This is a genomic window from Vibrio sp. YQ_11 (assembly GCF_043103065.1).
Lineage (GTDB): Bacteria > Pseudomonadota > Gammaproteobacteria > Enterobacterales > Vibrionaceae > Vibrio > Vibrio parahaemolyticus.
Genome location: NZ_JBICJM010000010.1, coordinates 173,015 through 230,523, shown reverse-complemented (window position 1 = coordinate 230,523; position 57,509 = coordinate 173,015). Strand labels below are relative to the sequence as shown.

At 45.4% G+C, this 57,509-nt stretch carries 53 protein-coding genes and 1 tRNA gene (1 of these 54 cut by a window edge); 31 read left to right on the top strand and 23 right to left on the bottom strand.

Annotated features, from left to right (window positions below):
• The first annotated feature begins 238 nt into the window (after positions 1–238).
• The 3 genes from ACF8EG_RS08210 (at position 239) to ACF8EG_RS08200 (ending at position 1,861) form a co-directional block, all read left to right on the top strand.
• Positions 239–769: an elongation factor P hydroxylase gene (locus ACF8EG_RS08210; RefSeq protein WP_021449889.1), complete on the top strand. Its 531-nt coding sequence runs from the start codon at positions 239–241 to the stop codon at positions 767–769.
• Positions 770–793: 24 nt separating this feature from the next.
• Positions 794–1,057 carry a YfcL family protein gene (locus ACF8EG_RS08205; RefSeq protein WP_005479532.1) on the top strand — a complete coding sequence of 88 codons (264 nt, stop codon included), beginning with the start codon at positions 794–796 and terminating at the stop codon, positions 1,055–1,057.
• A 279-nt stretch (positions 1,058–1,336) separates the two neighbouring features.
• Positions 1,337–1,861, top strand: coding sequence for an NADPH-dependent FMN reductase (locus ACF8EG_RS08200; RefSeq protein WP_021486928.1), 525 nt, complete (start codon positions 1,337–1,339; stop codon positions 1,859–1,861).
• Positions 1,862–1,964: 103 nt separating this feature from the next.
• Here ACF8EG_RS08200 and mnmC read toward each other — a convergent pair whose 3' ends face one another.
• Complete coding sequence (mnmC, locus tag ACF8EG_RS08195; protein WP_069504735.1) at positions 1,965–3,983, bottom strand: bifunctional tRNA (5-methylaminomethyl-2-thiouridine)(34)-methyltransferase MnmD/FAD-dependent 5-carboxymethylaminomethyl-2-thiouridine(34) oxidoreductase MnmC; 2,019 nt, start codon at positions 3,981–3,983, stop codon at positions 1,965–1,967.
• A 128-nt stretch (positions 3,984–4,111) separates the two neighbouring features.
• Between mnmC and fabB the strand changes: the two genes are divergently transcribed.
• The 10 genes from fabB to purF all read left to right on the top strand — a co-directional run bounded on the left by fabB (position 4,112) and on the right by purF (position 17,987).
• Positions 4,112–5,323 (top strand): beta-ketoacyl-ACP synthase I, encoded by a 1,212-nt coding sequence (gene fabB, locus ACF8EG_RS08190; RefSeq protein WP_005460738.1) that lies wholly within the window; start codon positions 4,112–4,114, stop codon positions 5,321–5,323.
• A gap of 398 nt (positions 5,324–5,721) precedes the next feature.
• Positions 5,722–6,855: a 4-phosphoerythronate dehydrogenase gene (locus ACF8EG_RS08185; protein ID WP_053815744.1), complete on the top strand. Its 1,134-nt coding sequence runs from the start codon at positions 5,722–5,724 to the stop codon at positions 6,853–6,855.
• Positions 6,852–7,865 (top strand): aspartate-semialdehyde dehydrogenase, encoded by a 1,014-nt coding sequence (locus tag ACF8EG_RS08180; RefSeq protein ID WP_005460137.1) that lies wholly within the window; start codon positions 6,852–6,854, stop codon positions 7,863–7,865. Before ACF8EG_RS08185 ends, ACF8EG_RS08180 begins: the two co-directional genes overlap by 4 nt.
• 198 nt (positions 7,866–8,063) lie before the next feature.
• Positions 8,064–11,957, top strand: coding sequence for a FimV/HubP family polar landmark protein (locus tag ACF8EG_RS08175; protein ID WP_069504733.1), 3,894 nt, complete (start codon positions 8,064–8,066; stop codon positions 11,955–11,957).
• Positions 11,958–12,046: 89 nt separating this feature from the next.
• The gene (gene truA / locus ACF8EG_RS08170) at positions 12,047–12,841 is read left to right on the top strand and encodes a tRNA pseudouridine(38-40) synthase TruA (RefSeq protein WP_005479529.1); all 795 of its coding nucleotides are present in this window, start codon (positions 12,047–12,049) and stop codon (positions 12,839–12,841) included.
• 184 nt (positions 12,842–13,025) lie between these two features.
• On the top strand, positions 13,026–13,952 hold the full coding sequence (accD, locus tag ACF8EG_RS08165; RefSeq protein WP_005460141.1) for an acetyl-CoA carboxylase, carboxyltransferase subunit beta: 927 nt from the start codon (positions 13,026–13,028) through the stop codon (positions 13,950–13,952).
• A 45-nt stretch (positions 13,953–13,997) separates the two neighbouring features.
• Positions 13,998–15,260 (top strand): bifunctional tetrahydrofolate synthase/dihydrofolate synthase, encoded by a 1,263-nt coding sequence (folC, locus tag ACF8EG_RS08160; RefSeq protein ID WP_069504732.1) that lies wholly within the window; start codon positions 13,998–14,000, stop codon positions 15,258–15,260.
• Between the two features lie 14 nt (positions 15,261–15,274).
• Complete coding sequence (locus ACF8EG_RS08155) at positions 15,275–15,883, top strand: SPOR domain-containing protein (RefSeq protein WP_015297091.1); 609 nt, start codon at positions 15,275–15,277, stop codon at positions 15,881–15,883.
• A gap of 61 nt (positions 15,884–15,944) precedes the next feature.
• Positions 15,945–16,436, top strand: coding sequence for a CvpA family protein (locus tag ACF8EG_RS08150; protein ID WP_005484550.1), 492 nt, complete (start codon positions 15,945–15,947; stop codon positions 16,434–16,436).
• Positions 16,437–16,472: 36 nt separating this feature from the next.
• On the top strand, positions 16,473–17,987 hold the full coding sequence (purF, locus tag ACF8EG_RS08145; RefSeq protein ID WP_005484378.1) for an amidophosphoribosyltransferase: 1,515 nt from the start codon (positions 16,473–16,475) through the stop codon (positions 17,985–17,987).
• Between the two features lie 59 nt (positions 17,988–18,046).
• On the opposite strand, the gene ACF8EG_RS08140 is transcribed toward purF, so the two are convergent.
• Complete coding sequence (locus ACF8EG_RS08140; protein WP_005460107.1) at positions 18,047–18,922, bottom strand: LysR family transcriptional regulator; 876 nt, start codon at positions 18,920–18,922, stop codon at positions 18,047–18,049.
• A 274-nt stretch (positions 18,923–19,196) separates the two neighbouring features.
• Here ACF8EG_RS08140 and ACF8EG_RS08135 point away from each other — a divergent pair, with 274 nt between their 5' ends.
• From ACF8EG_RS08135 to recR, 7 genes are all read left to right on the top strand, one after another.
• On the top strand, positions 19,197–20,303 hold the full coding sequence (locus ACF8EG_RS08135; RefSeq protein WP_069504730.1) for a response regulator: 1,107 nt from the start codon (positions 19,197–19,199) through the stop codon (positions 20,301–20,303).
• A gap of 242 nt (positions 20,304–20,545) precedes the next feature.
• Positions 20,546–20,677 (top strand): hypothetical protein, encoded by a 132-nt coding sequence (locus ACF8EG_RS08130; protein ID WP_025499569.1) that lies wholly within the window; start codon positions 20,546–20,548, stop codon positions 20,675–20,677.
• A 15-nt stretch (positions 20,678–20,692) separates the two neighbouring features.
• Positions 20,693–21,097, top strand: coding sequence for a YbaN family protein (locus tag ACF8EG_RS08125; protein ID WP_005494429.1), 405 nt, complete (start codon positions 20,693–20,695; stop codon positions 21,095–21,097).
• A 165-nt stretch (positions 21,098–21,262) separates the two neighbouring features.
• Complete coding sequence (apt, locus tag ACF8EG_RS08120; RefSeq protein ID WP_005460112.1) at positions 21,263–21,808, top strand: adenine phosphoribosyltransferase; 546 nt, start codon at positions 21,263–21,265, stop codon at positions 21,806–21,808.
• Between the two features lie 8 nt (positions 21,809–21,816).
• Positions 21,817–23,952 (top strand): DNA polymerase III subunit gamma/tau, encoded by a 2,136-nt coding sequence (dnaX, locus tag ACF8EG_RS08115; RefSeq protein ID WP_005460096.1) that lies wholly within the window; start codon positions 21,817–21,819, stop codon positions 23,950–23,952.
• A gap of 82 nt (positions 23,953–24,034) precedes the next feature.
• Positions 24,035–24,364, top strand: coding sequence for a YbaB/EbfC family nucleoid-associated protein (locus ACF8EG_RS08110; protein ID WP_005460082.1), 330 nt, complete (start codon positions 24,035–24,037; stop codon positions 24,362–24,364).
• Positions 24,365–24,394: 30 nt separating this feature from the next.
• Positions 24,395–24,994 carry a recombination mediator RecR gene (gene recR / locus ACF8EG_RS08105; RefSeq protein ID WP_005460088.1) on the top strand — a complete coding sequence of 200 codons (600 nt, stop codon included), beginning with the start codon at positions 24,395–24,397 and terminating at the stop codon, positions 24,992–24,994.
• 51 nt (positions 24,995–25,045) lie between these two features.
• On the opposite strand, the gene aqpZ is transcribed toward recR, so the two are convergent.
• Both aqpZ and ACF8EG_RS08095 read right to left on the bottom strand, forming a co-directional pair.
• Positions 25,046–25,744, bottom strand: a complete 699-nt coding sequence (gene aqpZ / locus ACF8EG_RS08100; RefSeq protein WP_005460095.1) for an aquaporin Z — start codon at positions 25,742–25,744, stop codon at positions 25,046–25,048.
• A 206-nt stretch (positions 25,745–25,950) separates the two neighbouring features.
• Positions 25,951–27,210 carry an amino acid permease gene (locus ACF8EG_RS08095; protein ID WP_005494432.1) on the bottom strand — a complete coding sequence of 420 codons (1,260 nt, stop codon included), beginning with the start codon at positions 27,208–27,210 and terminating at the stop codon, positions 25,951–25,953.
• A 317-nt stretch (positions 27,211–27,527) separates the two neighbouring features.
• On the opposite strand from ACF8EG_RS08095, the gene ACF8EG_RS08090 reads away from it, so the two are divergent.
• From ACF8EG_RS08090 to ACF8EG_RS08080, 3 genes are read left to right on the top strand one after another with little or no spacing between them, the layout of a single operon-like run.
• On the top strand, positions 27,528–27,908 hold the full coding sequence (locus tag ACF8EG_RS08090) for a RidA family protein (RefSeq protein ID WP_005479566.1): 381 nt from the start codon (positions 27,528–27,530) through the stop codon (positions 27,906–27,908).
• 15 nt (positions 27,909–27,923) lie between these two features.
• Entirely contained in the window at positions 27,924–29,201 is a 1,278-nt protein-coding gene (locus tag ACF8EG_RS08085; RefSeq protein ID WP_005479508.1) for a serine dehydratase subunit alpha family protein, read from the top strand.
• Between the two features lie 28 nt (positions 29,202–29,229).
• Positions 29,230–29,889 carry a transcriptional regulator gene (locus ACF8EG_RS08080; RefSeq protein ID WP_005397228.1) on the top strand — a complete coding sequence of 220 codons (660 nt, stop codon included), beginning with the start codon at positions 29,230–29,232 and terminating at the stop codon, positions 29,887–29,889.
• 18 nt (positions 29,890–29,907) lie between these two features.
• Here ACF8EG_RS08080 and ACF8EG_RS08075 read toward each other — a convergent pair whose 3' ends face one another.
• Positions 29,908–30,156 (bottom strand): YkgJ family cysteine cluster protein, encoded by a 249-nt coding sequence (locus ACF8EG_RS08075; protein WP_005460076.1) that lies wholly within the window; start codon positions 30,154–30,156, stop codon positions 29,908–29,910.
• Positions 30,157–30,283: 127 nt separating this feature from the next.
• The gene (locus tag ACF8EG_RS08070; RefSeq protein ID WP_005397239.1) at positions 30,284–30,532 is read right to left on the bottom strand and encodes a GlsB/YeaQ/YmgE family stress response membrane protein; all 249 of its coding nucleotides are present in this window, start codon (positions 30,530–30,532) and stop codon (positions 30,284–30,286) included.
• Between the two features lie 187 nt (positions 30,533–30,719).
• Between ACF8EG_RS08070 and ACF8EG_RS08065 the strand changes: the two genes are divergently transcribed.
• Both ACF8EG_RS08065 and ACF8EG_RS08060 read left to right on the top strand, forming a co-directional pair.
• Positions 30,720–31,160, top strand: coding sequence for a YcgN family cysteine cluster protein (locus ACF8EG_RS08065; RefSeq protein ID WP_005460092.1), 441 nt, complete (start codon positions 30,720–30,722; stop codon positions 31,158–31,160).
• A gap of 238 nt (positions 31,161–31,398) precedes the next feature.
• A complete protein-coding gene (locus tag ACF8EG_RS08060; RefSeq protein WP_021453584.1) occupies positions 31,399–33,078 on the top strand; it encodes a mechanosensitive ion channel family protein in 1,680 nt (559 codons plus the stop codon).
• Positions 33,079–33,148: 70 nt separating this feature from the next.
• Here ACF8EG_RS08060 and ACF8EG_RS08055 read toward each other — a convergent pair whose 3' ends face one another.
• The 10 genes from ACF8EG_RS08055 to gap form a co-directional block, all read right to left on the bottom strand.
• Complete coding sequence (locus ACF8EG_RS08055; RefSeq protein WP_025546303.1) at positions 33,149–33,433, bottom strand: putative quinol monooxygenase; 285 nt, start codon at positions 33,431–33,433, stop codon at positions 33,149–33,151.
• Between the two features lie 31 nt (positions 33,434–33,464).
• The gene (locus tag ACF8EG_RS08050) at positions 33,465–33,860 is read right to left on the bottom strand and encodes a VOC family protein (RefSeq protein WP_005460098.1); all 396 of its coding nucleotides are present in this window, start codon (positions 33,858–33,860) and stop codon (positions 33,465–33,467) included.
• Positions 33,861–34,012: 152 nt separating this feature from the next.
• Entirely contained in the window at positions 34,013–34,312 is a 300-nt protein-coding gene (locus tag ACF8EG_RS08045; protein ID WP_005460130.1) for a ribbon-helix-helix domain-containing protein, read from the bottom strand.
• A 137-nt stretch (positions 34,313–34,449) separates the two neighbouring features.
• Complete coding sequence (locus tag ACF8EG_RS08040; RefSeq protein WP_005460094.1) at positions 34,450–36,027, bottom strand: alkaline phosphatase; 1,578 nt, start codon at positions 36,025–36,027, stop codon at positions 34,450–34,452.
• A 386-nt stretch (positions 36,028–36,413) separates the two neighbouring features.
• Positions 36,414–36,773 (bottom strand): hypothetical protein, encoded by a 360-nt coding sequence (locus ACF8EG_RS08035; protein ID WP_069504728.1) that lies wholly within the window; start codon positions 36,771–36,773, stop codon positions 36,414–36,416.
• Between the two features lie 241 nt (positions 36,774–37,014).
• Entirely contained in the window at positions 37,015–37,962 is a 948-nt protein-coding gene (locus ACF8EG_RS08030) for a ChaN family lipoprotein (protein ID WP_068864001.1), read from the bottom strand.
• 87 nt (positions 37,963–38,049) lie between these two features.
• On the bottom strand, positions 38,050–38,886 hold the full coding sequence (gene rlmA, locus ACF8EG_RS08025; protein WP_069504726.1) for a 23S rRNA (guanine(745)-N(1))-methyltransferase: 837 nt from the start codon (positions 38,884–38,886) through the stop codon (positions 38,050–38,052).
• Between the two features lie 147 nt (positions 38,887–39,033).
• Positions 39,034–41,070 carry a methyl-accepting chemotaxis protein gene (locus ACF8EG_RS08020; protein WP_069504724.1) on the bottom strand — a complete coding sequence of 679 codons (2,037 nt, stop codon included), beginning with the start codon at positions 41,068–41,070 and terminating at the stop codon, positions 39,034–39,036.
• Positions 41,071–41,261: 191 nt separating this feature from the next.
• Positions 41,262–42,146 (bottom strand): D-hexose-6-phosphate mutarotase, encoded by an 885-nt coding sequence (locus tag ACF8EG_RS08015; protein ID WP_053319189.1) that lies wholly within the window; start codon positions 42,144–42,146, stop codon positions 41,262–41,264.
• Positions 42,147–42,303: 157 nt separating this feature from the next.
• Complete coding sequence (gene gap, locus ACF8EG_RS08010; RefSeq protein WP_005479552.1) at positions 42,304–43,299, bottom strand: type I glyceraldehyde-3-phosphate dehydrogenase; 996 nt, start codon at positions 43,297–43,299, stop codon at positions 42,304–42,306.
• A gap of 303 nt (positions 43,300–43,602) precedes the next feature.
• On the opposite strand from gap, the gene msrB reads away from it, so the two are divergent.
• The gene (gene msrB, locus ACF8EG_RS08005) at positions 43,603–44,046 is read left to right on the top strand and encodes a peptide-methionine (R)-S-oxide reductase MsrB (protein WP_079858808.1); all 444 of its coding nucleotides are present in this window, start codon (positions 43,603–43,605) and stop codon (positions 44,044–44,046) included.
• A 106-nt stretch (positions 44,047–44,152) separates the two neighbouring features.
• On the opposite strand, the gene ACF8EG_RS08000 is transcribed toward msrB, so the two are convergent.
• Positions 44,153–44,974: a DUF2989 domain-containing protein gene (locus ACF8EG_RS08000; RefSeq protein WP_069504722.1), complete on the bottom strand. Its 822-nt coding sequence runs from the start codon at positions 44,972–44,974 to the stop codon at positions 44,153–44,155.
• A gap of 101 nt (positions 44,975–45,075) precedes the next feature.
• On the opposite strand from ACF8EG_RS08000, the gene ACF8EG_RS07995 reads away from it, so the two are divergent.
• The gene (locus ACF8EG_RS07995) at positions 45,076–45,360 is read left to right on the top strand and encodes a YeaC family protein (RefSeq protein ID WP_005461780.1); all 285 of its coding nucleotides are present in this window, start codon (positions 45,076–45,078) and stop codon (positions 45,358–45,360) included.
• Positions 45,361–45,446: 86 nt separating this feature from the next.
• Here ACF8EG_RS07995 and ansA read toward each other — a convergent pair whose 3' ends face one another.
• The gene (ansA, locus tag ACF8EG_RS07990) at positions 45,447–46,460 is read right to left on the bottom strand and encodes an asparaginase (protein ID WP_005479567.1); all 1,014 of its coding nucleotides are present in this window, start codon (positions 46,458–46,460) and stop codon (positions 45,447–45,449) included.
• Positions 46,461–46,624: 164 nt separating this feature from the next.
• Positions 46,625–48,475 carry a signal peptide peptidase SppA gene (sppA, locus tag ACF8EG_RS07985; protein WP_069504720.1) on the bottom strand — a complete coding sequence of 617 codons (1,851 nt, stop codon included), beginning with the start codon at positions 48,473–48,475 and terminating at the stop codon, positions 46,625–46,627.
• Between the two features lie 225 nt (positions 48,476–48,700).
• Here sppA and ACF8EG_RS07980 point away from each other — a divergent pair, with 225 nt between their 5' ends.
• The 3 genes from ACF8EG_RS07980 to ACF8EG_RS07970 all read left to right on the top strand — a co-directional run bounded on the left by ACF8EG_RS07980 (position 48,701) and on the right by ACF8EG_RS07970 (position 53,511).
• Positions 48,701–50,713, top strand: a complete 2,013-nt coding sequence (locus ACF8EG_RS07980) for an NADPH-dependent 2,4-dienoyl-CoA reductase (RefSeq protein WP_031849985.1) — start codon at positions 48,701–48,703, stop codon at positions 50,711–50,713.
• 179 nt (positions 50,714–50,892) lie between these two features.
• The gene (locus ACF8EG_RS07975; RefSeq protein WP_005461733.1) at positions 50,893–51,441 is read left to right on the top strand and encodes an NAD(P)H nitroreductase; all 549 of its coding nucleotides are present in this window, start codon (positions 50,893–50,895) and stop codon (positions 51,439–51,441) included.
• Positions 51,442–51,546: 105 nt separating this feature from the next.
• Positions 51,547–53,511 carry a DNA topoisomerase III gene (locus ACF8EG_RS07970; RefSeq protein WP_069504718.1) on the top strand — a complete coding sequence of 655 codons (1,965 nt, stop codon included), beginning with the start codon at positions 51,547–51,549 and terminating at the stop codon, positions 53,509–53,511.
• Positions 53,512–53,561: 50 nt separating this feature from the next.
• Here the strand turns inward: ACF8EG_RS07970 and ACF8EG_RS07965 are convergent, their stop codons facing one another.
• Together ACF8EG_RS07965 and ACF8EG_RS07960 are read right to left on the bottom strand one after the other, a co-directional pair.
• The gene (locus ACF8EG_RS07965) at positions 53,562–53,768 is read right to left on the bottom strand and encodes a hypothetical protein (RefSeq protein ID WP_005461782.1); all 207 of its coding nucleotides are present in this window, start codon (positions 53,766–53,768) and stop codon (positions 53,562–53,564) included.
• A 121-nt stretch (positions 53,769–53,889) separates the two neighbouring features.
• Positions 53,890–54,579 (bottom strand): SDR family oxidoreductase, encoded by a 690-nt coding sequence (locus ACF8EG_RS07960; protein ID WP_029830203.1) that lies wholly within the window; start codon positions 54,577–54,579, stop codon positions 53,890–53,892.
• A 269-nt stretch (positions 54,580–54,848) separates the two neighbouring features.
• On the opposite strand from ACF8EG_RS07960, the gene ACF8EG_RS07955 reads away from it, so the two are divergent.
• Complete coding sequence (locus ACF8EG_RS07955; protein WP_069504716.1) at positions 54,849–55,757, top strand: histone deacetylase; 909 nt, start codon at positions 54,849–54,851, stop codon at positions 55,755–55,757.
• A 168-nt stretch (positions 55,758–55,925) separates the two neighbouring features.
• Here the strand turns inward: ACF8EG_RS07955 and ACF8EG_RS07950 are convergent.
• A tRNA-Ser gene (locus tag ACF8EG_RS07950) sits at positions 55,926–56,016 on the bottom strand.
• A 153-nt stretch (positions 56,017–56,169) separates the two neighbouring features.
• Positions 56,170–57,509, bottom strand: partial view of a DUF3413 domain-containing protein gene (locus tag ACF8EG_RS07945; RefSeq protein ID WP_020841078.1) — the 3' portion only. It continues 469 nt past the right edge of the window; the window shows 1,340 of its 1,809 coding nt (coding positions 470–1,809); the start codon falls outside the window, past its right edge — the gene reads right to left on this strand; its stop codon occupies positions 56,170–56,172.

The following is a 57,509-nucleotide window of genomic DNA, read 5'->3' as shown; positions in this document are numbered from 1 at the left end:
GTGATTAAAACCAGCAACATGCTCATAATCAAACTGCTTGAAAAACAGCAATTTGAGTGGCACCAAAATAAGGCGAGAGTGTATTAGTAAATGAGTACGCTGACGAATGAGAAATTGTATTGAGAAAGGTCGGTTCAGATAAATTCAACTAATAACCAAAACTGTGGGATGCCTTTACCTTATTTGCAAAAACAGCGACAATGCGCAGCGCATGTCAATTTGAAGTACAGACTCGACGATGACCCACGAATACCAAGATCTAATCACCATTTTCAATGACACTTTTCTTGAGCAATTCAACACCACGCTAGAGCTTGGTGGTGATGAGCCTATTTATCTGCCAGCTGATGATGAGCATCCTCACCATCGTATTATTTTTGCTCGAGGTTTTTACGCTTCTGCTCTGCACGAAATCGCGCACTGGTGTGTCGCTGGTCCTGAACGTCGTCTAATGGAAGATTTTGGCTACTGGTATGAGCCGGATGGACGCACTGAAGCCGTACAAGCTGAGTTCGAAAAAGTAGAAATTCGCCCTCAAGCTTACGAATGGATTCTTGCCACGAGTGCTGGCTTCCCTTTTACGGTCAGTTGTGACAATCTACACGGCGATTTTGAACCAGATAGGCTTGGCTTTATGCAAAAAGTGCATAAAGAAGTATTAGGTATTTTGGAAGCAGGTTTGCCACCGCGAGTGAAAATGCTTTCGGACGCCTTACGTGCGTTTTACCAAACTAAGCAGCTGGAAGCGTCTGATTTTAGCGTTAAGTAACCCAAATAACCTCAGAGAAACTCCATGATTATTGAATTTGAAGAAAAACTACTAGAACTGATTGATGCTCGTATTGAAAACGCATCTGATGATGAACTGTTTGCTGGTGGTTATCTACGTGGTCACATCTCTCTGTCTGCCGCATCTTGTGAAGAAGACGGCATCAACGATGTTGAAGAGCTAAAATCTCGTATCGCGAACAGCCTAGAAGAAGCACGTGCAGAACTGACGCCTGCGGATCGCGTGATTGTTAGTGATCTATGGCAAGAACTGCAATCACAAGCATAATATCTACGAATTGCAGTAAATGAGTGCTCAGTGTAGCTGAATGAAAGCCTGTTAACCTTGTTGTGACTATTTTTTTCAACGGGTTATATCAAACGTCACCTTATTCTAGGCGTGCTTCTTGGCTATTTCTGAGCATATCTTTTCTATCGTTATCCCGCCTTTTAGTTGAAATCAACTCCTTCGAAATATTCGAATCTCTCCATAAGATTTTTGTGGTTGTTGCCAGCCTGTTTAACTTTTACTCTGCAAAGCATAAAACGTGAACAAAGGAATATAACCATGAAAATTGTCGCATTCGGTGCTTCTACTAGCTCAACCTCAATCAACAAAACGCTTGCTACTTACGCAGCTCAACAAGTAGAAGGCGCACAAGTGAGCGTGTTGGATTTAAACAACTACAACGTTCCAATGTTTAGTGAAGACAAAGAGAAAGAAATCGGCCAAGCGGAAGGCGCAATCGCTTTTTTACGCGAGCTAGAGCAAGCTGATGCCATCGTTGTATCATTTGCAGAGCACAACGGTTCTTACGCTGCGGCTTACAAAAACTTGTTTGATTGGGCAACGCGTATCGAGCGCAATGTGTTCCAAAATAAACCGGTAGTTTACCTTGCGACGTCACCGGGCCCTGGTGGCGCGCAAAGCGTGCTAGCGGCGGCAACGGGTTCAGCGCCATTTTTTGGAGCGGACGTTAAAGCGTCGGTTTCGGTACCAAGTTTTTACGAGAACTTTGACTTGGAGTCGGGTGAGATTGTAAATCAAGAAATTGCAGAGCAAGTGAAACAAGCCGTCGCATTGCTCAAGTAATACGTCATTAAAAAAGAGATTCCCGACGCGTGATTTCGCGGGCTTGGGAATCTCTTATTCGTTATCTACTTAATATCTATGTAGTTGTCTGCTTGGTGCCAATTTAAAGCTCGGTAATCGCTTTGCCTTTGCGTAATTTGCGTACCCACATACGGCTTGGGTGAAGTTCTGCCAGCACATCGACAGGGAGTGGCAGCGGGTCCCCACAGATTTGCGAGGCCAACACTTCTGCCAACAGAGGGGCAGAGCTTAGACCTCGAGAGCCTAAACCTAAGAAGCAGAAAAGGTTAGGGAACTGGTGAATCGCTTCAACCTCTTCTTCTGGTTGATTTTGCAAATCTGCATATTGCGTTTTGATTGTGTCGAAATCACCCACGTTCCCAACAAATGGCAGATGGTCTCGACTCACGCAACGAATACCTTGGCGTGATAAATTGCCCGATGTATCCACTTCTTTGGTCCATTCCTGATTTGGAATGCATTTGACCAACTTTTCTACGTTATCTCGTTGTGCGTTTTCATCAAACTCATAGTCTAAATGACTGCGATCGTAACTGGCACCAATGCAAAGGTGTTGGTTATTTGGGTTAACAGGCGTCATGTAACCGTCGTAACACAGTACAGTTTTGAGTTTAGATAGGGTTTTCGTTGCTGGCGCGTGACTCACTTGTCCTTTTACTTGCCCCATCGGCAAGGCTTCAGTTTGGCTTAGTGTTTGGAACTCGTTGCCGTTAGCAACTACAACGGTTGAATGTTCAAAGTTCTGGCCGTTCGCCTTTAATGTCCAAAGCTGACGCGCTTCGTCCCAAGTTAGTGACTCGACTTGATGCTCGAACTTCGCTTCAAAAAGTTCGGTTTTTTCTAGTTGAGTAATCAGCCCGCGAGTTAATTCCGCAGGGCACAACCAACCACCCATTGGGTAATGAACCGATGCCATATCGATGGGTAAGCCGATTGTTTCCGCCGTTTCTTCCGCAGACAATTTACGAATGAGCTCTGGAGTGAAGTTTCCCTCCAGCATTTTCTCTAGTTTGTCTGTGGATTTGTCATCCCACATCAATTGAGTTACACCACACCAATCATGGTCAAAATCGATTTCTTGCGCGGCTTGCTCGACAAATTGACGTGCGAACAAAAATGCTGGCGCAAACACACGAGATACACCTGTATGCGGGCCATTAAGCAGAGGATAAACGGCACCTTGACGGTTGCCAGAAGCCCCTTCGGCTGGTTGAGTGTCTTTGCAGTAAAGCGTGACGTTTTGGCCACGACGAACCAACGTTTTCGCTAACGCCGCGCTGGCAATACCGCCTCCGATTATGGCAATCGAATCAAGATTGCTGGAGGCCGTGCGATTGAACCACGCAAGATGGTTCGATTGCTTTTCGCGTTGTTCCATCGAACCTGCGATCATTTCACGCTTGGTGCCAAAGCCTTTGACTTTTTTCATTGCAAAGCCAGCTTCGTTCAATCCTCGACGCACAAAGCCCGCCGCGGTAAAAGTGGCAACTGTACAGTCTTGCTTGGCTAACTTAGCCATGTTGTTGAACAGATTTTGGTTCCACATTTCTGGGTTTTTACTTGGCGCGAATCCATCTAAAAACCAAGCGTCAATCAAACCTTGTTCGTTGTATGGGACTTGCGGCATGCAGTCTTTGATGTCGCCAAACCAAAGGTCGAGTGTAATTGCGCCATCTTCAAGCACAATGCGGTGACACTCAGGTACGGCAGCAGGGTAGTGCTTTTGCAGCTTTTCTGCATACTCAGCCAACTCCGGCCACGCTTCATGTGCTTTTTTTAAATCCGCTAGGCTTAGCGGGTATTTTTCAAAACTAATGAAGTGTAGCTCTTTTAGCGCTGCATCTGGGTGGTTGCGACGAAATTCATTAAACCATTGCCATACAGCAAGAAAGTTCAGTCCCGTGCCAAATCCGGTTTCACCAATAACAAAGCGTCTTTGGTCAAATTCCTGCCATCTTTCTGGGAGATGATTTTGTTTGAGGAAAACGTAGCGTGTCTCTTCAAGACCGTTTACGTTAGAAAAGTAAACATCATCAAATTGGTCAGAAACCGGCGTGCCAGCTTCGTTCCAACCAAGTTCAGCATTTTTAATTGAAGTCATAATGGTGCAAATTTGTGATTTGGCGCGGTAAGAATGGGGCGATTGTACGAATTTATGGGAAAGCTGACCACTTTTGTTGACTATCTTAGTTATCATCTAGCGGATTTTTGAATTATAGGAATGTCATAATGAAACGAGTCGTAATCACCGGTATGGGTATTGTTTCAAGTATCGGTAACAACGTCGAAGAAGTTCTAGCGTCTCTTAAAGCGGGCAAATCTGGCATCACTGCGTCTGAGCAGTTCAAAGAACACGGTCTTCGTTCGCAAGTTTGGGGTGATCTAAAAATCAACCCTGCGGAGCATATTGACCGTAAACAGATGCGCTTTATGGGTGATGCGGCTGCTTATGCATACCTATCAATGCAGCAGGCGATTGAAGACGCTGGTCTAACTGAAGAACAAGTTTCAAACGATCGTACAGGTATCGTTGCTGGTTCTGGTGGTGCTTCTGCATTAAACCAAACGGTAGCAACCGATATTATGCGCGAGAAAGGCGTAAAACGCGTAGGCCCTTACATGGTTCCTCGTACTATGTCTTCTACCGTATCAGCATGTCTTGCGACACCATTTAAAATTCGTGGTGTGAACTACTCAATGAGTTCAGCTTGTGCGACATCTGCACACTGTATCGGCCACGCAATGGAGCTTATCCAACTTGGCAAACAAGACATCGTGTTTGCAGGTGGTGGTGAAGAGCTAGATTGGTCTCAAACGATGATGTTTGATGCGATGGGCGCACTATCAACTAAATACAACGATACGCCAGAAAAAGCGTCTCGTACTTACGATGCAGACCGTGACGGTTTTGTTATCTCTGGCGGCGGCGGCATGCTGGTTATCGAAGAACTTGAGCACGCTCTAGCACGTGGCGCGAAAATCTACGGCGAAATCGTAGGCTACGGTGCGACTTCTGATGGCTACGACATGGTAGCACCTTCAGGTGAAGGCGCTGTGCGTTGTATGAAGATGGCAATGCAAGACGTTGACAGCATTGATTACGTTAACACTCACGGTACGTCTACTCCAGTTGGCGACGTAAAAGAGCTAGGCGCAATCCAAGAGCTATTTGGCGACAACAGCCCAGCAATCTCTGCAACAAAAGCGATGACAGGTCACGCTCTAGGTGCGGCTGGTGTTCACGAAGCGATTTACTCGACTCTAATGCTAGACAACAACTTCATCGCGCCAAGCATCAATATTGAAAACTTGGATGAAGCGGCAAAAGGTCTGGATATCGTGACAGAAGCTCGCGACGCAGAGCTAACGACAGTCATGTCAAACAGCTTTGGCTTCGGTGGTACCAACGCAACATTGGTTATCAAAAAATACCAAGCGTAATCAACACCAAAGCTAACTGAATTTGTTGGTGTTGTTCATTGTGATTTGAATGCCCACAAACCAGTTTCCAGAGCTTGATCAGTCAAACTGATCGAACAGACGCAGACTCTATCCCAAGGAGAGCGGGATAGGATCCTTTTGTTCTGGAACTTTGCCCGGCTAGTTTAGCCGGGCTTTTTCTTTTTTCATCATTCCATTTTTTCGTGTTACTCATGTACTTTCCCTGTTGGGAAGTCCGTGATGCCGATTGTTGCTACCTCGACAAACCAAGCGATTCTCCACCTTGAGGTTTATTGGGTTTATATCTTGAGATTTTTCCCGAAAAGGGCACAATCGCCATAGCTTCGCTTTTTGCGAATAAACAAACTCATAAAATGGATCTTAAAAACGCTGGCGCTATGAAAATTATTGTTGATGAAAACATGCCGTACGCTGAAGAGCTATTCAGCCAACTTGGTGAAGTGATTCTAAAACCGGGTCGTACCCTGACTGCTGATGACCTTATTGATATCGATGCTCTGATGATTCGATCGGTAACCAAAGTAAACGCTGAACTGATCAGCAAAGCGAACAAGCTTAAGTTTGTTGGTACGGCGACAGCGGGTATGGATCACGTTGACCAAGCTCTTTTGAAAGAAAAGGGTATTTTCTTTACTGCAGCACCGGGTTGTAACAAAGTTGGCGTTGCAGAGTACGCATTTAGCGTCATGATGGTACTCGCGCAGCAACAAGGTTTTTCGGTCTTTGATAAAACCGTAGGTATTATTGGTGCGGGCCAAGTGGGTAGCTATCTAGAGAAGTGCTTGAAAGGCATGGGCATCAACGTCCTTATCAACGACCCATTCAAGCAAGAGGCGGGTGATCCTCGCAGCTTTACTCCGTTAGCTGAGCTTATCGAACAATCAGACATCATCACACTACACACGCCAATCACTAAAGACGGCCTGCACCCAACGCATCATTTGATTGACGAGAAAGTACTGAACGGTCTTCGTGGTGATCAAATTCTTATCAATGCGGCGCGTGGCCCTGTGGTTGATAACCAAGCATTGAAGCAACGTTTAATGAAACAAGATGGTTTCACTGCAGCATTGGATGTCTTCGAATTTGAACCAGAGGTTGATATGGAGCTTCTGCCTCTGCTAGCATTCGCAACCCCTCACGTTGCAGGCTATGGTCTGGAAGGGAAAGCTCGCGGTACGACAATGATTTTCAATAGCTACTGCGAGTTCTTAAATAACGAATTACGTGCGCATGCCAGCGATTTACTGCCAACTGCGCCTGTTCCAACGATGATGTTGGACAGAGCATGGGATGAAGCAACACTGCATAACATCACACAGGTAATCTATGATGTGCGTAAAGATGACGCTCTTTTCCGACGTGAAATCAGTAAGCCAGGTGCGTTTGACCTGATGCGTAAAAACTACTGGGATCGCCGCGAATACAGCGCTGTCACGCTAGTGGGAAATGAAACATGCAACCTTGCACCACTAGCAGAACTAGGTTTTCAGATTGAGGTAAGTCAATGAGCCAGCAATACAATGTTGCCATTTTGGGTGCGACCGGTGCGGTCGGTGAAACAATTTTAGAAGTGCTTCAAGAGCGCAAGTTCCCAGTCGGTGAACTGTTCCTATTGGCAAGTGAGCGTAGCGAAGGCAAGACTTACCGTTTCAATGGTAAAACCGTACGCGTACAAAACGTAGAAGAGTTTGATTGGTCTCAAGCGCACATCGCTCTGTTCTCGGCTGGTGGCGATCTATCTGCAAAATGGGCGCCAATCGCAGCTGATGAAGGTGTGATTGTTATCGACAACACGTCACACTTCCGTTACGAGTACGACATTCCTCTTGTTGTGCCTGAAGTAAACCCTGAAGCGATTGCTGAGTTCCGTAACCGTAACATCATCGCCAACCCAAACTGTTCGACTATCCAAATGTTAGTCGCACTTAAACCAATCCACGATGCTGTCGGTATTGAGCGTATCAACGTTTCAACTTATCAATCGGTATCAGGTGCGGGTAAAGCGGGCATTGATGAGTTGGCTGGTCAAACCGCTAAGTTGCTAAATGGTCTGCCAGCTGACAAGAAGCAGTTCTCACAACAGATCGCGTTTAACTGTATTCCACAAATCGATCAGATGATGGAAAACGGCTACACCAAAGAAGAAATGAAAATGGTGTGGGAAACTCAGAAAATCTTTAACGATCCTTCAATCACCGTAAACCCAACGTGTGTTCGTGTGCCGGTGTTCTACGGCCACGCAGAAGCGGTTCACGTTGAAACTCGTTCACCAATCGACGCGCAAGAAGTAATTAACCTTCTTGAGCAAACCGAAGGTGTAGAAGTATTCCACGGTGACGATTTCCCTACACAAGTTCGTGATGCGGGCGGTAAAGATCACGTAATGGTTGGCCGCATTCGCAACGATATTAGCCACCACAGCGGCGTAAACCTATGGGTTGTGGCTGACAACGTGCGCAAAGGTGCAGCAACGAACGCTGTACAAATCGCCGAAGTACTGATCCGCGATTACTACTAAGTTAGTGGTATAAGAACCGTAAAGCCTCGCATTAAGCGAGGCTTTTTTGTTCGAACGATGTAAATTTGTGTGAGATTAGTACGAATATGGCGAGAGCCACACATTTTTTACCCCCAAAGCTATAGTTTTGCGTGGTATATCCGATATATTTAACCGATCACCATTTCAAATTGTTTCTAGCACAAAACTGAGCCTTCTATGCGTCAAAATTATAAGCGTTTGTTAGCAGCCCTTGTGTTGATGAGCGCGACTCAGACATCGTCAGTGGTTCAAGCCGAAGGGATTCGTCTCGTTGGGCCGTCTGGTGAAGTGCAATCATCTCCGAGCTATGCTGAAGAGATCGAACGAGCATTACCTACTCCACCTGAGAATACTCAGCCTTCGCGCTTTTTCGGCCCGACAGGTGAAAACCAAACTCTGTGGTCGATTGCTTCTGAGCTAAGACCGTCACGTAATGTCTCGGTACAACAAACGCTTCTCGCCATTTATCGAATCAACCCTCAAGCGTTTGACAATCAAAACATCCACGAGCTGATCCCAGGCAGCCGTCTTCGTGTTCCCTCATTAGAGCAAGTTCGCAGTGCGACGACTGAGCAAGCTGTTGCCATTATGAAGGCGCATGAGTTACGACTAAAACAACCCAAGCCAGAAAAGCCAGCTCCAGTTAAACAGATAGAGGTTAAACCTAAACCTGTTGCAGAGCCTACCGCGCCAAAACCGCCAGTTGTTACTCCACCAAAACCTGAACCAGTTAAACCTGTTGAAACGACAGCAAACGTGCCACCAGTTTCGACGTCACCGCAAGGTGAAAAGCAGGTTAGTGAGCTAAAAGACAAGCTGCAGGGCTCGCAAAGTGAGCTTGAATCACTAGAAGAGAAAAACCATCGTCTGCGCCTCATGCTGTCTCAAGTTCAGAGCGAAGTTGAAACACTCAAAAGCGAGCTTAACGACGAAGAGCGCATTCGTTCGGAAGTGGAAAAGCTGTTGGCAGAAGAGCGCCAACGTGTTGCTGAGCAGCAACGCATGCAGCCAAGTACGATGGATAAGATTCTATCCAATGGTTGGCTAGTCGGACTCGCTGCCTTGATTCCAGGTGCTCTGCTTGCATTGTTGGTTGTCATGCTACTTGGTCGTCGTTCGAAAGCGAAAGAAGAGGAAGCCGCGCAGCAGCAGACACAAGATATCGACCCGCTTGCGGCACCAATAGGTTTAGCTGCCGCTGACCAACTTGATGATGAGCTCAGCCTAGATGATGACTTGTTTGGTGATGATGACTCTGAACCGCTATTAGAGCAGGATGAGAAAGCTGAGCTTGAAGAAGATGTCTTCGCAAACCTAGATGACGAAGAACTAGACTTCAACTTAGAAGGCGATGACGGCGAAGATCCATTTGCCGGTATCGGCGATGATGGTGATTTAGACGTTGGATTTGACGAGTTTGATTCTTCAACGAGCGGCATTCAAGTCAATGGCGACGAGAAAGCGCTGGGCCTTGAAGAGATGGAACGTGCGCTTGATGAAGTGACGCCAGAACTTGAAGTGCTCGACGAAGACGAAACAGGCTTCGACTTGTCCGACGACGATAACGCTATTTCTGATGATGAATTTGCCAAACTTCTTGCTGATGATGAACCATCGGAAGACCTTTCAAGTGGCAGCGTTGATCAAGCGATGCTGGACGATTTATTCGCAGAACTTAGCGACGATGATTTAGATCTTGACGTTGAAGATACCAAGCCAGAGCCGCAAGTCTCAGACGAGGATTTCTCGGCAGGAGAGGCGTCGGATGACGATATTGATAAGCTATTAGCTCAATACGATCAACCAGCAGAAGAAACATCAACTGAGCTTGACCCACTTGATGAACTCGAAAGTCTGGCGGGTTTGACTGATGACACCGATATCGATGAAAACAGCACTGAGCTACTCGACGAATTGATCGATTTCGATGAAGACGAAACCGAGGAAGAGTTCGATCCGCTCAACGAATTGGAAGCGCTATCTGATTTTGAGGCTGAAGAAGTAATTGAGGAACTCGACGAAAACAGCGTTGATTTACTCGATGAGTTACTGCAAGACGACGATGATGAGCCCGTTTTAGAAGACGAGACCACGAGCGAGCTTGACCCATTCGATGATTTGATTCGTGAGGATGAGGTAGTCACTGCTGATGAGAGTCAGTTAGACGATGACTTGGTGGCTGATTTTGGTTTTGAAGAGATTGAGCCTCAAACGGAACAAAATAAAGCGCTTGAGCCAGAAGAAGAAAAGCCGCTAACCGTGCAGGTTGAAGAAGACGCCTCAGAGTTAGAACTTGAATCTGGCTTAGATATCGACGCTCTACTGAGCGAGGCGCAGCCACAACCACCGGCTGCATCAGAACCAGAACTAACGAAATCATTCCAAGAAGAAAGCGTCCCGTTTAATAGCAATGACTTCTTAGGTGATCTTGAGGAAATGTCACCAGAGCATGATCCTCTGATGACTGAGCTGGATGAACTGTTTGAATCTGACAACACCGTTCTTGAAGAAACTGAGCAAGAAAGTGCAGATTTTGCCGCCGAGCTAGACGCACTTCTGGAAGGCAAAGAAGGTTTTGCTGAAGAGTTAGAAAACTCATCTGTCAAAGAAAATTTGATGCCATCGGCTGAAGAGCTGTCCTCTGAAAATGGTGAGTATCAACTTCGCGACGAACAGACTGAACCAGAAATTACCAGTAAAGAGGAAGAACCTGCATTCACGCCAACGCCGAATACCGTTGAGAATGAATTTGGCGTTCCTCAAGAAGAAGACTGGTTGCTAGACGACGTTGAGCCTGAAGCTGAAAACAAACTTGAACAAGAACCTGTCGCGGCAACGTCCACTGACGTTGATGAGGACGAGTTCAACTTTGATGAATTGGAACTGCCAGAGTTCGACGAAGAAGATGCGTTAGCTTCAATGGCCGATGAGCCTGAGCTACCAGAAGCTGAAGTTCAAGCCGCAGCGCCAACCGTTGACGCGGAAGAAGATTTCAACTTCGACGAACTGGAACTGCCAGAGTTCGACGAAGAAGATGCGTTAGCATCTATGGCCGATGAGCCGAAGTTGCCAGAATCTGAACGTGAAGCGGCAGCACCAATGGCCGAAGCGGAAGAAGAATTCAACTTCGACGAACTGGAATTACCAGAGTTCGACGAAGAAGATGCATTAGCATCTATGGCTGATGAACCTGAGCTACCAGAATCTGAACGTCAAGCGGCAGCACCAGCAGCCGAAGCGGAAGAAGAGTTCAACTTCGATGATACTGAACTGCCAGAGTTCAGTGAAGAAGATGCTATAGCGGCTATGGCTGAAGCATCATCTTCATCAGAATCAAAAGTTGCGCCTAAGCCAATTCTCCAGGCAGATAATGACCATGATGCGCTTTTTGAAGTCTTCGCTCAAAACAGTTTTGATCAAGAGGTAGAGCAGCCAACTGCTATTGAATCTCCATCTGAGTTAGACGATTTTGATGAATCAACGATGGCTAACTTACTTGCAGATGAGCCAAGTGCTGAAGCGTTTGATGGCAAACTCGACAGCGACACCATTGCAAGTGCAGGCATGGATTTCGAAACTATGTTGGATGTCGGTGATGACTGGGATGGTTTTAAGCCAGCATCAGACATGCCTGAACCATCGGTTACGGAAGAAGTCCCTGAAGACCAGCAAGAAGTGTGGAGTTCGAGCGAAGCGCTGACTCAACCTGAAATCGCGCAAGAGAACTGGGCCGAGCAGGAAGATCTTGATGACTTTGACCCTAAGAAAAATCAGTTTATGACTATTGATGAACTGATGGCTCAAGTGGACAAAGAAGGTGGTGAGTTTGAAGAGCAAGAACTGATGCTCGATGTCGGTTTGAATGAGTTCCCTGATGTGATTGGTGATATCGGTGACGTTGATGTAGATACCAATGCAGAAGCAGCAGGTAAGTTGGACCTTGCTAAAATCTACCTTGAAATGAACGATCCTCAAGGTGCGATCAAACTGTTAGAAGAGGCGATAGTTTACGGTGAAGATGACATTCGCCGAGAAGCGAAAAACCTCATCGATACCATAAACGGTCGATAAATCAAAAAGGGTGGCGAGAGCTGCCCTTTTTGTATCTGAAGGGACTTGAGTATATACTTCCCGCCCCATTTTAGAGTTCGAAGGTTAAGATGAGAATCGCATTAGGTATCGAATACAACGGTACAAATTATTTTGGTTGGCAACGCCAAAGAGAAGTGAAAAGTGTTCAAGAAGAACTAGAGAAAGCGTTGTCCATCGTTGCGAACCACCCTGTCGAAGTGCAGTGTGCAGGTCGTACTGATGCGGGTGTACATGGTACGGGACAAGTTGTTCACTTTGATACCAACGTTAATCGAAAAATGGTGGCTTGGACTATGGGCGCAAATGCGAACATGCCAAGTGACATCGCTGTTCGCTGGGCAAAAGAAGTTCCTGATGACTTCCACGCGCGATTCTCAGCAACAGCGCGTCGTTACCGCTACATCATTTTTAATCACGCATTGCGCCCAGGCATTTTGAACTCGGGTGTGAGCCATTATCACGGCGAGCTAGATGAAAAGAAAATGCATGAAGCCGGGCAATATTTGTTAGGTGAAAATGACTTTTCATCATTCCGTGCAGCGCATTGTCAGTCGTTGAGTCCGTGTCGTAATTTGATGCATTTAAACGTCACTCGTCATGGTGATTATGTTGTTATCGACATTAAAGCGAACGCGTTCGTTCACCACATGGTTCGAAACATCACAGGTAGCCTGATTAAAGTTGGTCGTGGTGAAGAAAAACCAGAGTGGATCAAGTGGTTGCTTGAGGCAAAAGATCGCAAACTTGCAGGTGCAACAGCGAAGGCTGAAGGTTTGTACTTAGTCGATGTCGATTATCCAGAAGAATTTGAATTGCCTTGCGTGCCGATTGGTCCGCTGTTTTTGCCAGATAATTTGAACTAAATTCACAAACTTGCTTCAAAATATCGGTAGTGTAGCCGCATAACATCAGTAATTAACGATATCGAAAATAGGTACAACCAGTTTTTTATCTACACTCGTCGCAAGATATGGTTTAATCCGTCGGTATTATTTCGAATTTATATCTTTCGCAATGAAGCGGAAGAGTTGAGAGAAAAGGTCTTCCATGAGTTGGCTTGAAAAGATTTTAGAGAAAAGTAACCTAGTTAGTTCACGTAAAGCTTCTATCCCAGAAGGTGTGTGGACGAAATGTACCTCTTGTGAGCAGGTTCTTTACCATGCTGAACTTGAGCGTAATCTAGAAGTTTGTCCTAAGTGTAACCATCACATGCGTATGAAAGCGCGTCGTCGTTTGGAAACATTCTTGGACGAAGGTAACCGTGTTGAGCTAGGCACTGAGCTTGAGCCTCAAGACAAACTGAAGTTTAAAGATTCTAAGCGATACAAAGAGCGTATCTCCGCAGCACAAAAGAGCAGTGGCGAGAAAGACGCGCTGATCGTTATGCAAGGTGAGCTATTAGGCATGCCTCTAGTAGCGTGTGCGTTTGAATTCTCTTTCATGGGCGGTTCAATGGGCTCTGTGGTTGGTGCTCGCTTTGTTAAAGCAGTAGAAGCCGCAATCGAGAACAACTGCGCGCTTGTGTGTTTCTCTGCAAGTGGCGGCGCTCGCATGCAAGAGGCGTTGATGTCTCTAATGCAAATGGCGAAAACCAGTGCGGCACTTGAGCGTCTGTCAGAAAAAGGCCTGCCATTTATTTCGGTTCTTACTGACCCAACCATGGGCGGTGTATCGGCAAGTTTGGCGATGCTGGGCGACATCAACATTGGTGAGCCTAAAGCGTTGATCGGCTTTGCTGGTCGTCGTGTAATCGAGCAAACGGTACGTGAAGATCTTCCTGAAGGTTTCCAACGTAGCGAATTCCTGCTTGAGCACGGTGCAATTGATATGATCGTTGACCGTCGTGAAATGCGTCAACGTGTGGGTGGTCTTATCGCTAAGATGACTAACCACAAGTCTCCATTGGTGGTTTCGGTTAACGAATCTCCAAATGAAGAACCATATTCTGTACCAGAAGTGGACGAAAAAGGGTAAAGTAACAACTAACATAAAGCCAAAGAAATTAATGGTTAAAGTTAGATGACCCAAAACCCAATTCCTCAAGCCACATCTCCTTTAGCGATGTGGCTTGATTATTTATCAAATATTCATTCCTCAGCTATCGATTTAGGCTTAGACCGCGTTCAAGCGGTAGCGACAAAAGCCAATCTCACCAAACCTGCTCCCACCGTAATCACTGTTGCCGGAACCAATGGCAAGGGCTCAACGTGTGCGCTAATGGAAGCGATCTTACTCGACGCTGGCTATTCGGTAGGCGTTTACAGTTCTCCTCATCTGATTCGTTATAACGAGCGTGTGCGCATTAATGGTGTAGACGTGGAAGATGCTAAGCACTGTGAAGCGTTTGACTATGTAGAAAAACAACGTGGTAACATCAGTTTAAGTCTGTTCGAGTTCGGCACGCTTGCAGCGCTGCGTATTTTCCAAGTCGAAAACGTCGATGTAGTGCTTCTTGAAGTTGGTTTAGGTGGGCGACTAGATGCAACAAACGTCGTTGATCACGATGTGTCAGTGATCACCAGCCTGGCGATCGACCATGTAGATTGGCTTGGTGACGACATCAATGTTATCGGCTTTGAAAAAGCGGGCATCTACCGCGCAGGTAAACCCGCGATTTGTGGTCAACCACTGCCTCCAGCGACGGTTGTAGCCCATGCTGATGATATCGGCGCTGAATTCTTCCAAGTCGGCATCCAGTTTGACTACGCTCTAACTGAGAAAGGTTGGAAGTGGAGTAGTGGTGCTTTTGCGCTTGAGGATCTTCCTCTGCCTTCGCTACCGCTTCCAAATGCTGCCACTGCTTTAATGGCTCTAGGCGCATCGGAATTGCAAATCACTGACATAAACATCGTGAATGGCTTGAATAATGCTCGACTCGCGGGTCGAATGCAGTTGCTTCAACACGAGCCAGAAATTGTGTTGGACGTGGCGCATAACCCTCATTCTGCTGAGTATTTAGTTGAAAAGGTGAAAACTCAGTACGCGGGGAAAACTATCCACGTTGTGATTGCAATGCTGCATGATAAAGACATCAAAGCGACATTGGCCGCGCTTAAGCCTATCGCGACGCATTGGTATCCAGCATCGTTGACTGGGCCACGAGCTGCAACGGCGGATGAATTGTGCCAATACCTACCGCAAGGGCAAGTTCAGTTCCAAACACCGGTTGAAGCCTTTGAGAGTGCATTAAGCAGCGCTGCTTCAAACGATGTTGTGTTGGTCGCAGGCTCATTCCATACCGTAGGTGAGGTATTGGAGCATTGGCAATCAAAGAATAAGTAATCAAAGGTAACTTGATGGCAAGTAAATTCCAAAGTCGTTTAGTCGGCACCATCATTCTAGTCGCAGTGGGAGTCATTGTTCTCCCTGATGTTCTAGATGGTAAAAAACTGCACTACAAAGAAGAATTTGCCAGCATTCCTATCAAACCTGAACTTGATAGTGATGTGGAAAACTTCGAGATCTTAGAGCCAGTAGAAGATGACATTGCGCTACCAGAATCACCAGTAGAGGCGGTCGTGCAAGAGTCAGAAGAGCGTCAGGTTAACGCCTCTCAGCCGGAGCAGAAACCTGAACCTACGCCACAACCCGTCGAAGTAAAGCAACCAAAACAGCCAGAGCAGGTTGAAATTGCTGTTCGTCCAGTTGAAGAAAAAAATCAATATGAAGATTCTGCGTGGATCATTCAGTTGATGGCGCTGAAGAATCACGAAAATGCAGAGGCGCTCGTTGCGGATTTGCAGAAGCGTGGTTACCAGGCTCATACGAAAAAAGAGAACGACTTTACTCGAGTAATTGTTGGCCCTGATGTGTCAAAAAGTAAACTTGAACGACAAGTTCAAGAATTACAAAAAATTACCGGTTCAAAAGGCCAATTGCTTAAATTTAAGCCATTAAATCCATAAGAAAACGTTTGCGTCAGCATTTTTTCTGTTAAAATGCGCGCCAACTTAAGATGAAGAAAACATGAATTGGATAGATTTTATCATTTTAGGTGTGATCGGATTTTCAGCTCTGATCAGTTTAGTTCGCGGTTTTGCTAAAGAAGCTTTGTCTTTGGTTATTTGGTTCGGAGCGTTTTTTATCTCCAGTAACTACTACGCCAAATTGGCGGTGTACTTCACCAATATCAAAGATGATATGTTTCGCAACGGAGCCGCAATTGCGGCGTTATTCGTCGCAACCTTGGTAGTTGGTGCAGTGGTGAATTACGTCATTGGTCAACTGGTACAAAAAACAGGGCTATCAGGTACTGACCGAATTCTAGGAATTGTATTTGGTGGTTTACGCGGAGTCTTAATTGTTTCTGCGGTGCTGTTTTTTATGGATGCGTTTACTGCATTCCCAAGCTCGGATTGGTGGAAAGAGTCACAGTTGATCCCTGAGTTCAGCCGTATCATCGCCCCATTCTTCGAGCATTTACAAGCAACATCAAGTTTTCTGTCTGGCACTATCTAGTAGTGCCAGCTACTGTCGCAAATCGAGGATTAGGACATGTGTGGTATTGTTGGAATCGTGGGCACAACGCCTGTAAACCAGTCTATTTATGACGCGTTAACGGTGTTACAGCATCGTGGCCAAGATGCCGCTGGTATTTGCACCATAGAAAGCAATCGTTTTCGTCTGCGTAAGGCGAACGGTTTAGTCAAGGATGTATTCGAAGCAAGACACATGCAGCGCTTGCAAGGTGAGGTCGGTATCGGCCACGTTCGTTACCCAACTGCGGGTAGTTCAAGCGCCTCAGAAGCCCAGCCTTTCTACGTAAACTCTCCTTTCGGTATTACACTTGCCCACAACGGTAACTTGACCAACGCTCACGAAGTTCGTCAGAAACTGTTTGAAAAAGATCGCCGCCACATCAACACCACTTCTGATTCAGAAGTGCTGCTCAACGTACTTGCACACGAAATTGACACAGTAAAAGGCAATGTGACTGCAGAAGATGTATTTCGCGCTGTTACCAATGTGCACCGTACTATTCGCGGCGCTTATGCAGTAACTGCGATGATCATCGGCCACGGTATGATTGCGTTTCGTGACCCGCATGGTATTCGCCCTCTTTGTTTAGGCAAGCGTGAAGTCGCTGGTCGCACGGAATACATGGTTGCATCAGAGTCTGTTGCGTTGGATGCGGTCGGTTTTGACTTCGTACGTGACGTAGCTCCGGGTGAAGCGGTGTATGCGACATTTGAAGGTGAGCTGTTCACTAAGCAATGTGCAGACAATCCAAAGCTAAATCCTTGTATTTTTGAATTTGTTTACTTTGCGCGTCCTGATTCTTTCATCGATAAAATCTCTGTGTACAGTGCTCGCGTTGAAATGGGCAAAAAGCTGGGTGAGCGAATTCGTGAAGATTACGCCGATCTTGATATCGACGTCGTAATCCCGATTCCTGAAACCTCTTGCGATATCGCACTACAAATTGCTCAAGCGATCGATATTCCTTACCGCCAAGGCTTTGTTAAAAACCGTTACGTTGGCCGCACGTTTATCATGCCTGGTCAGCAACAACGTAAGAAATCAGTGCGTCGCAAGCTAAACGCTATCCGCTCTGAGTTCAAAGATAAGAACGTGTTGCTGGTGGATGACTCTATCGTCCGCGGTACGACATCAGAACAGATCATTGAGATGGCTCGCGACTCCGGCGCGAAGAAAGTGTACATGGTGTCTGCTGCACCAGAAGTTCGCTTCCCTAACGTTTACGGTATCGATATGCCGAGCGCGACAGAGCTGATTGCTCATGGTCGTGACAACGAAACCATTTGTAAGCAGATTGGTGCGGATGCGCTTATTTACCAACGTCTAGATGACTTAGTTGAAGCGGTAGGTTTAGGTAACCAAGATATCACGCAGTTCGATACATCAGTATTTAATGGTGAATACGTAACTGGCGATATCGATCAACAATACCTCGACTTCCTAGATGGTTTGCGTAATGACGATGCAAAAACGCAACGTGAAATTCAGCAAGATCTAGCGAACCTAGAGCTGCACAACGAAGGCGCGTAAATCTGCGCCATCATTATCGGGATTAAAAAAACCAGAGCCTAGGCTCTGGTTTTTATTTTTTAGTGAATGTTGTAGGCAATCACAAAGTCGATGAACAGACGCACTTTCTCTGGCAAGTGATCTTTGTGGTTGTACAGCATGTAGATGTCGCGCGGGTTTGCGCTCCAATCTGGCAATACTCGCAACAATTCACCACTTTCGATGTATTCCTTAATCATCACATCAGGCATTAATGTAATACCTAGACCTTCTGAACAAGCACTGCGAACAACATTGAGTGCGTTGGCTTGGAAACGACCACGCTCTACGTTCACCACAGACTCACCTTTGCTGTTGATCAGTGTCCACTTGATAAGTGGGTAGCCTTTTAGCAAAGAGTGGTTTGAGAGCTCTTCTGCGTGGTTTGGCGCAGGGTTGGCTGCTAGATAGTCTTGGCTGGCAACCAAAATATCTTTTACTTCGCCAATTTTACGAGCAATTAGGCTGGAATCTCGTTGCGGACCTACACGGAAAATAACATCCCATTCCGTTGGGTCTAATTGATCTGCGTTGTTCTCTGTCGTCAGCTCGATATTGATATCCGGATACTTCTTCATGAAGTCATTAAACATCGGCATCATCATGCGCTTGGTCAGATTGTAAGGCGCAGAAATTTTAATTTTGCCTGATGCACCGCGGCAGTCATCGGTGATTTCTTCCGCGGTTGATGTCAGCCTTTGAAGTAGGGGAGAGCATTCATGGTAAAAACGTTCTCCTGCTTCAGTCAGAGAAAGCTTACGTGCGTGACGGTTCAATAGTCGAAGATTGACAGAGTCTTCTAGCGCTTGAATGCGTCGGGTGATGGTTGCCACCGGGATCATGGTTTTTCGCGAAGTTGCGGTATAGCTCCCATTTTCGACAACCAGTCGAAACAGGTTCAAATCATCTAATTTCATATTTCCAGACACATTAAATTACCAATTGTGGCTAATTTATAATTAACTTTGTGATTAAAGCTTGCTTTAAGTCAACATGTTGCATCATTTGAACACAGCAAGAGCCTTGGAGTAAATACTGACAATTTGTATAAATGACTTTTTCAAGCTACGTTTTATAACAAGGCGAAACCGCTTCAAGTCTTGCTGCGCAACGTTTTGCCTATGCAAACACAACAAAAATAATAACTTAAATAATTTTGTTTTTTGACTAAGCTTTGTGAGGTGTAAAGGTATGTTCAAGACTCACAGTCAAACGGCAATGGTCTCGGCACAGGAAGTGGTTAATCGGAAACTGATCATGTTAGTGGACGATGATCCGATATTTCGTAACGTAACCAATGCTTATTTAGAAAGTCAGGGTTTCAAAGTAGTAGAAGCTGAAAATGGCCTAGAGGCTCTTCATCAACTCAGGGAATGCCAACCCGATCTCGTCTTGTGTGATTTGTCTATGCCCGTATTAGATGGCATAGAATTCGTAGAAGAAGTCAGTCTTGAGTATCCATCGTTACCGCTTATTGTGGTGTCTGGCACAGATGAAATGTCTGATGTCGCGAAAGCGTTGCGTTTTGGTATTAAAGACTTTCTTCCAAAACCGATAGGGAATTATGAACATTTGTCGCAAGCGATTGACAATACGCTTGAGGACTCAGATTGTCATTTTGCCGAACAGCGTGACTTTTCAAGCCAGTGGTTCCGCGTAGATGATGGTGGAGAAATTCCAGATGAGCAAGAGCTGCACTGGCATTTAGAGTACTTGCAACAAAACCCAAATGCAGCGAGAGATCTGCTGCATGCGTTGTTGCCAGACAAAGACGCCTCTCAAGGTGACTGGCGTTGTTCTTATCGGTTACTACAGTCGGCAGATTTGATGCCTTTGGTGTTTGATTATCGCTGGTTGATGAATGGACAGTTTGCTTTCTACATAGTGGACTCTGCTTCCCAAGAAAATGGAGGTGTAGCGACAACGCTACTGGTGAGAGCTTTGTTTGATGATTACCTAAGAAACTTAAAAAGTTTCAGTGCGGATCTGAAAGACATGGTAAACATCATGGAGAAGGGCATTGAGTGCTCAGATTGTGCTGGTGCGGTGAAGGCGGTATTTGGTGTGGCGGATTTAGCTTCTTCAACCGTGTCACTTTTACCTGCTGGTTTGGACAGCCAATGGGCGGATGGACATGAAAATCAACATATTGCGGCAGGCAATCGACTGGGCGATGGTAGCATGAAAAACTTCATCACCCGAGATTTACCGCTGAAGACAACAGGTCAGTTGTCGATAGGTTGTTTAGGTGCATCCAGTTTCAGCCTGAATATTACTCGAGTGAATCGACTCGTTTAGAAAGCCAAACTCGGATCTTGTCTTTAATTAATATGGTGAAAGCAGCATGTAATGTGCTGCTTTCTTCTTTCCTGAATCTGTCGTTCTATAACTGATGATTTTATAACCTTACTTTTTGTTGGTGTTTAGATGGAGTTGTTTAAGGTATAGTCAGCGCCTAAAACAATAATGACCCATTTATGCAACGTTAATTTAACGCTGCGTGTTGGGAGAAGCAAAGTCAACTAGTGAGAAGAAACATCATGGCAGACAAAGATTTTAAAGAGCCTTATAATATTTTTTACTTTTTAGGTTTCATTGCAGTACTTTTGATCCCAACTCTACCTGCAACGCTAACCTGGCTTCGTGTAATAAACGGTTACGCAGGCTTTTAATCTAGCTATTGTGTATTGGAGTTCACCATTCGTATTAAGCGTTACTTCTTCAATATTGTTGGTGGACTCTGTATAGCGCTTGGCATTGCCGGCATCGCCCTTCCTCTCTTACCGACCACTCCTTTTATCTTGCTAGCAAGCGCTTGTTTTATGCGCGGCAGCCCTGCATTTCATCATTGGTTACACAATCACAAAACCTTCGGCCCTATTTTAGACAATTGGCATCGTCATCGAGCGGTGAGCCCTAAAGTCAAACAACGTGGTGCGGTTTTTATCATTCTTAGTTTCACCGTTTCTATCATCGTAGCCCCCATCATCTGGGTAAAAATTGCTCTTTTAGTGATGCTAATCGTTTTACTCAGTTGGTTTATGCGCCTACCTGTGATTGAGTTGGTTGCTGACAGAGAAGAAAATCACTAAGATTGTAGAGAATAGTGTGCCCGCTCTTCGAGTGGGCGTTTGTATTTTCAGCGCCTGTGACTTTTAAGAAAATAGGCACATAGCGGTGAAAACCTATTGTTCGTTGCCCTCGTGATACTGTGATTAGAATAGAGGGTGATGAGCCAATCTAAGTAAATCGGTATTATGACTACAGAAACAATTTCGCTGATCAAATCTAGCATCAAAAGCATCCAAGATTACCCAAAACCAGGCATTCTTTTCCGCGACGTAACAAGTCTATTAGAAGACGCAAAAGCGTATCAAGCAACCATCGGTCTGCTGGTTGAACGCTACAAAGACATGGGCTTCACAAAGGTTGTGGGCACAGAAGCGCGCGGTTTCCTATTTGGTGCGCCGCTAGCGCTTGAGCTAGGTGTTGGTTTTGTTCCAGTGCGTAAGCCAGGCAAACTACCTCGCCCGACCATTGCTCAATCTTATGAACTAGAATACGGCATTGATACGCTAGAAATTCACACAGACGCTATCGTAGAAGGCGATAAAGTATTGGTTGTGGATGACTTGCTGGCGACAGGTGGCACGATTGAGGCAACGACCAAGTTAATTCGCCAACTTGGTGGTGAAGTTGAACACGCAGCGTTCGTTATCAACCTACCAGAAATCGGTGGTGATAAGCGTTTAGAAGCATTAGGCCTAAACGTATTCAGCATTTGCGATTTTGAAGGACATTAATACATTCAATGAGTTATTTAGCTTTAGCGCGAAAATGGCGTCCTAATAAGTTTGACCAAGTCGTAGGGCAAAAACATGTTCTAACGGCACTGGAAAACGCATTGGCGCAAAACCGTTTACATCATGCTTACCTATTCAGTGGGACGCGTGGTGTGGGTAAAACCAGTATCGGCCGTTTGTTTGCCAAAGGGTTGAACTGTGAGACTGGTATCACCGCCACACCATGTGGTGAATGTGCTACCTGCCGAGAGATTGATGAAGGTCGCTTTGTTGACTTGCTTGAGATTGACGCGGCATCACGTACTAAAGTTGAAGATACTCGCGAACTGCTAGACAACGTTCAATACAAACCCGCTCGTGGACGTTTTAAAGTGTACCTCATCGATGAGGTGCACATGCTGTCGCGTCACTCTTTCAATGCGTTATTAAAAACCTTGGAAGAGCCGCCAGAGTATGTGAAGTTTTTGCTCGCAACAACCGATCCACAGAAGCTGCCAGTTACCATTTTATCTCGTTGTCTGCAGTTCCATCTCAAGCCAATCAGTGTTGATGATATTCATCAGCAACTTGACTACATTTTGGGTCAAGAGCAGGTTTCAGCAGAGTCCAAAGCGCTCGGTATGATCTCCCATGCAGCTGATGGGAGTATGCGTGATGCGCTGAGTTTGACCGACCAAGCGATTGCTTTAGGCAATGGTGCGGTGCAAACCGACATCGTTAGCCACATGCTGGGAACCATCGATACGGATCAAGCGATTCACTTGCTTGAGTCGATCAGCAGTAAACAACCTCAACAAGCCATGGATAAAATCCACCAATTGGCGGCGAATGGTGTTGAGTGGGACGGTTTATTGCAACAAATCGCGACGCAGTTACATCGCATCGCTATGTATCAAGCACTGCCTGCGTCACTAGACCGAGCACAGCCTGATGCAGAAAAAATCGAATTATTAAGTAAAGCGCTCAGCCCACAAGATGTGCAGCTTTACTATCAAATTGCGCTAAAAGGTCGTGAAGATCTGACGCTGTCTCCAAATGGCCGTGTTGGTATGGAGATGATCGTCTTACGTATGTTGGCTTTTCGTCCATCAGCGAATAACGGTGCAAATATCGTTACCGCAGGATCTCAACCTCAGTTGAGTCAGATGCCAAATGCGAGTCTAACGAATTCAGCGCCAGCACAGCAGGCTCCGGTAGCACAACAGCAGTCGCGCCCAAATCCAGTGCAAGCACAACAATCTGTTTCGCAGCCCGTTCGTCCGTCAGTGAATCAGCCTGCGTCAATGAATGAAGAGCCACAATATCAGCCAGATTATCAGACTGGTGGTTATGATATGTCGCCTCCTCAGTACGACATGGCTCCGCCAATGAGCGAAAACCCAGCGCCAGAGGCTCAACCTCAGCAAGAAAGCGCACCTGCGCCATCAAGAATGGGTGCGGCAGGCTTACGTCATCAATTACGTTCACAGCGTAAGCAGGGTTTACAGCAAAACACAACGCAAAATGGTGGCACAAAAAAGCCTAAAGCGGCATCTGCAAAACCAGAATCGGTCATCGACCGAGTAGCGCAATTGCATGGCAATTCCGCGCAGGTGTCGCCAAACTCAACGCCAAAGCCTACTGAACCAGAAGTTGAAGAAGCGTATCGCTGGCGTCCAAGTAAGCCTGTTGAGACGAAAGTTAATACTAAGCTGACACCTACGCAGCTCAAGCAAGCGCTTGAGCATGAAAAAACACCAGAAATGGCACAAAAGCTGATTGATGAGTCACTTGAACAAAACGAGTGGGCGAAAATGATCAGTTTGATGAACCTGCCTAAGCTGGTGGAACAACTTGCGCTAAACTCTCACTATAGTAAAGAAGGCTCGACCGTTTCTTTACAGTTGAGAAGCAGCCAAGCACACTTAAATACAGATAGAGCTCAAAGTGAGCTGCTTAACGCACTAAACACGGTTTTAGGTGAAGAGTGTCACTTGAGTATCGAAGTAGGAGAGAGTGGCGAAACACCACTTGAACTGAGAGACAGGCTTTATCAAGAGAAGTTACAACAAGCGCTGAACAGCTTGGAGAACGACCCGAATGTCGACTTTATCGAGCGTCGTTTTGCTGCAGAGCTTGATAAAGATAGTGTGCGCCCTATCTAACTAACAAACGGAATGGGGTTGAAAACGTCAAGTGATAACCCCATTAACTGATGCAACACCCAATTAAACCAGAGAGATAAACATGTTTGGTAAAGGCGGTATGGGCAACCTAATGAAGCAAGCCCAGCAAATGCAAGAGCGCATGCAAAAGCTTCAAGAAGAAATCGCGAATATGGAAGTAACTGGCGAGTCTGGTGCTGGTCTAGTTAAAGTAACAATCACTGGTAGCCACAGTGTGCGTCGTGTTGACATCGATGAAAGCTTGATGGAAGACGACAAAGAAATGCTTGAAGATCTTATCGCTGCGGCATTCAACGATGCAGCACGTCGCGTTGAAGAAACTCAAAAAGAGAAAATGGCTTCTGTAACTGGCGGTATGCAACTACCACCAGGTATGAAAATGCCATTCTAATCTGCTGACATCTAATTAAGCGGATTTTCAATGCGTACCAGTCATATGCTGGAACAATTGATGGAGGCCTTACGTTGTCTACCTGGGGTAGGTCCCAAGTCGGCGCAACGTATGGCCTTTCATTTGTTACAGCGTGATAGAAAAGGCGGTCTGCAACTGGCAGATGCGCTGAGTCAGTCAATGACCGAAATTGGTCACTGTGCTGAATGTCGAACTTTTACTGAAGAAGAAGTTTGCCACATTTGTACTAACCCAAAACGCCAAGAAAACGGCCAAATTTGTGTAGTAGAAAGCCCGGCAGATATCGCAGCAGTCGAAGCGACGGGTCAATACTCCGGTCGATACTTTGTGCTTATGGGGCATTTGTCTCCGCTTGATGGCATCGGTCCAAGTGATATTGGTTTAGACGTGCTTGATTATCGTCTACGTCGAGGTGATATTTCTGAAGTGATCCTTGCAACCAACCCAACGGTTGAGGGAGAAGCTACTGCTCACTATATTGCGGAGTTGTGCAGAGAGCACCAAGTCGAAGCTAGCCGTATCGCGCACGGTGTGCCTGTAGGTGGGGAGCTTGAGCTCGTAGATGGCACGACCTTGTCACACTCATTATTGGGTCGACATAAGATTTAATAAAAAGCCGCTGAATTCAGCGGCTTTTTTGATCTTGGGAGTTGGGAACGATTAATCGTTTGATTCTTTACCAAGCAGGTTTTTGTAGATAACCGCACCAAGTACGCCACCCACAATAGGCGCAACCCAGAACAGCCATAACTGAGAAACTGCCCAGTCACCTACATACATTGCGACGGCTGTACTACGAGCTGGGTTTACTGAGGTATTAGTCACAGGAATGCTGATCAGGTGAATAAGAGTCAGACACAAACCAATTGCAATAGGCGCGAAACCTTGAGGTGCACGTTTGTCTGTCGCCCCCATGATAACGATAAGGAACATCATCGTCATCACGATTTCAGAAACTAACGCAGCAAGCATTGAGTACTGACCTGGTGAGTGTTCACCATAACCGTTGGCGGCAAAGCCAGAACCAACAACATCAAATCCAGCTTGTCCTGTCGCGATGACATAAAGAATACCACCAGCGATCAGCCCGCCGATCACTTGTGCGATGATGTAAGGCGCAACGTCTTTTGTATCAAAACGACCGCCAGCCCAAAGGCCAACCGTCACTGCAGGGTTCAAATGGCAACCTGAAATATGACCGATTGCAAATGCCATGGTTAAAACGGTTAAACCAAAGGCCAGAGCGACACCCAGCAGACCAATACCAACATCTGGAAAACCTGCAGCCAACACTGCGCTACCGCAGCCGCCCAATACTAGCCAGAACGTACCAAAAGCCTCAGCCAAATACTTGTTCATGTTATTTCCTAATTTCTAATTAAATGACCCGCTGAACATAGTCGAGAATTGTCAATAAAGTGTGAGGGAGATCGCGTAAAAACTGCAAATAGGACGGTATGTGGCAAGAGTTCTCAAGGATGAGATAAAAGCAGGGAGAAGAGAGGCTGAATCTTCAGTTTGCCTTGGCCATCACTAACTGAGTAACAGCCAAGGCAACGTAGGTTTTAACTAAATGCGACGAAAGGCGATACGCACAGCAAAATACCAGTAGCAATAATCAAGTAAAGCGACGCGCCTTTGTATTTGTGTAAAGAAGGCACTTGATAGACAAGGTAAGCTGGAATCAAACAGCCAATCAAACCAAAGATAGGGCTACATACTGATGTGAAGCTCAGAACTGGTAGATTCAATACAATTGCACCCCACGCCATGAGAATCGCAAAGAGAATGATTCCTTTGGTGACCAAGTCTTTATTGATCTTCTCTTCAGGCATGACCTTTTTTAGAGCCAGCATCGCTAGACCTTGGCAAGAATCGCGGAAACCCAAGTACACACCAAAAAACGCAGTCATTACTGAGAAAATATTCAGCATTAAACTCATTAGTTTTAGCGTCGTGCCGTCCATACCTTGCGCAACCATCGCAAGAGCAGAGATGTTCTCTTCTGCTGCTTTAACCGCTTGTTCATGTGACATCGCAAGCGTAAAGGAAATCGCATAGAAGAAGACCGTCACAAACAAGATACCGAAAGCAATTTTCATTGCGCGCATGGCTTTAAAGCGAGCAACCTCAATCGATTTTTCTTTTGAGCGGTATGAGATCACCATTGGGCTCAAGCTTTGAATAAAGAGAATAGACGTTAGAGTAAACGGCAGTAGCTCAATTGCATCTTTCAAACCAGCGCCTGTTTCTGGAATCGCACCGACATTCGCTACATCCCATTTTTCGATCATCATGACGCCAAGTAATGCAACGGTACAAAGTTTAATCAGCACAAGACCAGTACTGACCTTAAACAAAATCTTTTCGCCACGAGATGCAATAGCGACCAGCGCGCACACTAAAGCCAGACCATATAGCGGGTTTTCAGACAGTAAACCTTCTGTGATGCCAAAACTATGTAGGAAAGATGCCGAGTCATTGTTGATGGCTGTTGAGTAAACAAAGACCCAAATCACCAACATGATGAAGTACAGCACACCTAATAACGCCCCCCATTTGTTACCAAGGTAACCGGAAATAACGCCAGCGTAATCTTGGCACTTTGGTGAACTTGAGAGAGTGTTGATGAAAAGGCGTTGGAACAAGTACATCGCTGGGTAGCCGATCACGGCAGAGGCCAAGAATACCCAAAGGCCCAATACGCCTACTTTTACTGGTAAAAAGACAATACCGGCACCGATTGCCATGCCGATACTCATGATCACCCATCCCCAGTCTGTGCTATCAAACTTGGTCGCGGCTTTCCACTCGTCTAGGGCCATGCCTGCTTTTACGTGCGGTGGCTCTTTACCGATAGGTAAGGTTTGTGTAGGTGCTGTCACGCTCATTTTATTGTTTCTCTTGTTAGTATGAATTTTTCTCAAATTTAATTGAGAAAACATATATCACCAATTTTTTTGTGGAAAATTCAGATAAATTTGAGATCTTGGCGAAAAAGTTCAAATAAATTGGATTTTTTGACGAATTTTGTGATCTGTTCTAGTTGTTTAATTCATATTTAATTGAAAAAATAACGCTAATACGGAAGTTACATTAGAAGCTTCTTAATAAAAAATAAAATTTATGTGAGGATTTGAAAATGAAAGAATTGATTTCATCTGAACACGCGCCTGCTGCTATCGGACCTTATTCACATGGCACTAGCTATGGCGATTTGATTTTTACTTCTGGTCAATTACCCGTTGATAAGGCAACAGGAAAAGTAGTTGAAGGCGGCATCAGTGCACAAAGTCATCAATCTCTTACTAACTTGAAGCACGTTTTAGAGGCTGGTGGTGGCAGTGTCGATACTGTTTTAAAAACAACGTGTTACCTATCGAATATTAATGACTTTGCCGAGTTTAACAAGGTCTACGCAGAGTTTTTCCAACAAGATTGTCCGGCACGCAGTTGCTTCGCAGTGAAAGATTTGCCTCTTGGCGTGTTAATTGAAGTCGAAGCGATTGCTCATAAAAAGTAATACGGAGAACAGAGCATGAACCAGCAATGGACACAATATATCCAAATCATTAAGCAAGTTGTGAAACCTGCATTAGGATGTACAGAACCCATTGCTGCTGCGTACGCGGCAGCAGTTGCTAGAAAAGAGTTAGGCACATCCGATATTGATGCGATAGAGGTGCGTGTTTCAGACAACCTATTTAAAAACTCGATGGGTGTTTTCGTACCCGGAACGGGCAAGATAGGCCTCAAAATTGCCGCCTCAGTTGGTGCATTAGCCGGTGACCCAACAGCAGAACTGGAAGTGTTGGCTCGGATTAATGAGCAGGATGTCGCTGCTGCGCAACAATTGATAGATGAAGAGCGGGTAACTGTAGCGCGCATGGATACGCAAGAATTCATTTATTGCAGCGTAACGCTCACTTCTGGTGACGATGTTGTTTCGGTCACGATCAGTGGCGGTCACACCAACATTATCCAGATCATGCGCAATGGCGACGTGATTTTTGATGCTCCACCGCAGCAACGTGTTGCAACCGCTTCTGTTTGTGAAGGTGTGGATATTTCGATCAAACAAATCTATGAGTTTGCCACTCAAGCGCCTTTTGAAGAGATCAAATTCATTCTCCAAGCTGCAGAGCTCAATACCTTGCTGGCTCAAGAAGGTATCGACCGAGGTTACGGCCTAGAAATTGGACGCACGCTAAAAGGCAACATCGAGCAAGGCTTATTGGGCAACGACTTAATGAGTCGTATACAGATGATGACATCCGCGGCGTCTGATGCTCGCATGGGAGGGGCGACGTTGCCAGCCATGAGCAATTTCGGCAGTGGGAACCAAGGTATTGCCGCGACAATGCCAGTTGTAGTTGCGGCAGAAGTATTCCAAAACGACGAAGAACAGTTGGCTCGCGCGTTGATCATGAGCCATTTAGGGGCTATTTACATCAAATCTTATTACCCACCGTTATCCGCATTTTGTGGCAACACTGTTACCAGTGCGGCGGCATCTATGGCGCTGGTGTATTTAGCTGGTGGTACATTCGAGCAATCATGCTACGCCATTCAAAACGTCATCAGCGATAGTTCAGGTATGGTGTGCGATGGTGCGAAGTCCTCTTGTGCGATGAAAGTGTGTACTTCGTCGACAACGGCGGTGCGCTCATATTTGATGGCGATGGGTAACCACAGTGTTAAGAATCAAGGTATAGTAGGCGAAGAAGTTGAGCAAACGATAAGAAATGTTGGCTCAATGGTTCGTTTCGGTATGCCGTATACTGACAAATCTATTATCGATATTATGTCGGCCTAACCTCCAGTTTTTGCTAAGGGAAGTAACATTGCTACTAAAGAAACTCACCAAGAGTGATCTCGATATTTTGAACTCTATGAAAAACGTCGTAGATGGCATTGCACGTATGTATGGTGAACACACTGAAGTGGTTCTCCACAGCTTAGATGCCGAAGCGCCGGAAATCATCAAAATCGCAAATGGGCACGTGACGGAACGCAGTGAAGGTGCCCCAATTACCAACTTAGCGAGAATGAAGTTAAGAGAGGGCAAGGACGTTTCTGATTCGTACCTGACGAAAACGTCGAACGGAAAGACCTTGCACTCCATTACGACCATTGTCAGAAATCCAAAAAACAAACCGATTGGTTTGCTGTGTATCAACGTGGATATGGATGCACCGATGCAGGCGTTTTTAAAGGCAATGCTGCCTCAGCAACACACCGAGTGTTGTGTTGGTGGAGCTCGCTCACCAGAAACGTTTGCGCGTAATATCGATGAAACCATCATCAGTACGATAGAAACCGTGCAAACAGAAGTGTGGGAAAATGAAGCCATTGCGCCTTCTAAACGCAACCGTGAACTGGTGACACGACTGCATGGCCTAGGAATTTTTAAATACAAAGACGCTGTTTTAATGGTTGCAAACCATCTTGGTATATCGCGCGATACCATCTACTTGTATTTGCGAGAGCTTGGGAACGACTAAACGGGTGCTCAGAATAGATTAAGTAAGTTGCTCTAGCTCAGTGATGTTGTCGAGCGCTTCTTGGTTGGTTTTGCCACACACAACCGGACACGGCTTAAAATCGTGACAAACTTTAGGGCGCTCAGGCTTACCAAACAGCTTACACAAATTGTCATCGTTGAGTTGCACGCAACGAACACCTGCTGGTTTGCCCTTGGGCATTCCAGGTATCGGTGAAGAGATACTTGGCGCAATACAGCAAGCTCCGCATCCTAATCGACAATCCATAATGTAAACCTCTTAAAAATTGAGGGGGCAATTATGGTCATTTTGACGTGGATTGGAAGAGTCGCTTAAGAAAAAATAAAAAGGATCACTCAATAGAGTGCTCCTTTTTGCTTTTAAACCGTTGTGATTATCTCAAGAAACGATTGTAAACAAACAGCAGAATAAACGCGCCCAGCGTTGCGGTAATGATGCTGCCGATGTTTACACCTGTCGCGCCACCAAATCCAAGAATGCCGCCAAGGAAACCACCAACAAAGGCACCGGCAATCCCGAGCAACATGGTTGCGATCCAGCCTCCACCATCTTTTCCTGGCATCAACCATTTCGCTAAGGCCCCGGCGATCAAGCCCAAAATAATCCAAGAAATGATACCCATGAAAACTCCTTAATTCCTTCGTGATCAATGAAATAATGCGAACTCGTATAAGGATAGAACAGTTAATTGTAAATGGTTGAATATCGTATTAGATACTTGATGCCGATTGGAGATCGTCTCAAAACTTGAACTTTTGCGGCGAGAAGAGTATAAATCGGCCCCTAATTCCCTTGGTGAGACCTGAAGTATGAGCACTCCATTTTGGCAAAGTAAATCGTTAGAACACATGAGCGAAGAGGAATGGGAATCTCTTTGTGATGGGTGTGGCAAGTGTTGTTTGCACAAGCTAATGGATGAAGATACCGATGAAATCTACTACACCAATGTGGCGTGTAGCTGGCTGAACAGCAAAACATGTTCATGTAAGGACTACCCAAATCGCTTTACCTCTGGCGAAGAGTGCACCAAGCTGACACGCGAAGACATCGACGATTTCACTTGGTTACCGCACACGTGTGCTTACCGTCTGTTAGCCGAAAATCAGCCATTACCAGAATGGCACCCGTTGATTACGGGCTCGAAATCCGCAATGCACGCGGCGGGCGAAAGTGTCCGCAACAAAGTGGTGTACGAAATTGATGTGGTGGATTGGGAAGATCACATTCTGAATCACCCAAATCGCCCATAGCCAAATTGAAACAAGCCTTTTACCAACAGTGAAAGGCTTGTTTGCTTTTAGGGTCAATAAAAGACCGGATTCTCATAAGTGATGACAAAACGACGGTCATTGTTGAACTCTGACGCTTAATTAACTAAATGCTGCTCGGTTTGCAATTTAGTGATGTAAACTTAGGGCATATCATTTCAAGGCTTTACATTCCGATTCTTGATCGCTCCGATCGGGATTCGTTTCCTACGAGGTAAAAATGACGTTTCATTTCCCCCTGAAAAATCGCCAGACACCTTGGGTAGCGATATTCGCTTTATTCATCGCGATGATGACCCCTATTTTTGTGCAGGCCACAGAAAGCACAGAACCTCCTATTATCTCTGAAGCAGAAGCTTCTATAGATAGCTTGAACATCGACATTGTCGATTTATCGCAAAGCCTATCGCAAACGGCCGGTGACGAGCGTGATGCGCTTCAGCTACAACTTTTCCAAAAAAATGAAGAGTTGAGAAATCAATTAGCGTCCGCGATTGAGCGTGAGTCCATCCCTCGTGACAAGCTGATTAAGCTCGTCAAAACGCAAGAAAAGTACTCAAAAGACGCGACCGATTATCTGACGACCAAAACCAAAGAAGTCATTGAAGAGTTAAACAAAGCGAAAGACGAAGAAAAGCTCGCGCTTATTAACGACTACCGCGAGCTTCAACATTACTTGGATGTGAGCTTTGATTCGAGCTGGCAGAATTTGGCATGGCTCAAGCAATTAGGCGTTCAAAATGAGCGTGCGGAAGCGGAATTGCAAGACAAGCTAGATAAGCGCATGCGTTTGTTATCGGCATCGATGGCGTATCTGCGTCAACAAGCAGAAATCATTGGTACGCAGCTTTCATCCAGCCCTGAATCAGAAAAAGCGTCTTTGCAACTTAGCCAGCTGATCGTGAAGCAGAGACTGAATATCGCAACGGAAAGTTTGCGTAACCTGATGTCGATCGGCGACAAAATGGGTATTGAGACGTCGGAGTACAAGCGTCAGATCTTTGAAATCACAGGCAGCATCACACACGACTTGCTAGACACCAAAGTGGTGTGGTCCATCATCAGTCACTGGTCAAACTCCGCGGTGGATTGGTTTGCGGAAAACGCACCACAGCATATCTTCCAGCTATTCGTGTTCGCGCTGATCTTATTGATTGCTCGTGCACTGGCTAAACTCACGCGCAAAGTGGTGAGCAAAGCGGTGTCTTCTAAGAACTTGAAACTTTCCCACCTAATGCAGGACTTCTTTATCTCCATGTCCGGTAAAGTGGTGTGGGTGATTGGTATTATGGTTGGCCTGTCGCAGATTGGCTTGAACTTAGCGCCAATTCTGACTGGTTTCGGTATTGCCGGTGTGATCATTGGCTTCGCGTTGCAAGATACGTTGTCGAACTTCGCAGCGGGTATGATGCTTTTGATTTACCGTCCGTTTGATGTGGGTGATTTTGTCTACGCTGGTGGTGTGGATGGCAAGGTAAGTCACATGAGCTTAGTGAACACCACGATTCGCACCTTCGACAACCAGATCATCATTGTGCCGAACAGTAAGATTTGGGGAGATGTGATCAAGAACGTAACCCATGAGCGTATTCGCCGAGTAGATATGGTGTTTGGTATTGGCTACGCAGACGATTTATTGAAAGCGGAATCGGTACTAACGGATATCGTGACTTCACACCCTGCGGTACTTCGCGCGCCTGAGCCAATGATTAAAGTGCACACTTTGAATACTTCGTCGGTAGATTTCATCGTTCGCCCTTGGGTTAAAACAGATGACTACTGGGAGGTATATTGGGATGTAACGAAAGAAGTGAAGTTACGCTTTGATCGCGAAGGCATTTCGATTCCTTTCCCACAACAAGATGTGCATTTGCACATGGTGGAGAAAAAAGACGCGTAATCGCGTGTCATCCAAATACGAAAAGGCACTCGATAAAGAGTGCCTTTTTATTTGCGGTAAGTTTTGTGTCTTACAGTTCGTTAAAGAACGCTAACTTCGGTTCGCATTCAAGCAAGTTTTCAATCTGGTTGATCAAACGTGCAAAGTGCTCAGTTTTACCGTGAAATTCGAACGCTTCTTGGTCTTTAAATTGCTCTTGAAAAACGAAGTGGCATGCGTTGTCTTTATCTTGGAACAACTGATAACGAACACAACCGTCTTCATTGCGAGTTGGCTCAAGCGCTTGGGTTAGCACTTCTTTCAGTTGTTGTTCTTTCCCCGGTTGTGCATGAAAGGTAGCAGTCAAGTGAATCATAATTTTTACTCTTTTTAATTATCGGTTTTAGTTATAGGTAGCGTCCCTGTCGTTGCAGGAACTCAATTTTGTAACCGTCAGGATCGGTGACAAAAAAGAAGGTCGCTAGGTGTTTTTGCTGGTGGTCAAACGCTTTGATGTCACCTGCTTCAATACCTAGAGATTTAATTCGTTTGTGAGCTTGTTCGATGTCGTCCACACTAACGGCAAGGTGGCCGTAACCAGAGCCGTGAGTATAAGGTTCGCTTTGGTCGTGGTTGTGGGTAAGTTCTAATTCAAAGCCTGTTTCTTCATTTGCTAGATAGGTTAGGGAGAAACCATCAAAAACGTATTGGTCTTTGATCTCTAGCTCAAGTGCGTCGCGGTAAAATTGTAGGGAACGGTCCAGATCGCGTACTCGGATCATGGTGTGTATCATTTTTGTCATGAGTACTCCTTAATTGTCCGCATAGGTTAGCGAGTACAAAAGGAGTGTGGGTAGTACTAGAGTACGACAAATAAGAATACGCTCAATAGCTTACGATTGAGGCGTAAAGCCTCATCGATGCCATTGAATATTTTGGTAAGAATAGTTAGGTGTTAGGCGTTAAGTTGAGCAAGCGCTTGATGGAGCGTGTTTTCCGGTTGTCGAGCATACGTGAGACATGCGCAGCGCAGTAAGGATGCAAAGTTGTTCACTTCACCATTGTATTCCAGTGCTTCTTGATACACCGTGCTGATAAACTTTGGAACCGTCATGTCTTGCGCACTGGCAATTTCTTCAAGAATCGTCCAAAAACTCGACTCTAATTTTACGCTGGTGGCATGGCCGTCAATGCGGATGGAACGAGTGATAAACTGATAATTATCCTGTGGTTGTTTAGCAAATATTTCGCACATGGTATTCGTAGATATGATTTAAGACGTGCAAATATTGAGTATTGTTGCTTAAAACGTCAACTGTTTTTGCGGATAAAAAAAACGCTCTCGTGAGAGAGCGTTGGAACATCACAAGACGTGAAGTAAGTGCAAGATGATTATTTAATTTGTTGCTTTAGGAACTCACCAAGCTCGGAGTGGTGCATGATTTTTGAAACTGGAAGAATGGTTTCTGCAGGCCCCCAAGCGAATACGTTCACTGGTGTATGAGTGTGCGTGCCTGTTCCCCATACCGTGTTTTGTTTGGTCGCTTGTTCGCGAGCGAGCAAGTTACCGCGGTCGTTGTATGGGAAGAACGCATCAAAGTCGTTAATTGTTGGTACCGTTTCTACTTCTAGGTACGAGTGGCCAGCAACTCGGTATGGGTTTGGTTTGCTTGCTAGTACATGAGCGGCTTGCTCAGGTGTGATAGAAAAATCGCTGTTGGCATTCACCACTTCAGCTAGCTTTTCTGGTGTTTGCTGTGCTTTATCTAGCGCTTCAAACTCGCTGATCATGCCGTAGTAGCTTTTCTTCTGGTTGTATAAACCATCTAGGATTTCAAACTTACCGAAGTTGAAGTTTGGCGCGTAATCACGTTTTTCAAAGGCTTCACCTTTGCGTTTTTCTGGTTTAGGTAGATTTGCTGATGAGTAGCTAAAGCCAAAAGAACCTGTTTCGTGGTCTGCGGTAACAATGATAAGTGTGTCGTCACGACCTTTCGCCCACTCGTAAACAGAGTTCACCGCTTCGTCGAACTTAATCAACTCATGTAGCATGGTACCAGCATCGTTACTGTGGCCAGCCCAGTCGATTTGACCACCTTCAACCATCAAGAAGAAGCCGTCTTTGTCTTTAGAAAGAACATCAAGCGCTTTGACCGTCATCTCTTTCAACGATGGTTGTGTGCGTTTTGGATCGTTTTTGCTGTTGCTATAAGCAATACCATCATCCATACCTGAGTAAGCGAACAAGCCAAGTAGTTTGTCGCCTTTTGCTTGTGCCAACATGTCTCGGCTGAAAGCTAGGCTGTAGCCTTGGTCTTGCGCTTCGGTAAGCAGATTGCGTTCGTCTTTACGCTTAGATTTCAGGTAAACACTGCCTTGCGTAAGCTTTTCTAGCGCTTGGTAAGTTTCACCTTTGTCGTTAGTCGATTTTGGAATCCAGTGACGAAGACCACCGGATAACAACACGTCGACACCGCTTTCTAGCATATCGGAAGCGATGTTGTTTTCTAGCGAGCGATGAGGTTGATGCGCAGCAAACGCGGCTGGTGTTGCGTGCGTCATGCGCGTATCTGAAACAAGACCCGTTGCTTTGCCTTTGCTTTTGGCTTTTTCCAAAATGGTCTCAACGTGATTGCCTTGGCTGTCAATACCAATCACTTCTGATGCAGTTGGGATACCTGTTGCAAGCATTGTTGCCGAACATGCAGAGTCGACAACGATTGCATCTTCTGGGTTCGTTAAAGATGAGCCAATCACACCTTCTTGCGCTAACTTGTAGAGCGCGGTGGTTTGGCCTTTGTAAATCGAGTTTGGTGCGTGGTTCGCGTAGGTTTCTAGCAAGCCGACTTGCTGAGGACCCATACCATCACCAATCATCAGAATAACGTTTTTGATTTCAGCGGATAGCGCATTGAATGAAAGTGTAGATGCAGCCACTGCAGTAATAATCGGAGAAACTAAACGCTTCATTATATTTTCCTTGTTTATTGAAAGCGCAGAAATTAAAGCAGCGGTTTATGACGCTTTTGTGGCGGTAATAAAAGATTCACGGCATTGTCATTTAGGGTTGCTAGCCAACTCGGTCGCAGATGTTGGAGTATAAAAAAGCCCACAGAAGTGGGCTTGGATTACGCTTAGGAGTTGAAAGCATGGACTAAAGTCATCCATTTAGCGCCTTCATAAGAAACCTGATTGAGGGAGCAATAAACGAGTGAATGCAGTAAGAACCATGCCTTATAGATGAAAGATTCATCCATGTTGTATGATGGCTTGTTCTTAAGCGAAAGGAATTATGGTCTGCTTTTCAGTACGGATTCAAACACGGTTTGTTATCGTGTCGAGTAGGAATTTTGCGGCTAGACGAGAGCTAAAATGATACCACCAACAGTGAGCGCCGCGGAAAGATACTGCCCTGCAGAATATGAGTCGTCTTCCTCTTCTTCAATCTTGTCGGGATGATCCATGCCAAGGGCGCCGTGAGTGAAAGATTCAACTTTTTCACCCATTGTTTTGTTTTCTGCTTCTACCTTTTTACTCTCATGGTCAATTTGCTGCAACGCCGCTAGCAGTGCCTTACCTTCCGTAGAAAGTGTCACTTTGTTTTGCTCAACGTTGAGTGGCGCGGCAACCGTATCAACTTGATTGTCTTGATTTTGTGCCACTACTGCCGGTTGCTTAGCATAAGAGTTTACTGGGTTGCTTCCTACTGGATTCATCGAATACTCCTTGGAACATCGACACTCTTTCACTGAGTGCGGGTAAAAAGCAGTTATCTCTATATCGACGGCATAGGGTATTTCTTGAATCAATTTGTACCAATTTGACGCAGATATTCTGAATCAAAGGTTGGAACTCATGATAGGAGAAAACGGGCCTGTTTTTGCCGCCAAGATTGTTTCTTCAATAGCAAGCAAAAAGCAGACCGTACAAGTAGATTAAAATGTAGGGTAGGCCACGTTATTTACATTGAAGATCGTCATTACGTGTAGATAGGTGCTTATACGCGGCCATTCTGTTCGCGTCTTGAACGAAGCGAACCGGCGGTTCGAGTACTTCTAACTGATAGTCTGGGCTGTTTGTACTGATTTCAGACGTTGGATTAACCACCACCACTTTAAGCTCAGGGTTGCGTTGTAAAATGGATGCTGCGGTACCTAAACCTGCTTCTGTATGAAATTTTCCCGCGACATGAACAACTTGAGCATTTGGGTTTTGAGCGAGGTATTTCACAATCGACTCCGCCATGGTTTCGTCCCACGTTACTTGTGCGGCGTATTGCTTTTCAGTTTGCTCTGGCTTGCCATGATGCATGGATGCCATGAACTTTTCTTTATATGGACTGTTCGCGGTATTGACGTTTTCAGCCACAAAGCTGCGCTCTTCATCATCTAATTTATTCAGGTAATCAACACCTTGACGACCAATACAGCGGACGATGTATTTGGGTGCATTTGCGGCGATAACAGGTAAGTTGGCTTGCTTGGCGAACTCAACGAGTGGGCGGTAATCGCTTTCATAGTTTGGCCACGCATTGCTTTGAGACATGAAGTATTGTTCACCAATTTCGCCTTTTAGATAAGCGTCTAGCACCGATTGCTTGTCACGCGTGACTTGCTCCATAGATAAGGCAATACGGCGTTCGCCAGAAGAAAGTTGCCTCAGTAGATCGGTTTGGAAGCGATGAATACCAGCATGAGTGTGCCACTCTCCAACCAAGATCACGTCAGCGTTTTTTAACTCATCTGGCAGGTTCTGCAAATCAAGGGCGTTGCCAGAAGGAGAATGCAGTTGGTAATCGTAAAAGGTGGCGACGTCTGTTGAAGAAAGGGCCGATGTGGTTGGCGTGGTAGAAACACACCCTGAAAGTACGCTTGCAAATGCAAGGCCTAAAATAGAAAAGCGCATTGAAAAGCCTCCAAAAATGTCCGAGTGATATTAATGGAGGCTGAGCAATGAATCAATATAAATGAGAATGATTTTCGTTATTCTCTATTAATTCTCTTGTTGAACTGGCTTCTTGCGGTAAACGCGCAGCATGAAGTCGGCCTCACACTGGAAAAGTGTAGCGGACTTTAGCTCTTCACGAAGTTCATCCGTCGCCTTCCAAGCAAATGGAGTCATTTGCAACAAATCAAATGCAACACCATTTTCTAAGTCCATGGTGTAGTTCAGCTTTTGTTGATGCTCTAGCTCAAAGCCTTCAATGTTCTCTGGTTCTTCATTGTGTAAGCGAACTTCTTGATAGATGCGTTCGCGGAACTGGTAAAGGTGACTACCCGCGGGCGTTACCGTGATCACTACGCCGTTGTCTTTGATGACGCGTTGCAACTCTTCTGCTTTACATGGTGCATAAATACGCAAAATCGCATCCAGTGATTGATCTGCAAACGGCAAGCGATGGCTAGACGCTACACTAAATTGGCAGTTTGGGTAGCGCTTAGAAGCGTAACGAATGGCCACTTTAGAAATATCCAAACCAAAAACAGTAGCTTGTGGATCTTGTTCGAAGAGAGATTGCTGCACTTGATCGGTGTAATAACCTTCACCACAACCGATATCCAGTAATTGGTGTATCGTACCTTCTGTGTATTTCGCACATAGTCGAGCCACTTCTTGACGCATTGGATCGTAGTGGTTTCCTTCGAGAAAACGGCGGCGAGCTTGCATCATTTCTTTGTTGTCACCTGGATCTTTCGAACGTTTGTGGTGCGCAGGCATCAGATTCACATAACCTTCTTTTGCTAGGTCGAACTGATGGTTGTTTTCACACTTAAACGTCTTTTCAGTCAGCGAAAGTGGTTGGTGACATAGAGGGCATTGATAGTTCATGACGATCTCGAACAGAAAGTAGGGCGGCAAATTCTATCAAAAAGCGTGGCTTTAAGTGAAACAAAAAGAGCCGAAGATCTCGGCTCTTTAGGTTCTTGAGTGCCTCTTACACGTTTTGATCAATGATAAGAGGAGAAGGGCTGGGGATTAATGGAAGAAGTCCACTTGCTCTTTTAAATTTCTCGCTTGTTGCTGTAACTCGATCGCACTTTGTGATGTTTTCGCGCTGGTGTTACGGCTCTCTCGGTTTAGCTCACTGATTGAATGCGCGTTGGCTGCAATTTCTTGTGAAACTTGAGCTTGTTCTTCCGAGGTCGCGGCAATGGCATCAGCTTGAGAGGCGATAGATTGTACCTGTACGACAATCGCTTCGAGCGCGGTGCCTGCGTCTTGCGCTTTGTCTAGCACCTGATTCGCACTGCGTTGGCTGTCAGTCATCATGGTTACGGCATTTTGTGTTGAGCCTTTTAGTTTCTCGATAATCCCAACTACGTCTTGCACTGAGCTTTGCGTGCGGTGCGCTAATGTGCGAACTTCATCCGCGACCACAGCAAACCCACGGCCTTGCTCACCGGCACGTGCCGCTTCAATTGCTGCGTTGAGAGCGAGTAGGTTGGTTTGCTCGGCAATTTCGTCGATCATTCTTGTGACGGTTTGGATACTTTCACTGTCACGGTTGACTTGTTCGATGGCTTCGGCTGATTGATCCAATTGATCATTCAACTGCGCCACGTCGACACATACGCCTTCAACAATCGTCAAACCAGATTGGCTATCTAAGTTCGCTGAGCGGACATTTTCAGCAATGCTTTCTACTTGCTGCGCCACCGATTGAGCGGAAGAGGCCATCTCTTCGATCGCTGTTACGACTTGCTCAACTTCTTCTTGCTGACGATCCGCTTGGGTTAAGTTGCTATGAGCATCGCTTGCTACACTGGTCGAGTTACTTTCGACTAAATCGCTAGTAGAACGGATCTGGCCAACTAACTCATTCAATTGATTTGCCATGCTTGCAACGCCGTTATTCAAATTCACAATCTCATTTTTAGAACGTTTACGAGACGACGGAATTTGTAAGCTGACTTCACCATTAGCTAGGCGCGTCATGTAAGAGTTCAACACCGTTAGAGGCTGTAAGCTGCGATTTAAGAACAGAGTGAGCACAACAAAAGTGATGCTCGCTGCTACCGAAGAAATGATGGCTATCAGTTTAAGTAGCGTGTCGCTGCCTTTGGTCACTTCTTTGATGAATGTACCGCCCAGTAGTTTCCAGTTCCAGCCGGGTACTTCGGTGAACACTAAGTATTTTTCACCGACGGTTGATCCGTATTGGAATGGGTAGCGGATCAGACCACTCTTTTGTTCGAAAATCTTATGGAAAGGCTTGTTACCATCGTAATCACGAACTTCTACGATTGAAGGATCGGTAGCGCTCTTAGTTGGGTGGAGTAAGTACTTACCAAGATTGTTTTTGTCGTTATCGACAATGATGGTGTAGCCTGTGTCGCCCCACTTAATCTCTTCTAGAGCATCAAACAGAGTTTGTGTGGCTTGGTCTACTGGCAAACCGATAAATGACAAGCCAGATACGTTACCGTTAGCGTCTTTGATTGGCGCGTAATAGGTAATGTAGCGTTCGCCATATAGTTTGATTTGCGCGTAGTAAGGTTTTCCGCTCTTTAAGAGTTGGTAACCAGGATGATTGCGTCCAAGAGTCGTGCCTACTGCACGCTTACCTTGCGGATCTTTTAATGATGTTGAAACGCGAATGAAGTCATCACCAAGTGGTGCAAATAACGTTGCGATTGCTCCGGTATCACGCGTGAAGCTGTCGACCAGCTTTGTGTCGTTAATCAAACTTTCGCTGTATTGCGTGATATTTGGTACTTCATGGCCCATGAAGTCTACCGTGTAGTTTTCTACATAAACGCCTGCAAGGTAACCATTGCGAAAAGTTGATTCGAGTACTTGAGCAGTATGAAGGTAAGCATCGAACTGACCGGCAATGGTTTTTGCCATCGACTCGACTTTGGATTGATGTTCTCTCAACGTACTTTCTAGCAGTACGCCAGATGCGTTTCGATAAACGAGCGCAGCAATGCTGGAAAAGGCAATTACTAGGCACAAAGTGATGACTAACTTTAGTTGAAAGCCAACACTTTGATTTCTGTACTTTTCTAACATGGAATGTCTTCCTGATATATTTATAACTTATGAGTTTTGTATCGGCATGCTATCGGTTTATATGAATAATTTTTTGATATCTATTAATTAAATTGTCAAAAAACTCAGATAACCAATGAGTTAGTTAGAAAGTGACCGAGGAAGAACGGAAATGATTTCAAAAAAAGGCCGGATGAGCCGGCCTAGGAAGATTATTGGGCAGCAATCACTGTCACGAGCTCGTAGCTCTCGCCTGGCTCAAGAGTCTTGCCTTCTTCAATACTTGGTGCATGAAGGGCAGATTCCACACACAGCATGGTTTCATAGCCATTGTCAGCCATGTCTCCCATCCCTTGTGCACCTTCCGCCCACGGGTTCCATAGTACTGCGGAGTTATGGCCGCGGTTCGCTACGCTCAACGTGCGGTTAAGAGCAGGGTCTTTCACTAAAATTTGAGCTTCTGGCTGCGTGTATACGCGATCGATGGTGTCAGTCAGTTGAAGAACCTCACCACCCTGACACACTTCGCTATTTTTCAAGCTGTCAATGTACTCATTGCCCATACCTGTTGTTTGCGCTTGTTTGATGTCGCCCACGTTTAGGTAAGTATGTAATGCGCCTGAGAACGTCCAAGCTTCATCATCGATATTAAGAACTTTCAGCGTTACTTTGAGTTCGTCACCCACTTCGACAAGAAGACGCGCATCAAACATGTGTGGCCAAATTTGATGTGTTTCTTCGGTTGGGAATAGTGCCAACTCGACGATGACACCATTTTCATTTTCGCGGTGCTCAACCAATTCCCATTCGGATGTACGCGCAAAGCCATGAGCTGGTGCAGCAATACGGCCAAACCAAGGCCAACAAACAGGAATGCCACCACGTAATGCTGCTTTGCCATCAAAAATGGCTTTTTCGCTCATCCAGATCAAGTCTTCTTGACCTTGTGGTGCGTACGAGACTACATGACCGCCGTGTAAAGCAATACCTGCTGTCGCTTTGTCATGAATAATACGAACGATCTTTACGTTATCGATTTCGACAACAGTTACGTTGTCTGAAAGAACGGTTAGAGGAGGAAGAGTTTTTAAATCCATGTGCTTGTTTCCTACACTGGGGAAGAGGTAGATTTCGGCGCACTTCTCAGTATTTATGAAAGTACGTCTGAGATTTTTCTCAAATTCCAGATACAAAAAAGGCGACTATCAAGCCGCCTCTTTTTCAACTCAGTTAAGAGCTAATCACGATTTCTAATTACTTAGAGATGTGTGCGATTAGGTCTAGAACTTTGTTTGAGTAACCGATTTCGTTGTCGTACCAAGATACAACTTTAACGAAGTTATCAGTTAGAGCGATACCAGCTTTAGCATCGAATACTGAAGTTTGAACTTCACCGATGAAGTCTTGAGAAACAACTTGGTCTTCAGTGTAGCCTAGAACGCCTTTTAGTTCGCCTTCAGAAGCTTCTTTCATTGCTGCACAGATCGCTTCGTAAGATGCGCCTTCTTTTAGGTTAACTGTTAGGTCAACTACAGAAACGTTAGCTGTTGGTACGCGGAAAGCCATACCAGTTAGTTTGCCGTTTAGTTCTGGAAGAACAACGCCTACAGCTTTAGCAGCACCAGTTGAAGATGGGATGATGTTTTGAGAAGCACCACGACCACCGCGCCAGTCTTTAGCAGAAGGACCGTCTACAGTTTTTTGAGTTGCTGTAGTAGCGTGAACTGTAGTCATAAGACCAGATTCGATACCGAACTTGTCGTTAAGAACTTTAGCGATAGGCGCTAGACAGTTAGTAGTACAAGAAGCGTTAGAAACGATGTCTTGACCAGCGTAAGTAGCGTGGTTAACGCCCATTACGAACATTGGAGTAGCGTCTTTTGAAGGACCAGTTAGAACAACTTTCTTCGCACCAGCTTCGATGTGCTTACGTGCAGTCTCGTCAGTTAGGAAAAGACCAGTTGCTTCTGCTACAACGTCAACACCGATTTCGTCCCATTTAAGGTCAGCTGGGTTGCGCTCTGCAGTAACACGTACAGTTTTACCGTTAACGATTAGGTTACCGCCTTCAACTTCAACAGTACCGTTGAAACGGCCGTGAGTTGAGTCGTACTTAAGCATGTATGCCATGTATTCTACGTCGATAAGGTCGTTAATACCTACAACTTCGATGTCTGCGCGCTCTTGCGCTGCACGGAATACGAAACGACCGATACGGCCAAAACCGTTAATACCTACTTTGATAGTCATTATAGTTGCTCCACAACTTAATTTCTGATTAAAGATAACTGGTAGTAAAATTACAGAATCCAGTAAACATCTGCAACAGATAATCGGACTTAACTTGTTTAAAGTCAAAAAAAAGCGACGCTTTTTTTAACAATTCTTCGCAAATGTTCGTTTTTTAAACTTTTACTGAATCTTCTGTAGTCCAGTTGGCGTAATATAACTTGCGAGATAAGTACTCGTATCAAATTCATTACACATGGTGTCCTGGTGAGAAAGTATGTGCTACAACTGTTACGAGAAGCAAGTTTTTTGCTAAAAAAGTCAATGCCCAAAATAGTAAAGAAGGAACCGAAATTCGTGGAACAAAGCGGAAAAAAAGTAACGAAGTCTGATGAACAGTGGCGTGAGCAGTTATCTGACGAAGAGTTCCGTGTCTGTCGAGAGCAAGGTACAGAGCCCCCGTTCAGTGGTAAGTTACTGCATAATAAAGAGACGGGCGTTTACGCTTGTACGTGCTGTAATGCCCCTCTATTTATCTCGGATAACAAGTACGACTCTGGCTGTGGATGGCCGAGTTTTGATGCACCTCTTAATAATGAAGCAATACGCTATTTGGAAGATCTAAGTCACGGAATGGTTCGTACGGAGATTCGTTGTGCGAGCTGTGATAGCCATTTGGGTCACGTTTTTGAAGACGGTCCGAAGACCACTGGCGAGCGTTATTGTGTAAATTCGGTGTCGTTAATTTTCACCAAATCTGACGAATAATGACATTTTTGCTGTTAAGAGTGTTTTATCCTTTCATCGTACCGTTAGACCACTCATAATCACCAGCAATAGGAAAAAAACTCCCGGCTAAGCGGGAGTTTTTTGTTTACATGTCTTTAGGGATCATATCGGGCGAATAACTGCCTTTGCGTATTGCCTTTGCAATCGTATCGGCCAACTCATCTAACTTTTCGTATTGGTTCGGATCCTCGAAGTGGTACATACGCTGCAACTGCTTTTCATCCGCTAAAGGTACATCAAATCGTTTGGCAACCATCGCCCATAAGTACGCCTGCTTTTTCTCGCCTAAACCTTGGTTAATGCTTGCCAGTGATTTAAGTATCACAGGGTTTAGGTTGTCTTTGTTTGACAGAGCCAAAGCATTATTGAGCAAGACTAGCGTTTTTTTTGCGTCTCTATTGGTATAGAAAGTGGCTAAGGCATACTGCATTTCTGCAGTATTTAACTGGGGTGTGCCTTCCATTTGTAAAAATTGACGACGTGCTTGTGTATCGCCCGTTTGTGACCAAAGAAAATAGAGCGTCTCTGGTTGTTGAGAACCTTTCAGTTCTTCGACGATACGCTTGAGTTCATCTATGCTGTGTACCAAGGCATTAAAGCGTTGCCTTTTTAGCTCACTTTGATCGATAGGGGTGATCTGAGACGCGAGCTCCAAACATTTGCGATAATCAGCAACGATGCTGTATTCGGTAATTTGGTTTGCTTCTGATGGGTTTTTCACTAGCTCAAAACGGTGCCAAATTAACTTGGTTCTAGGAATTCGACATTGGCCGTCATCCATATTGAGGTTTTCACAACGGAGCTCTGGCGTTTTTTGACACAACTCTTCTGTTGTAACGTTGCCTTCAAAACAGCCCGTCAAAGTAAGGGTAGTGAGGCTGGCGAGTAACCAGTATGTTTTTTTCATGGTTTTGCTTGTGATCCGTTACACCAATTCATTTTCGTGTTCTTGACTCAGTTTCTTAACCCGTTATGTTCTGTAAATAGAATGTAATAAGAAGGTACATTATGGACGCAGAACAACTATTAAAAGCGATAACTCCAGAAGTTTATGATCGTTTGGTTTATGCAGTAGAAACGGGAAGATGGCCTGAGGGTACAACACTTTCTAGAGAGCAGCGAGATTCGTGTATGCAAGCTGTGATGTTGTATCAATCAAAACACAATACCGAGGCGCAACATATGACGGTTGCGGCTGGTGGTGAAATCAGTTTTAAGTCTAAACAGGAACTGAAAAAACAGTTCAATACCGATGAAAGTGACATTGTTCGTGTAAACCCGAATCTCGATTGATTCTGTCACTTCATACCAAAGTAAAAAGCCCAATCAATATCGGGCTTTTTTAATATCTAAGCATTGTTAGAGATTTGAAGAAGCGCTTACAGGCTCATTTCGCCACGCAGTACTTCCTGCATTTTCTCTTTTACTTCTTCGTAAGACAGGTTTTGGCTCAATAAGAAGTGCAGTTTTGCGAGCGCCGCTTCTGGCGTCATATCGTAACCGCTAATTACGCCTGCATCTGCCAACGCACAGCCTGTCGCATAACCGCCCATGTTGACTTTACCAGCCAAACATTGAGTCAGGTTGACCACAATAACACCACGCTCAGAGGCTTCTTTAAGATGGCCTAGTAGTTCTGGGTTTTGCGGAGCGTTACCCACACCAAAGGTTAGCAAAATCATTGCATTCACTGGCTGAAGCAAGGTATTGCGGATAACTTCATGCGAAATACCCGGATACATTGTGATCACTCCGATTGGTTGAGGAGTAATGTTGTGAACTTTGAACTCACCTTCAGGTTGCGCGTTCACCTTGATGCTGTTGCTAATCTGAATGTTGATGCCCGCTTCCAACAATGGAGGCAAGTTTGGTGACGTAAATGCATTAAAGCCGTCAGCATGAGATTTTGTGCTGCGGTTGCCACGCATCAACTGATTGTTGAAGAATAAGGTGACTTCGTTGATTGGGTAGTTTGCTGCGATGTGCAGAGCATTTAGTAAGTTTGCTTGACCATCAGAGCGCAGTTCAGCCAAAGGAATTTGAGAACCAGTAACGATAACTGGCTTACCCAGGTTTTCTAGCATGAAAGACAAAGCCGACGCGGTGTAAGCCATCGTGTCAGTGCCGTGCAGAATAACGAAACCATCGTACTTGTCGTAGTTGTCACGAATGTCATCAGCGATTTGTTGCCAGTCTGCTGGTGTCATATCTGATGAGTCGATAAGAGGATCATATTCGTGGATAGTGTATTCCGGCATCTCTGGACGGTGAAATTCCGGCATGCTGGCAAGCTGTTTTTCCATAAAGCCAGCGATAGGAACGTAACCGTGATCCGATTTTAGCATACCGATGGTGCCACCGGTGTAAGCGATGTAGATGTGTTTTCTAGTCATCGTTTTTTCTTTCATGTAGGGGAACAGAGGCGGGATTATATACCTAAATAACCTTGAGATGCGAGGCTCGGCGCACAGCATATGAAAGTCATCTGAGGAGATGTTGAGCTCAATAAAAAAGGGCATCTCACGTAGAGATGCCCTTTGTATTTCTTACTGAAAATCTACTGTACTTGGCAGTTCAAACAGAAAGCGTATTGTCCTTTCGGATCGTTAAAGCTTTGAAGCAGACTTGCATCTTGTTCGAACTGTTGAGCCACAGGTTGAAGGCTCTTTGGCAGAAGGCTTGTTGCGTCAACACCAAGGGATACTTTCACCTGATTCATGAATTCTTGTAGGAATAGTTCTGTTGGTGACAATGGCTCTTCAACCCAGTAAATCCCGTAATCTGTCACGTTCGCCAGCTTCGCAGCTAACTCAACGGCATCATCGAAGTCACCCATTTGGTCAACAAGACCGAATGATAAGGCATCTTGACCTGTCCAAACTCGGCCTTGCGCGACTTTGTCTACCTCTTCTACCGTCATATCTCGGTTTGAACCAACCAAAGAGATAAAGCGTTTGTAGCCATGCTCAATGCCTAATTGGAACGCTTGAGACGCGCCTTCAGACAAGCCAGTCGCAATGCCGTCGCCAGAAAACGGTGAGGTGCCAACGCCGTCGGTGTTGATACCAAGTTTGCTGAAGCCTTTTTCGAACGTCGTAATAACGCTGAAGATACCAATAGAACCTGTCAGTGTTGTTGGTTGTGCGACGATTTTATCTGCGCTCATTGAAATCCAGTAACCGCCAGAGGCCGCTAAGCTCGACATCGAAACTACAACAGGTTTGCCTGCTTTTTTTAGCGCTTCTACTTCGTTGCGAATTACTTCTGACGCAAACGCACTGCCACCAGGGCTGTCTACGCGAAGCACGACTGCTTTTACCTTCTCATCGTTACGCGCTTGACGCAGTAGACTTGCAACCGTGTCACCGCCTACTGTTCCACGAGGTTGCTGACCATCCATGATGGCGCCACTTGCAACAACAACGGCAATATCATGGTTTGCGAGTGTGTAGTCTGGGCGAATCGTCGCTAGGTAGTCGTAATAACTGATGGCGTTGTAGCTGTCTTTACCATCGCTACCAAATTCTTTGGCGAATAGGGTACGAATATCTTGGCGTGTCGCCAATTCATCAACTAACCCCATTTTGACTGCCAATTGCGCCAAATCACCATCCACAGATTTCATCTCGGTAAGCAGTTCTTCCATCGTTGGGTTTAGCACTTTGGCGTTGATGTTGCGGTTAGTCGTCACGTCATCGACAAACGCGCTCCACAACTGAGTGACCCAGCGAGTGGCAGACTCTTTTGCCGCATCCGACATGTCGTCACGAATAAACGGCTCGATAGCTGATTTGTAAGTACCGACTCGGAAAACGTGAGTGGATACGTCTAACTTCTCTAGCAGAGTTTTGTAGTACATAGAGTAAGCGCTGTAGCCCTTAATCAATACGCCACCATCAGGTGCCATGTACACTTTATCGGCGTAGCTTGCTAAGTAATATTGGCTCTGATTGTAAAAGTCACCCACCGCGTAAACTGGCTTACCTGATGCCTTAAACTCGTTTAACGCTTTAGCAATGTAACGAAGTTTCGTTAAGTTCGTTTCTGGGAGATCGCGCAGTGCCAATACCAAGCCAGAGACTTTGGCATCGTCTTTTGCGTAGCGAATGGTGTCCACGATATCGAACAAAACGTTCTCTTTTGGCATCTCGTTACCTAAAAAAGAACCTGCAACTGAGTCCATTGGATTGACATAACGACGCTGTTCCACGATGGGACCAGAAAGGTTCATAACCAAAGCGGATTCTTTCTCGATAACAGGTCGTCCTTCGCCAGTGTAGGTAAACGCAAAGTAAAACACGGCGATCATCAAAAGGAAGATCAGGTTTGCCAACGCGAGTCTGATAAAGGTGATGCTTTTCCATATCCCCTTAAATATCAAACCAATAAATTTGAAGAGTTTTTTCATCTTGTCTCCATAACGAGATAGTCTTTCCCTAATCTTACAAAGTATGGGTTCTTATCTCTAAGATCTCAAAAGATAACATTTTTTTAGCTTATCACGCTCACTCAACAATTGGCATATTTTCGCGCGAGATTGATCGGTGTTACAAAAATGTAAACGCCTGTTTGATTTTTTGGTTTTCCGGACGTAGTCTGGTCAGACCATGATAATAAAAATGGATGTTTAGTGATGTCTGCCATGTACCCTAATTTATTAAAACCACTGGACCTAGGTTTTACACAATTACGAAACCGAGTCCTGATGGGATCAATGCACACTGGCCTAGAAGAGCACAAGGAAGGATTGCAAAAGCTCGCCGCGTTTTATGAAGAGCGCGCGAAAGGTGGCGTCGGGCTTATCGTGACCGGTGGTTTTTCACCGAATTTACGCGGTCGTCTGCACCCGTTAAGTGCGGAGTTTAGTAAGCCAAAACACGCAAAGGCGCACCGAGTAGTCACCGATGCGGTGCACAAGCATGGTGGTAAAATTGCGCTACAGATTTTACATGCTGGGCGTTACGCGATGCACCCGTTTGCGCAGAGCGCCTCTGGCATTAAAGCGCCGATCGCGAAGTTTGCGCCGAGTGAAATGAGCGAGCGTCAGATCAAAAAGACCATCGATGCATTTGCCAACAGCGCTGAACTTGCTCAACTTGCCGGTTATGACGGCGTGGAATTAATGGGCTCAGAAGGTTATTTGATCAATCAGTTCCTTTGTAAGCGCACCAATATGCGGTATGACGATTGGGGCGGCAGTTACAAAAAACGCATGCGCTTCCCGTTGGAGATAGTGAAAGCTGTACGTAAAGCGGTGGGTGAGAAGTTCATCATCATTTTCCGTCTTTCGATGCTGGACCTCGTCGAGCAGGGCAGCACGTTCGAAGATGTGATTGAATTAGCCAAAGGATTGGAAGACGCGGGCGTCACCATTATCAACACTGGTATTGGTTGGCATGAAGCACGTATTCCGACCATTGCAACGCAAGTACCTCGCGGTGCATTTACATGGGTAACCGAGAAGGTGAAACCGCACGTTTCTGTGCCAATCGTCACCTGTAATCGAATTAACACTCCTGATGAAGCAGAGCGAATCCTTGCTTCTGGTCAGGCGGATATGGTGTCAATGGCTCGCCCGTTCTTGGCGGATCCATACTTTGTCGCGAAGGCAGAACAAGAGAAAGCGCAGTTTATTAATACGTGTATCGGCTGCAACCAAGCGTGTCTGGACAACGTATTTAAAGGTAAGCGCGCTAGTTGTCTCGTCAATCCACTTGCCTGTTACGAAACAGAAATTGTGGTTGAACCAACGTTCAAGAAGAAAAATATTGCCGTTGTAGGCGCAGGCCCTGCTGGTTTAGCTTGTGCGACGACTTTAGCTGAACGTGGTCATAAAGTTGATCTGTTTGAAAAGAACGACCGAATTGGTGGGCAATTCCGCTTAGCGATGCAAATCCCGGGTAAAGAGGAATTCAGAGAAACGATTCGATACTTTGCTAACCGAATTGATGAAACGGGTGTAAATCTGCATTTGTCTACGGAAGCGAACTACGACTTGCTGACAGAGTACGATGAGGTTGTGATGGCTTCTGGTGTTGAACCTCGTAAGGTCAATATCGAAGGTATTGATAATGCAGGAAAAGTGGTGGATTACCAAACGCTGATTCGTGACAAAACACCTGTTGGTGAAAAAGTCGCCATTGTTGGTGCTGGTGGTATTGGTGTTGATGTTGCGACAATGATTACCGAGCCAGCTGGGCAAACGTTGGATGATTGGCTGCATGAATGGGGCATTGATAAAGAAATGTCGCAACCAGGTGGATTGTATCCTTACCCAGACGCGGTGAGTGACAAAGAAGTGTGGGTGCTTCAACGTCGCAAAGGTCGTGTTGGTAAAGGGCCGGGTAAAACGACAGGTTGGATCCATAAACGCACATTAGAAAAACGCGGAGTGCATCTGCTTGGTGGAGTGTCTTATGACAAAATTGATGACAACGGTTTACACATTCATGTAGATGGTAAAGCGCAGCTTTTAGAGGCTGATAAAGTCGTTATTTGTGCGGGACAGGAATCAGTACGTCCGTTTGAAGACAAGTGGTCTGAACTTGGTGAAAAACTGCATATCATCGGTGGCGCTGATCATGCCGGTGAGTTGGATGCAGTACGCGCAATTCGCCAAGGCGTAAAACTTGCTGTGAAGCTATAACATCAAGCTTTATATGACTCAAAAGCTGCGTGTAATGCGCAGCTTTTTTGTTTCTGTCAATCTCGGTTTGTGTGAATCATCACGATAATCCCTAAAAAACAGATTGTTATTCGAGTGAGAGGATTATGCTAAAGTGAGCAGCAAAGAAAATAACAGTTAGATTCAATAAGGACTCGCTCATGGAAGCTCTCGATCTTTTGCTTAACCGTCGCTCTATCGCCAAATTATCTGCGCCAGCACCAGAGGGCAAAGCGTTGGAGAATATTATTCGCGCAGGTCTTCGTGCTCCTGACCATGCGGGCTTAACCCCTTGGCGTTTTGTGATTGCTCAAGGTGATGGTTTGAAGAAGCTATCAGATATTTTGGTGAAAGCCGCGATTGCAGACCATAGTGATGAAGCCGTGATCGAAAAAGTGAAAAATGCGCCGTTTCGTGCCCCAATGGTCATTACCGTGATCGCGAAAGTAACCGAGCATGAAAAAGTCCCTGCATTGGAACAATATCTTTCTGCAGGTTGCGCTGTTCAAGCAATGCAGATGGCGGCGGTTGCGCAAGGTTTTCAAGGTTTTTGGCGTTCAGGTAAATGGATGTTCCACCCTGAGGTACATCAAGCATTTGGCCTAGAAGGTGAGGATGAAATTGTTGGATTTCTATACCTTGGCACACCAGGTTGTACTCCAATGAAAGTGCCAGAGCGCGATTTGTCTAAGTTTGTTGAATTTCAATAAATACATATCTAGATAACGCTTACTGTTCATTTATACAGTTTTTCCTTGATTTCTTAGGGCTACATTCGATAATGTGGCCCTAATTATTTTGATTTCCAAATCCTTATGTCTCGTCTGTTTATTGCTGAAAAACCCAGTCTAGGTCGTGCTATTGCGGCGGCTTTACCTAATCCCCAAAAGAAAGACCAAGGCTTTATCCGTTGTGGAAATGGTGATGTGGTGACGTGGTGTATTGGTCATTTGCTAGAGCAAGTTGAGCCAGACGCTTACGATGAACGCTACAAAAAATGGAACATGGCCGATCTGCCGATTGTTCCTCAGCAATGGCAACTTAGACCGAGAAAAAGTGCCAGTAAGCAGTTAACCGTGATTCGTAAATTGCTCAAAGAAGCAACCGAAGTGATTCATGCGGGAGACCCAGACCGTGAAGGGCAGTTGTTAGTTGATGAGGTTCTCGACTACTGCAAGCTTTCCAAAACTAAGAAAGAAGCGACACAGCGTTTGCTGATTTCTGACTTGAACTTACCTGCGGTGAAGCGCGCACTAAACTCAATGCGCAGTAATCGTGATTTTATTCCTCTGTCTGTTTCCGCTCTCGCGCGCTCACGGGCGGATTGGTTGTATGGAATGAATATGTCTCGCGCTTATACCTTGCTGGGACAAAAGGCTGGCTACCAAGGTGTGCTCTCGGTTGGGCGTGTGCAAACTCCGGTTCTAGGGCTTGTCGTCCGTCGAGATGAAGAAATTGAAAACTTTGTTCCGAAAGATTACTTCACGCTGCACGCATTGATCCCGTATCAAGACCAAAATGGGGCGTTTGATATTCGCGCACGCTGGAAACCCAGTGAGGCTTGCAAACCATGGCAGGATGAAGAAGGGCGAGTATTAAATCGCAAGTTAGTCGAAAACGTCGCTAATCGGATCGCGAACCAGCCAGCGATAGTGAAGGAATCAGAGCAGAAGCAAACCAAGCAATCTGCACCATTGCCATATTCATTATCTGCTTTGCAGATTGATGCAGCAAAGCGTTATGGCATGAGTGCGCAGCAAGTGCTAGATACTTGTCAGGCACTATACGAAAAGCACAAACTGATCACTTATCCGCGTTCTGATTGTCGCTACTTGCCGTTGGAGCATTATTCTCAAGCTGGAACGGTTACATCCGCTATTGCAAACAACGCCAAAGAACTGCAAAGCGCAGTGAAGGGTGCCGATTTATCGATTAAATCGAAAGCGTGGAATGACAAAAAAGTCGATGCTCACCACGCCATCATTCCAACGCCTAAGCAAGCCAACGTTAATGCACTGTCTGGCAACGAAATGAAAGTGTATCAGCTCATTGCGCGCCAATATTTAATGCAGTTTTATCCTGCGGCTGTCTATGCCGAAGCGAAATTGGTATTCGACATCGCTGGTGGCATTTTCATCGCTAAAGGCCGTCAACTTGTTTCGCCGGGGTGGAAAGCACTGATGGGAAAAACGGATAAAGAAGACGAAGGTATTGATGCGGTGCCACCGTTAAGTGAAGGCACGGTGTCAACATGTCGTGAAGGTGAAATTAAAGACCGAAAAACTGAGCCACCAAAACACTTTACTGAAGCCACTCTGCTGCAAGCGATGACGGGAATTGCTCGTTATGTTGCCGATAAAGAGTTGAAAAAAATTCTGCGCGACACAGATGGATTAGGTACGGAAGCGACTCGTGCGGGTATTTTGGATACGCTCTTTAAGCGTCAGTTATTGACAAGGCAAGGTAAATCCATACTCAGTTCGCAAGCTGGACGAGGGTTAATCAACGCATTACCACAAGATGCGACGTATCCTGATATGACCGCTCATTGGGAGCACCAACTTCAGGGGATGGCAGAAAGAAATCAAGCTTATCAACCTTTCATGCAGGCACTTGAGCAGCGTATTGATGGGTTGATGAGCCAAGTAAAATCAGGGCCAATACCGGATTCTCTGCGCCACTTACCTAAAGTCGAACGTCCGGCGTTCAAGCGTAAAAAGCGAAGCTACCCAAAGAGTGGGGCATCGAAAGCGGGAGCCTCCAAGCGAAAGAGCTCTTAAACAAAAGCGGCGCATGAGAGCGCCGCTTTTGCTTGTTGTTTGTGGTGGTGTTACTCAAACAGATCTCCGTGATTTTGAATGGCACCTCTTACATCATCTTGCGTAAGAACTCGTTTGCCTGAGACTTGTTTGACTTGCTTACCTAAATCGACCAACGCATCGCGATTCGCTTGTGTTTGACGTTTTCCTGCGCTTCTTAAGCAGTAGTTGAGTTCGTGATCTTCACTAAAATTCACCAGATCTCTATCTGCAGCCATGCTCACTCTCCTTATTTGTTTGATAGCCTTACTAAGTCTGGAAAGGAAACGCAGAAATTCAAGGTTGTCAGAGAAGTAGAAAGCATAAAGCTAACCTACCTCTCATCTTTTTATAAAATACTTACCAAGGAAGCGAAGTTCCGTCGTAATTGATGAATTGACCAGAGTGTTCAACGGTGCTTTGGTCAATAACTTGTGCCAGCCCTTGAGCTGATGTCTCTGCATCTATAAGTGCATTTGGCCCACCCATTGTGGTGCGTACCCAACCAGGGTGCAAAGCAAGGACAGTAAAACCGTCAGGCGTTAAGTCATTGCTTAAGCTTTTGACTACGGAATTGAGTGCCGCCTTTGACGAGCGATAAATATAGCCGCCACCCGATGTATTCTCCGTCATACTCCCGACTTTTGAAGAGATGCAGGCGATTTTTTTCAACTGTCCTTGTTGCAGTTGTGGATAGAGCGTTTCGACCAGTTTAAGTGGCGCTATCGTATTAATCTCAAGTACTTTACGCCATTCATCCACATCGGTGTTTCCAAATCCATAACCTTTAGGGCCGTAGTAACCAGCGTTGTTAATCAAAAGGTCGATAGGTGGCAGGCTCTGAGCAAGTAACGCGATTTTTGCGTAATCAGTAACATCCAGTTCATGCAAGCTCAAAGAGGAGTAACGTGAGCTCAAAGCTTGTAGTTCGTCACTGTCTGTGACGTTACGGCTAGTAGCGTGGACGTTCCACCCGCGTTCAAGATAAAGCTCTGTCAGACTCAAACCAATACCACGATTTGCGCCTGTGATAAAAACACTATGGGCCATTTTTAACTCTCTGGTAAGACTCGTTATCGAACTATTGTGTTAGCTGAGTGCGACAAAATCAACTAACCACCATGCACTAAACAACATGGATATAAATACAGAAATAGCACAGAAGGAACCAAACAAAGCGCCTAGGACCGTAAATGTCGTTTTCTTCATCGTTGGAGTATGAAATTTAATTTTAATGAAAATCATTATCAATTAAATTAATTTCTATTCAACCTTTGTAGTTGGTAATATTTCACAACGTTGTATGAAAAGAATGTCTCATGTTGCCACTGATATACCACCCTATATACTCAAAACTTGAATTGCCTGTAGGGCATCGTTACCCAATCATGAAGTATCAATATCTCTATGAAGAGGTACGTCGCGGTGTGCAAGCTGAGTGGGTGCAGTTTTTTGAACCACAAGCGCTGTCAATTGAAGCGATCAAGCGCGTGCATGATGCGGACTATGTTGACTTACTGGTACAAGGAAATATGCCAGTCGCTAAAATGCGTCGAATCGGCTTTCCTTGGAGTGAAGCTCTGATCACTCGAACACTGACGTCAGCGGCTGGTACACTTCTGACAGCCGAAAAAGCGCTTGAGCACGGTATCGCACTGCACTTAAGTGGTGGTTATCACCATGCTCACAAAGATTTTGGTAGCGGATTCTGTTTGTTCAACGATTTAGTGATTGCGGCTAAACATATGTTGGATAACGAGTGCGTTGATAAGATTTTAATTATTGATAGTGATGTTCATCATGGTGATGGAACCGCCACCTTGTGCCAAGAAGAGCCGGACATCGTGACGCTCTCTTTTCATTGCGATAAAAACTTTCCTGCGAGAAAACCACAGTCTGATTTGGATGTTCCGTTAGCAAAAGGAACAGACGATGAAACATTTTTGATGACGTTTAAAGAGGTGGTCGAGATGGCGTTGAATCTCCATCGTCCAGATATGGTGATTTACGACGCTGGGGTAGATATTCATCAAGATGATGAGCTTGGTTACTTTGACGTATCGACTCAAGCAATTTTTGAGCGTGATCGGTTTCTTTTTCAACTGATGAAAAACAGAGGGATTCCTGTTGCCGCCGTTGTGGGTGGTGGATATAGAACAAACCACGCAGACCTTGTACCTATTCACATGCAGTTAATAAAAGCGGCGACAGAAGTCTTTGCCTCTTGATAGTTGAAGAAGGCAATTAGGCAGAACAAAGATCACTAACGTATTAGTGGTCTTTTGCTAAATGTGGCGGAGTGTTGGGCTTGTATTCAAGGAGGGATTTGTCCAAGTCCTTTCAAATCTGAATATACGAAAAAGCCCACTAATTTCTTAGCGGGCTTTTTCTAAATGTGGCGGAGAGATAGGGATTTGAACCCTAGATACGCTATTAACGTATGCCGGTTTTCAAGACCGGTGCTTTCAACCACTCAGCCATCTCTCCGTTGTTGACGCGAATAATATAAGGCTTTGAAAACCTTGTAAACCCCTAAATTATTCGTTTGAGTGTTTCCTGTTCGATTTTGTGTTGTTTGTTGCTTAAACAAACAAAAAGCCCTCCATTTGGAGAGCTTTTCTATCAACTTTGAGTGTTCAACTATTCACTTTTAGAGTAAAAACGCTGTAACTCGGTTAAGCCTTGCATAAGAACCGGCAGTTTAGGCGTTTCATCACGCATGCGCTTGTAGTTCTCATCGTATAGCTTGTAGTTCCCGAACTTATCGATCACGGTAGTTTGGTTATTTGTGATGAGAGCAAGTTCTCGAGTATCACCAGCAAGAATCCAACGGCGACGGCTTTCGTCAAATAAGTTACGACCACTGCTGTAATCGTATGGATTGGACGATACACCAAGCATATCTTGCAGTAGCGTAACTGAAAGGTCTAAATGGCTCGTGCTGTGATTAAACTCACCAGCCATCATACCAGGCCAATGGATTACCATAGGCACCTGCAATTGGTAACGACTGTAGTTACTGTTTGCGCCCCAGCTATTGGTATTGGTTTCGTTAAACTCACTGCCATGGTTGGAAGTGACGATAACAACGGTGTTTGCCAGTAATTGAGCGTCTTCAAGTGTTTTGATAATACCGCCGACTTTGTCATCCGCCGATTTCACTGCAAACTCATAAGCATTTTTGAAGCGTTCACTCGCCGACATATCTTCTTTCGAGTTCGACGGGATAGATTCAAAATTATCTACCGTAGTAACTTCGATGTAGCTGAACCAAGGCTGGTTCGCTTTTTCCGTTAGCCACATGTTCCAATCGGCGATAGATTGTTTGTCGGTATGGGCTTGAGTACCATCCAGTTTTTCAGCTAGGTTTACGCCTCGGAAGACGATTTCTGAATAAAGGTCATCTTCAAAACCGCTGCCGCTAAACAAACCGAAGGTGTAGCCTTGATCTTTAAGTACATCAAGAAGTACAGGCGAGGCACCTTGTGCCTTGATGCTAGAGGCGTAGCTCGTTGGTAAACCATAGAACAAGCCAAATGCACCGTAGGTGTCATTGCTTGAGCTGTAGTGTTTACGGAAGTTTTGGTTTTGTTGTGCAAACTCGTAGAGGTTTGGCATTTCTTCTTGATTCAGCGCGTCTGCTCGCAGGTTATTTACGCTGATCATCAATACGTTCAACTTGTTTACACGGCGGTTGAATTCAAGTTTTTCTAGTGGGTAGTTCACCAGCTCAACGTTATTTTCATTCTCCGCTAAGCGTTTTAGGTACTCTTCACGGTCAAGCAGACCATGTTTTTCCATAAAGCTTTTCGCTGTCATTGGGTAAGAAAGCGGGAAGTTTGAGCGTTGGCTCGTGATCGGATTATAGAAATAGGCATCTGCCCAAATGTAGACCAAATGGCTGGTCATAAAGCTCAAAAAGAACACGGCAGCCAGTGGACGACCAACGTGTTTGTGAGACAGTTTGCGTTGTTTACGCC

Excerpts from the sequence above, each read along its gene's own strand:
- ACF8EG_RS08210 (WP_021449889.1), top strand. The coding sequence starts at position 239 with ATGACCCACGAATACCAAGATCTAATCACCATTTTCAATGACACTTTT.
- ACF8EG_RS08205 (WP_005479532.1), top strand. The coding sequence starts at position 794 with ATGATTATTGAATTTGAAGAAAAACTACTAGAACTGATTGATGCTCGT.
- ACF8EG_RS08200 (WP_021486928.1), top strand. The coding sequence starts at position 1,337 with ATGAAAATTGTCGCATTCGGTGCTTCTACTAGCTCAACCTCAATCAAC.
- mnmC (WP_069504735.1), bottom strand. The coding sequence starts at position 3,983 with ATGACTTCAATTAAAAATGCTGAACTTGGTTGGAACGAAGCTGGCACG.
- fabB (WP_005460738.1), top strand. The coding sequence starts at position 4,112 with ATGAAACGAGTCGTAATCACCGGTATGGGTATTGTTTCAAGTATCGGT.
- ACF8EG_RS08185 (WP_053815744.1), top strand. The coding sequence starts at position 5,722 with ATGAAAATTATTGTTGATGAAAACATGCCGTACGCTGAAGAGCTATTC.
- ACF8EG_RS08180 (WP_005460137.1), top strand. The coding sequence starts at position 6,852 with ATGAGCCAGCAATACAATGTTGCCATTTTGGGTGCGACCGGTGCGGTC.
- ACF8EG_RS08175 (WP_069504733.1), top strand. The coding sequence starts at position 8,064 with ATGCGTCAAAATTATAAGCGTTTGTTAGCAGCCCTTGTGTTGATGAGC.
- truA (WP_005479529.1), top strand. The coding sequence starts at position 12,047 with ATGAGAATCGCATTAGGTATCGAATACAACGGTACAAATTATTTTGGT.
- accD (WP_005460141.1), top strand. The coding sequence starts at position 13,026 with ATGAGTTGGCTTGAAAAGATTTTAGAGAAAAGTAACCTAGTTAGTTCA.
- folC (WP_069504732.1), top strand. The coding sequence starts at position 13,998 with ATGACCCAAAACCCAATTCCTCAAGCCACATCTCCTTTAGCGATGTGG.
- ACF8EG_RS08155 (WP_015297091.1), top strand. The coding sequence starts at position 15,275 with ATGGCAAGTAAATTCCAAAGTCGTTTAGTCGGCACCATCATTCTAGTC.
- ACF8EG_RS08150 (WP_005484550.1), top strand. The coding sequence starts at position 15,945 with ATGAATTGGATAGATTTTATCATTTTAGGTGTGATCGGATTTTCAGCT.
- purF (WP_005484378.1), top strand. The coding sequence starts at position 16,473 with ATGTGTGGTATTGTTGGAATCGTGGGCACAACGCCTGTAAACCAGTCT.
- ACF8EG_RS08140 (WP_005460107.1), bottom strand. The coding sequence starts at position 18,922 with ATGAAATTAGATGATTTGAACCTGTTTCGACTGGTTGTCGAAAATGGG.
- ACF8EG_RS08135 (WP_069504730.1), top strand. The coding sequence starts at position 19,197 with ATGTTCAAGACTCACAGTCAAACGGCAATGGTCTCGGCACAGGAAGTG.
- ACF8EG_RS08130 (WP_025499569.1), top strand. The coding sequence starts at position 20,546 with ATGGCAGACAAAGATTTTAAAGAGCCTTATAATATTTTTTACTTTTTA.
- apt (WP_005460112.1), top strand. The coding sequence starts at position 21,263 with ATGACTACAGAAACAATTTCGCTGATCAAATCTAGCATCAAAAGCATC.
- dnaX (WP_005460096.1), top strand. The coding sequence starts at position 21,817 with ATGAGTTATTTAGCTTTAGCGCGAAAATGGCGTCCTAATAAGTTTGAC.
- ACF8EG_RS08110 (WP_005460082.1), top strand. The coding sequence starts at position 24,035 with ATGTTTGGTAAAGGCGGTATGGGCAACCTAATGAAGCAAGCCCAGCAA.
- recR (WP_005460088.1), top strand. The coding sequence starts at position 24,395 with ATGCGTACCAGTCATATGCTGGAACAATTGATGGAGGCCTTACGTTGT.
- aqpZ (WP_005460095.1), bottom strand. The coding sequence starts at position 25,744 with ATGAACAAGTATTTGGCTGAGGCTTTTGGTACGTTCTGGCTAGTATTG.
- ACF8EG_RS08095 (WP_005494432.1), bottom strand. The coding sequence starts at position 27,210 with ATGGCCCTAGACGAGTGGAAAGCCGCGACCAAGTTTGATAGCACAGAC.
- ACF8EG_RS08090 (WP_005479566.1), top strand. The coding sequence starts at position 27,528 with ATGAAAGAATTGATTTCATCTGAACACGCGCCTGCTGCTATCGGACCT.
- ACF8EG_RS08085 (WP_005479508.1), top strand. The coding sequence starts at position 27,924 with ATGAACCAGCAATGGACACAATATATCCAAATCATTAAGCAAGTTGTG.
- ACF8EG_RS08075 (WP_005460076.1), bottom strand. The coding sequence starts at position 30,156 with ATGGATTGTCGATTAGGATGCGGAGCTTGCTGTATTGCGCCAAGTATC.
- ACF8EG_RS08070 (WP_005397239.1), bottom strand. The coding sequence starts at position 30,532 with ATGGGTATCATTTCTTGGATTATTTTGGGCTTGATCGCCGGGGCCTTA.
- ACF8EG_RS08065 (WP_005460092.1), top strand. The coding sequence starts at position 30,720 with ATGAGCACTCCATTTTGGCAAAGTAAATCGTTAGAACACATGAGCGAA.
- ACF8EG_RS08060 (WP_021453584.1), top strand. The coding sequence starts at position 31,399 with ATGACGTTTCATTTCCCCCTGAAAAATCGCCAGACACCTTGGGTAGCG.
- ACF8EG_RS08055 (WP_025546303.1), bottom strand. The coding sequence starts at position 33,433 with ATGATTCACTTGACTGCTACCTTTCATGCACAACCGGGGAAAGAACAA.
- ACF8EG_RS08050 (WP_005460098.1), bottom strand. The coding sequence starts at position 33,860 with ATGACAAAAATGATACACACCATGATCCGAGTACGCGATCTGGACCGT.
- ACF8EG_RS08045 (WP_005460130.1), bottom strand. The coding sequence starts at position 34,312 with ATGTGCGAAATATTTGCTAAACAACCACAGGATAATTATCAGTTTATC.
- ACF8EG_RS08040 (WP_005460094.1), bottom strand. The coding sequence starts at position 36,027 with ATGAAGCGTTTAGTTTCTCCGATTATTACTGCAGTGGCTGCATCTACA.
- ACF8EG_RS08035 (WP_069504728.1), bottom strand. The coding sequence starts at position 36,773 with ATGAATCCAGTAGGAAGCAACCCAGTAAACTCTTATGCTAAGCAACCG.
- ACF8EG_RS08030 (WP_068864001.1), bottom strand. The coding sequence starts at position 37,962 with ATGCGCTTTTCTATTTTAGGCCTTGCATTTGCAAGCGTACTTTCAGGG.
- rlmA (WP_069504726.1), bottom strand. The coding sequence starts at position 38,886 with ATGAACTATCAATGCCCTCTATGTCACCAACCACTTTCGCTGACTGAA.
- ACF8EG_RS08020 (WP_069504724.1), bottom strand. The coding sequence starts at position 41,070 with ATGTTAGAAAAGTACAGAAATCAAAGTGTTGGCTTTCAACTAAAGTTA.
- ACF8EG_RS08015 (WP_053319189.1), bottom strand. The coding sequence starts at position 42,146 with ATGGATTTAAAAACTCTTCCTCCTCTAACCGTTCTTTCAGACAACGTA.
- gap (WP_005479552.1), bottom strand. The coding sequence starts at position 43,299 with ATGACTATCAAAGTAGGTATTAACGGTTTTGGCCGTATCGGTCGTTTC.
- msrB (WP_079858808.1), top strand. The coding sequence starts at position 43,603 with ATGCCCAAAATAGTAAAGAAGGAACCGAAATTCGTGGAACAAAGCGGA.
- ACF8EG_RS08000 (WP_069504722.1), bottom strand. The coding sequence starts at position 44,974 with ATGAAAAAAACATACTGGTTACTCGCCAGCCTCACTACCCTTACTTTG.
- ACF8EG_RS07995 (WP_005461780.1), top strand. The coding sequence starts at position 45,076 with ATGGACGCAGAACAACTATTAAAAGCGATAACTCCAGAAGTTTATGAT.
- ansA (WP_005479567.1), bottom strand. The coding sequence starts at position 46,460 with ATGACTAGAAAACACATCTACATCGCTTACACCGGTGGCACCATCGGT.
- sppA (WP_069504720.1), bottom strand. The coding sequence starts at position 48,475 with ATGAAAAAACTCTTCAAATTTATTGGTTTGATATTTAAGGGGATATGG.
- ACF8EG_RS07980 (WP_031849985.1), top strand. The coding sequence starts at position 48,701 with ATGTCTGCCATGTACCCTAATTTATTAAAACCACTGGACCTAGGTTTT.
- ACF8EG_RS07975 (WP_005461733.1), top strand. The coding sequence starts at position 50,893 with ATGGAAGCTCTCGATCTTTTGCTTAACCGTCGCTCTATCGCCAAATTA.
- ACF8EG_RS07970 (WP_069504718.1), top strand. The coding sequence starts at position 51,547 with ATGTCTCGTCTGTTTATTGCTGAAAAACCCAGTCTAGGTCGTGCTATT.
- ACF8EG_RS07965 (WP_005461782.1), bottom strand. The coding sequence starts at position 53,768 with ATGGCTGCAGATAGAGATCTGGTGAATTTTAGTGAAGATCACGAACTC.
- ACF8EG_RS07960 (WP_029830203.1), bottom strand. The coding sequence starts at position 54,579 with ATGGCCCATAGTGTTTTTATCACAGGCGCAAATCGTGGTATTGGTTTG.
- ACF8EG_RS07955 (WP_069504716.1), top strand. The coding sequence starts at position 54,849 with ATGTTGCCACTGATATACCACCCTATATACTCAAAACTTGAATTGCCT.